The organism is Thermovenabulum sp. (assembly GCF_049723235.1).
In the GTDB taxonomy this organism is placed as follows: Bacteria; Bacillota; Thermosediminibacteria; order Thermosediminibacterales; family Thermosediminibacteraceae; genus Thermovenabulum.
In genome coordinates this window covers 55,702-113,372 of record NZ_JBNARB010000006.1, presented here as the reverse complement: position 1 = coordinate 113,372, position 57,671 = coordinate 55,702, and the positions used below count along the sequence as shown (strand labels likewise).

Below are 57,671 nucleotides of genomic sequence, written 5' to 3'. Positions count from 1 at the left end.
TCCGGATGAAACGGCAAGAAAAGCGGTATATGATGCTCTTTCAGGTTTTGATCCTTCAAAGGGAGCAATAGGTTACTATAATCCCAAAAAGACCAATGATTTATGGGTAAGGCAAAGACCAGTGACTGTTATTATCGGAGACCATGTATTTTTTAAATAAAAAATGAAAATGTGAATAAAAACCCTGTGTTTTTTAAATCACAGGGTTTTAAATTTAATATTGACTTTATAATATTAAAAAATAATAATTAAAATAGTATAAAATAAGGTGTGAGTAACAAATTATGGCAATAATGGAATATATGACGGTAAAAAAAGAAGCACAAGCGGAATTATTAATAAAAAAATCCAGGTTTATAACTCATGTTAAACCGGTGGAAACTATAAATGAAGCGGAAACATTTATCTCTTCGATAAAAAGAAAATACTACGACGCCACACACAACACTTATGCTTTTAGCGTGGGCCTTGAGGCAGAGGAAATACAAAAATCAAATGATGATGGAGAGCCGAGTGGTACTGCTGGAAAGCCAATATTAGAAATAATAAGAATGAAAAATTTAAAAAATACCGTGGTTGTAGTTACAAGGTACTTTGGAGGCATTTTATTGGGAGCGGGAGGTTTGATCAGGGCCTATGGCGAATGTGCAAAACAAGGTATAGAAAAGGCGGGAATTATAAAAAAAATTAAATGTGATCGGTATTTGATAGAGGTAAATTATCAAATATTCAATAAGATAGAAAGGCTCTTCAAGGAAAAAGGTTTTTTAATTAAAGAAAAACAATATTTGGAGAAAGTATGTCTTGAAATATTTAAACCCTATTATTTAAATATTTCTCCCGACAAGATGGTGAAAGAGAATGGATATTTTGATGTAAAAGTTATATGGGTTGGTAACTATTATGCTGATATAGATAACGATAATTATTTTATGTAAACAATTAGAAGGAGGCATTACTTTGAATACAGAAGTTCTTGCAAGTAAACTGGTGGATTGGCTAAAAGAAAAAGTTTATAGCGCTGGGGCAACCGGGGCAGTATTTGGAATGAGCGGCGGGATTGACTCAGCAGTAGTAGCGGTATTATGTAAAAAAGCCTTTGGTCAAAATATTCTGGGTCTTTTCCTTCCCTGTTACAGTAGTAAAAAAGATGAGGAAGATGCAATAAGGGTTGCACAAAAATTTCAAATACCCTTTAAAAAAATTTCCTTGGACCCTGTTTATGATACCTTTATGACTATTTTAGATCCCACCGAAAATAAAACGGCAAAAGCAAATATTAAGCCAAGACTTCGTATGATCACCCTTTATTATTACGCTGCCTCAAAAAATTACCTGGTTGTAGGAACGGGAAATAAAAGTGAGCTTACGGTTGGGTATTTTACAAAATATGGTGATGGTGGGGTTGACCTGTTACCTCTGGGTAATTTGGTAAAATCCCAGGTTAGGGATTTAGCAAGGTTTTTTGAAATTCCCGAGGATATTATTGAAAAGCCTCCTACGGCCGGTTTGTGGGAAGGACAAACCGATGAAGGAGAAATGGGTATATCTTATAAAGAGCTGGACACTTACATCTTAACAGGTGAAGCATTGCCGCACATAAAGGAAAAAATAGAAAATATGAATAAAAAAAGTGAACATAAAAGGAGTTTGCCTCTTATACCACCTTTTTAACTTCTCTTCTTTTACTAATAATTTTTTTGTGCTAAAATAATTTAGGAAGTTAACAAAGGGAGGGGAGACAAATGTCGGGGCATTCAAAATGGGCAAATATCAAGCATAAAAAGGCTAAAATGGATGCTCAAAAGGGAAAACTATATACGAAGCTCAGCAAAATGATAATTGTTGCAGTTAGGGAAGGCGGCCCTGATCCTAATGCCAACAGCAAATTAAGGGATCTTATAGAAAAAGCAAAAGAAGCTAATATGCCCAACGAAAACATAATGCGGGCAATTAAAAGAGGTAGTGGAGAGTTAGGTGGCGAAAATGTAGAACATGTTATGTATGAAGGTTACGGTCCCGGCGGTGTCGCTATAATGTTATCGGCTATGACGGATAATAGAAACAGGACTGCCAGTGAAATTCGCCATCTTTTCGATAAATACGGTGGAAATCTCGGCGAAGCCGGTTGCGTAGCCTGGATGTTTGAGAAAAAAGGGCTTATTTTAATAGAAAAAAATGAGAGAACGAATGTAGATGACATTATGATGATTGCCATTGAAGCAGGAGCTGAGGATATACAAGAGCAAGAAGATTCAATAGAAATCACCACTTCAACGGAAAATTATGAACAAGTAAAAAAGGCTTTAACGGATAATAATATTGTTCTTTCATCAGCAGAAATAACTTACCTTCCGAAAAGCACGGTAGAGGTAAGCGGCAAAGATGCGGAGATGTTGGAAAAATTGCTTGATGTCTTGGAAGAACATGATGATGTAGAAGAAGTGTATTCTAACTACGAATCCAAATAAAACCGAATTTGAATATTTTAACGTAAAGGTGGGCATACTAATTTCTTGAAATAAAGGAGGAATTAGTATGTCCAAAAGAATTTATTTTGTGTTTTTTATAATTTTTTTTCTGGGAATCCTGCTGGGAAGTATTTTAACAAAACATAACAATTTCCTTCCGAAATCCTCTGAACTTTCAAATATTGTTAAACATACTTTTGAAGATGAAATAATTACAGAAAAAACCAAGATAGTTTGCTTTACTTACTACAAAAAATGTGGACATACCAGGGTTTTTGAAATACCTGTTCAAAAATATGTTGGTCAAAAGTTTACCGATTTTGAAAAGGGTTTAGAAAGCGGAGTAAAAATAGAGAAGTTTTCTTCGGATGAAATAATTATAAAAAAGGAAGAAGATTCTTATTGCGATGACCATTATTATATAGGGACAAAAGATGGTTTTGTTTCTCTGTTTAAGGGAGTACCGGGAGAGCCTTCAGTGATTTTAGAAAAAACCGATATTCTCATAGATGTTTTGAAAGAAGAAGATAGGAATATTTTAGAACGGGGTATTGTTATAAAGGACAAGGAAGAATTTTATAAAATATTAGAAGGGTTAAGTAATTGATTTTTAAAAAGCTTTCTTTTAATATTTAAAAGAAGGCTTTTTTATTTTGAAGGAAATAGCTTTATTGATGAAGAAATTATAAAAAAGGGGATATTTTATGATAGTAATGGGTATAGATCCGGGTATTGCGATTTGCGGTTACGGTGTTCTTTACGAAAAGGACAAAATCCAAGTAATGGATTATGGCGTCATTGAAACCAGGAGCGACCTTTCCAAGCCCCAAAGATTAAAAAAGGTGTATGAAAGTTATATAGAATTGATAGAAAAGTACAATCCCGATGCTGTGGCGGTGGAAGAACTGTTTTTTAACAAGAATGCCAAGACGGCTATTTCCGTAGGCGAAGCGCGCGGGGTTGCGCTTTTGGCCGCTGCATTAAAAGGGGTAGAAATATATGAATATACACCTCTTCAGATAAAACAGATGGTAGTGGGATATGGATGGGCTAAAAAAAACCAAATACAGGAAATGACAAGGGTATTGCTTAATCTAAAAGAATTACCAAGGCCGGATGATGCTGCTGATGCTTTGGCGGTTGCCCTGTGTCATCTTTATTATAAAAACATAGAAAAAATTTACGGGGTGTAAAAAATGTTTGAATTCATAAAAGGTACACTGATAGATATAAATCCCTCTTTTGCTATTATCGAAGCAGGTGGCCTTGGATACAGGATGAACATATCCCTTAATACCTATGAAAAGATAAAAGGTTACATAAAAAAAGAAATAAATCTTTTTAGCTACTTAGTGGTTAAGGAAGATTCTTTGGAATTATACGGTTTTCACGACAGGGAGGAGAGGGATTTTTTTATTTCCCTTAATAAAGTTTCGGGAATAGGACCCAAACTTGCCCTTACGATATTATCATATTCGGATGTGAATTTATTAAAAAAAGCAATCAGTTTTGAAGATGTCAGCAAGTTGAGTTCGATTCCCGGTATAGGGAAAAAGACAGCCCAGAAATTGATCCTGGAATTAAAAGATAAAATAAAATATATTGAAAGCGATTCGAATTCCATTTATGAAGCAAGGGAAGTACTATTAACCTTAGGATTCAAAATGGAAGAAGTAAATAAAGTCCTTTCAAATGTAGATAAAACAAAGGACACCGAGGAGATAATAAAGGAAGCTCTGAAGTTTTTTTCAAAATAGAGGTGATGGTTTTTGAAAGATAGAATTGTTACTCCTTTGTTGAAAAACAGCGAAGATGCTGAACTGGAAGTAAGCCTTAGGCCCAAAACCTTTGACGAATACATAGGACAGGAGAGCGTGAAAGAAAATCTAAGAATTTTCGTAAAAGCCGCTCTAATGAGGAAAGAACCTTTGGATCATGTGCTGCTTTACGGTCCTCCTGGTCTCGGTAAGACCACCTTAGCATTTATAATAGCTAAGGAAATGGGGGTAAATATAAGGATTACTTCCGGTCCTGCTATTGAAAGACCGGGAGATTTGGCAGCAATATTAACGGGATTGGGAGAAGGGGATATACTTTTTATAGATGAAATTCACAGGCTGCATCCGTCGGTGGAAGAAGTATTATATCCCGCAATGGAGGATTTTTGTTTGGACATAGTTATAGGCAAAGGACCTGCGGCGAAATCCATAAGGCTTAGTTTAAAACCCTTTACTTTAATAGGAGCCACAACCAAAGCCGGTATGCTTACCTCTCCTTTAAGGGATAGATTTGGGGTAAGATGCCATTTGGAATTTTACAAAAAGGAAGAATTGATGTTGATTATTAAAAGAGCTGCTGAAATTCTCGGTGTTAATATAGATGAAGAGGCGGCAGAGAAAATTGCGGAATGTTCCCGGGGAACACCGAGAATAGCAAACCGCCTTTTAAGGAGGATAAGAGACTTCGCCCAGGTAAAAGCAAAAGGGATAATTACCCGGGAAGTGGCGGAAGAAGGTTTGAAATTATTAAATGTGGATTCCAAGGGGCTTGATCAAGAGGATAGAAGGCTTTTGTTGACAATAATAGAGAGATTTAAGGGAGGACCCGTAGGAATCGAGGCCTTGGCTTCAGCTTTAAATGAGGAAGTATCGACCATAGAAGATATTTATGAACCCTATTTATTAAAAGAGGGATTTATTATAAGGACCGCAAGAGGAAGAATGGCCGCCGAAAAGGCGTACGAGCATTTGGGTATTAAAAGGGATTGAAATGGGGTGCTATGGGTGAAAAAAATATTATTATCCTTTGCGATGATATTTTGGTTCGTTTTATCATTAGCTAATTTTCCGGTTTATGGTCAGGATATATCTGAAAAAAATATTAGAATAGGACTTTTTTTTGATAAAACTGCAATGGAAAGTTATACTATAAAATCAAATTCGGGATTTAATATTTTGGTTAAACAAAATAATGAAAATGGAGAATTTAAAGTAATTGCTGAAATTGATTATACTGATTTAGAGGTAGCCCTGCAGAATGGAAAAGTAGTGTTTTTAAAATCCGGCAGCCCTATTTCCAATTTAAGTCTTGAAATATCACCGGAAAAACCCGTTTATATTTCCTCTAAATCTGGAATTATTTTTTTTGAAGGAAAGCAATACAGAGGCAATATTGGAATTTTCCCTGATTTATCAAAAAAAGGAATGACGGCAATAAATGAATTAAACTTAGAAGATTACCTTTACGGTGTAATACCTCTTGAAATGTCACCTTTGTGGCCCATGGAGGCTTTGAAGGCTCAGGCAGTTGCAGCCAGGACTTTTGCGGTTTACAACTTAAATAAGTGGGCTAAGTACGGATTTGATTTAACGGCAAATTCTTCTGATCAAGTTTACGGAGGTTATGATTGTGAAAACCCGAGGACCAATCAAGCTGTAGAAATTACCCGGGGGGAAATAATATACTATAAAGATAAGCCCGTATTGGCCTTTTTTCATTCCAATAGCGGAGGAGTTACGGAAGATTTCAGTGATTGGTATACACAGGAACTGCCCTATCTTAAATCAAAGAAGGACCTATTTTCAGAGGAAGTAGCGGATGTATGGGAAAAGGATCTTTCTTTTAAGGAACTGGGAAGCTATTTAAAAACTACAGGCTACGATCCTGGAGATATAATAGACTTTATAATTTCTGAGAGGAGCAGCACTGGAAGGGTAAAAAAAGTTATAATAAAAGGGACAAAAGGGGAAAAATCCTTTTCCTCTAACGAAATAAGAAATTTACTTTCTTTAAAAAGTACTCTTTTTGAAGTAAATAAAAAAATAAATAGTGAAAGACAATTATATGCAATTACCGGTAATGGAATATGTGTTTTAAACATTTTTAATGCTTCAGACAAAGTTTATATTGAATCGAAGAATGGTAAAAATTCCTTATCCGATTTATTAAACATTTATGCTATGGGGAAAGATACTATAAATAAACTCCAGACTGCTGCCGGGATAAAAATTATCGGGCGAGGCTGGGGACATGGAATAGGGATGAGTCAGTGGGGTGCCAGGGTAATGGCAGAAAAAGGATATAATTATAAGGATATTCTTTCTTTTTACTATACAGGAGTAACCATAGGGAGATGAAAAAAATATGGATTTAAAAGAATTTTACTACGAATTACCCGAGGAACTAATTGCTCAAGAACCATTAAAAGAAAGGGACAAATCAAGGCTTCTGGTGTTAAAAAAGGAAACCGGCGAAATGGAACATAAAATTTTTTATGAGATAATTAATTACATGAATGAAGGGGATTGCCTGGTATTAAATAATACCAAGGTGATACCCGCCAGGTTAATTGGTGAAAGAGAAGACACCAAGGGCACCATTGAGTTTGTTTTATTAAATAGAATAAAGGAAAATATATGGGAAGTTCTGGTAAAACCTGGGAGAAGGGCGAAATTAGGGAAAAACTTTATTTTTGGTGATGGTTTATTAAAAGCAAGGGTGATTGATTACACTGAAGCGGGAGGAAGAATAGTAGAATTTTCTTATGAGGGAATATTTGAAGAGATTCTGGACAAACTGGGAGAAATGCCTGTACCTCCTTATATAAAAAAGAAACTCGAAGAAAAAGATAGGTATCAGACTGTTTACGCTACACGTCCTGGTTCAGCTGCAGCACCTACGGCTGGACTTCATTTCACCGCAGAATTACTGGAAAAAATTAAAGCAAAGGGTGTAAAAATAGCTTATATAACTTTGCATGTAGGTCTTGGCACTTTTAGACCTGTTAAAGTTAAGGAGATAGAAAAACACAAAATGCACGCCGAATACTATGAAATTACCCAGGAAACTGCGGATATTATTAATACTACAAAAAAAGAAGGGAAAAGGTTATTTGCGGTGGGGACAACTACAACAAGAACTTTAGAAACTGTAAGCGATCCGGATGGATTTGTTGTTCCCCAAAAAGGTTTTACCGATTTATTTATTTATCCCGGATATAAATTCAAAACCGTTGATGCTCTTATTACAAATTTTCATCTACCCGAATCGACTTTGATAATGCTTGTCTGTGCTTTTGCGGGAAAGGAAAAAGTAATGAGAGCTTATGAAGAAGCTGTGAAAAATAGGTACAGGTTTTTTTCCTTTGGAGATGCTATGTTGATTGTATAAATAGAAAGGAGGAAAGTGTTGAAAAAGAAAATAGCAAATTTTATTGTTAAAAGCGTGTTTATATTGGAAGCTTTTCTGGCATTTTTTATTATATTTGGAGTAATTGTAGGTTCGATTGATCTTGTTAGATATTTCAGGATGATATATGAAACGCCGCCACTGCAGACCTTTTCGCTATTACAAACCTTTTTAGGACATGCCTTGCTATTGGTAGTAGGTTTAGAGCTTGTTATAATGCTTGTGAGACATACGCCTTCGAGTATAGTAGAAGTATTACTTTATGCTACTGCAAGGAAAATAATAATAGAGACAAAATCCACCTGGGAAATATTTTTGGGTATTATAGCTATTGGAGTGATTTTCGCAATCAATAGAATTTTTGCACCGGGCAAATCCTTTTCCAGCGAAGGGGTACTGGTAAATTCTGCAATGCCTGTTGAAGAGGTAAATAGATTGGCAAATGTCAAAATTCCTAAGAACTTGGGAAATACTATAGGAGGTGTTATTTTTAATTTAGCTAATGAAGAAGGAAGAGTAATAAAAGAAAAGGATGTATTTTATATAAATGACGCTGAAGTTACAATAATTTCTATGGAAGAAAGTTTAATTAAAAATCTATTAATAAAAAAGATAAAGGACGGGGAAGATTAGTGAACTTTGAATTAATAAAAGTATCAGAGAAAACAAAAGCAAGAAGAGGAAAAATTATTACGAGCCATGGAGAGATTGATACTCCCGTTTTTATGCCGGTAGGGACGCAAGCTACTGTCAAAACGATGACACCTGATGAACTGGAAAGCATAGGGGCAAAAATAATATTAAGCAATACTTATCATTTATATTTAAGGCCGGGCCACAAACTTATAGAAGAGGCTGGAGGCCTTCATAAGTTTATGAACTGGAAGGGTTCTATTTTAACCGACAGCGGAGGTTACCAGGTATTCAGCTTAGGAGAATTAAGGGAAATAAGAGAAGAAGGGGTTACTTTTAGATCCCATATCGATGGCTCCATTCATTTTATATCACCGGAAATATCTATTGAAATTCAGAATTCCTTAGGCTCTGACATAATAATGTGTTTTGACGAGTGTATTCCTTATCCCTCCACCTATGAATACGTTAAAAACTCGGTAGAAAGGACTACAAGATGGGCTGAAAGATGCAGGGAACATCATAAAAGAAGCGATCAGGCACTTTTCGGTATAGTACAGGGAGGACTGTTTGAGGAATTAAGAAGAAAAAGTGCTAAGGACCTTACAGGTATAGATTTTGAAGGATATGCTGTTGGAGGGTTGAGCGTAGGTGAGCCAAAACAGGAAATGTATAAAGTTTTAGATTATACGGTGCCCCTTTTACCGGAAAATAAACCCCGTTATTTAATGGGTGTGGGTTCTCCCGATGCGATTTTTGAAGGGGTAATAAGGGGCATTGATATGTTTGATTGCGTTCTTCCTACGAGAATTGCAAGGCATGGAACGGTTTTTACAAAAAAGGGAAAACTCGTAGTGAGAAATGCTGTATATGCTAAAGATTTTTCTCCTCTTGACCCCGAGTGCGATTGCTATGTCTGCAAAAATTATTCGAGAGCTTATATCAGACATTTATTAAATGCGGGGGAGATTTTGGGCCTCAGGTTAACTACTTACCACAACCTGCATTTTCTTTTAAGACTTATGGAAGAGATAAGAACAGCAATTGAAGGTGATTATCTTTTAGAGTTAAAAGAGGTATTTTTTAAAAACTTTGGTTACGAGGATTGATATGAAAAAAAGGATTTTTAAAAATTTTATCGAATTAACTAATATGTATTTTTTTAATAGTAATTTTGGGAAGGGTGTGATCCTTAGTTGAATAGTGCAATTTTTTTACAGCAATTTGGACCTTTGATACTTATCTTTGCTATTTTTTACTTCCTTCTGATAAGGCCTCAACAAAAAAGGGACAGAGAAAGAAAAATGATGCTGGAGAGCCTGAAAGAGGGAGACGATGTAATCACAATAGGAGGAATCTACGGTAGAATACTTAATATTAAAGATGATGTCATTACCCTTGAAGTGGGAGATAAACTCAAAATAAAAGTTACACGTTCTGCCATAGGTACCGTTCTAAAAAAATCCGATAAAGCGGATAATAAAGATAAAGCTTGATTTTGGAATACTACCTCCTTTCCTCAAATATATATTTATTGAGGAAAGGAGGTTCTCTTTTATGAAAATTACGGTGAAAAAAAGCCCCCTGGTTGATACAGGGAAGGTATTTCGGGGGGTAATTTTGGCTCTCTTATTGACTGTATTTTTGCTATTTTTATTTAGCATTGTAATATTTTTTTCATCGATTCCCGAGGAATTTATATCTAAATTAGCTGTAATTGTAATGGCTTTGTCCATTGCGGTTTCTTCTTTTATTACATCGAGGGGAATTGAATCAAAAGGCTGGTTAAATGGAGGTCTTATAGGTCTACTTTATTCTGCAGTAATAATAATAGTTAAAATATTATTTTATAAAGAAGGTGTAACCTCTTCCACACTATTAGATGTTTTGTTTGGATTCTTGATCGGGGCAATATCCGGAGCAATAGGTGTAAATATTTAACTTTTCTTGTAATATTTTTTCTGGTATAATAAAAAAGAATTCTTAATAAGAGGTAGTATCATATAAGAAACGGAGGGAAAAGTGGGATGAAACATATAATCAAGATTCACAAAGGGGATTTATGTGATCATTTAGAGAAAAAAGGCTGCGGGGAATGCATGGCATCATGCCAATCAGCTTGCAAAACCTCCTGCACTGTTGCCAATCAGGAATGCGAAAATAAAGAGATTAAGTAAAAGGCCTGACGAAGGCCTTTTAATCTTTATATGGATTTGGTTGTTTATTGACTGCTTCTTTTTTAAGGGATATAATAAATTTGTTATGCAACCTTTTTGGGATTGGAGGAGAAATTGATGAATTACAGGACAAAAAGCCTCTTAAAAATCGCACTCATTTTAATTTTAGCTGCTTTTTTGGCTTATACTTTATTGTACGGTATTAAAATTGGTCCTTACAAACAAGAACCTCTGTCAAAATCTATAAAACTTGGATTGGATTTGCAAGGGGGAGTATACGTATTATTAGAAGCTGAACCAAAACCGGGACAGGAATTGAATGAAGAGAAAATGAACAGTGCAGTCGAGGTAATTAGAAGAAGGGTGGACCAGCTGGGTGTTGCAGAACCTCTTATTACAAGACAGGGAAGTACTCGAATAAGGGTGGAATTACCGGGCGTAAAGGATTCTCAAAAAGCCCTTGAAATAATAGGTAAAACGGCTTCCTTGCGTTTTGTTGGACCCGATGGAACGGTAATATTGACCGGAGATAATGTAAGAGATGCTCGAGCAATATACGGACAAGCAAATGAACCAATGGTAAGCCTTAAATTAGATGATACCGGGGCAAAAAAATTTGCGGAAGCCACTAAAAAATATTTAGAACAACCAATAGCTATATTACTTGACGAAGAAGTAATTTCTGCTCCCGTTGTAAAAGCGGTTATAACTAATGGAGAAGCAGTAATTGAGGGATTGGAGAGTATTGACAGAGCGGCAGAACTTGCAGCATTAATCAGAGGCGGTGCATTACCCGTTGATTTGGTGCAGAGAGAGGTAAGAACGGTAGGTCCTACGTTGGGTGCGGACTCTCTTGCAAAGAGTGTAGCTGCGGGGAAAATCGGTGTGGTCCTCGTTGTTTTATTTATGATTTTATATTATAGACTACCCGGATTTATTGCAGATATAGCTTTGATGATATATGTAATGATTGTATTAACAGTTTTTATAGCTATAGGAGCTACTTTAACCCTTCCTGGCATAGCAGGTTTTATCCTTTCTATTGGTATGGCAGTAGATGCTAATGTTTTAATTTTTGAAAGATTTAAAGAAGAACTTAGAAATGGTAAAACGCTGCGTTCTGCTATAGATTCTGGCTTTAACAGGGCAATGCTTACTATTTTGGACTCGAATATTACTACGATTATTGCAGCAGCTGTCCTCTTTTACTTTGGTAGCGGTCCAATAAAAGGTTTTGCCGTTACACTGATAATAGGTATTTTAACCAGTATGTTTACCGCTATCGTAGTAACCAGGGTGCTTTTATCAAACATCATTGCTTCCAAACTTTTTGTTAACAAAAAATTATTTAGCGCATAAGAGGTGAATAAATGTGAAAATATATAAAATAATGGAACGAAAATATATATGGTTTTCCATTTCACTGGCGATAATATTTGCAGGATTAATTTCCACTGCCATTCATGGTTTAAACTGGGGTATTGATTTTACCGGAGGTACGATTTTGCACTATAATATGGGACAGAATTATGAACTTTCTGAAGTAAGAAAAACGCTAACCGATTTGAATATTAAAGATTTTGAAGCAAAGAAAGCTGGAGACGATGGAAATGAATTGATAATTAGAACCGTGGTTTTATCCAAGGATGAACAGTCAAAAATAACGGAGAGCTTGAAGAATAAATTTTCAAAAATAGAATTGATAAGGGCGGAAAAGGTTGATGCGGTTATCGGCAGCGAATTAAGAAAACAGGCAATAGTTGCGTTAATCATCGCAAATATTTTAATGCTGGCTTATATTTCTTTTAGATTTGAGTTTAAATCTGGAATCGCAGCCGTACTGGCGTTAATACACGATGTGCTTATTGTTATAAGCTGGTATGCACTTTTTAGAGTTCCTATTGATAGTTCCGTTATAGCGGTAATATTAACGGTAGTAGGTTATTCAATTAATGATACTATCGTAGTTTTTGATAGAATAAGGGAAAATTTGAAAAACGCAAAAAAAGTATCTTTCAACGAAATTGCAAATATGAGCATTGTACAAACCCTTGCAAGATCTATCAACACTTCTTTAACCACCTTACTTACCATTATTGCGCTGAATCTTTTTGGTGGAGAGACTATTAAAGATTTTACCATGGCTTTAATCATTGGTATTCTAAGTGGTACCTATTCCTCAATTTTTATAGCAAGTCCATTGTGGTCTATGTGGAGGAAAGATGCAAAAACCGCTTAAAGCTGAAGGAGGGTAAGTATGTTAAAAGACCTTTTAACTACGGGGCTTTATGCGGGTATTGGGCTTGTTGCTTTAACCAAGGAAAAGGCTGAAGAAATAATTCAGGAACTGGTTAAAAAAGGGGAAGTCTCAAAGGAAGAAGGTAAAGATCTTTTAAAAACCCTTGTGGACAGGATTGAACAGGAAAAAAAGAAATTGCAGCAAAAAATAGATGAACAAATAGAAGTTGCAATCAAGAATATGAATCTGGTGAGGAAACAGGAGATAGAAGAATTAAAGATTAAAATTGAAGAGTTAGAAAGAAAAATTGACGAGTTTAAAAAAGAGGTATAATTTACCTCTTTTTTTTTTTGTTAATTGGAAATAATATGAGGAAAAATATTTACAAGGAGGGGTGAGAAGATGAAAACATATTCTCAAATAGTTGTGCATGATGGAAATAAAAGCTTGATAGATATATTGGATATATCAGTCTTATCCACTTTTACAGGAAATCCAATTCATGTACATGCAGAGGGATTAAGGGGAACGGGCAAAACCACCATAATGAGGGCATATAAAAGCATTCTTCCTTTTATTGAAAGGATAAAAGGATGTGAGTTTAACTGTGATCCAAGAGCACCCCATTGCCCGGAGCATAAAAATTTAAATATGGAAGAAATCAATAAAATCGGAGTGGAAAAAATTAGAATGCCCTTTGTTGAAATTTCCGCTTCGGCAAAAAAAGGTACAGTGGTAGGAAGCATCGACCTTGAAAAGTTAACATCAAAGGATGACCCAAGGGCAGCCTTGCTTTTAGGAACTATTCCTAAGGCAAATAGGGGCATATTGTTCATAGATGAGATAAACAGGATAGCGGATATTTCGCCTGAAATTGCCGATATACTGCTGGATGTAATGGGTACAAAACCCGGAAGAATACAAATTGAAGAAGTAGGACTACCTACTATTGAGATACCGGTAAATGTCACGGTTTGGGCTGCTTCCAATCCGGACGAAGAACCGGGGCCCTTGGAGGATGTTAGAAAACAGCTTTCTGACAGGTTTGATTTTGTAGTTTATGTGGATAAGCCTCATGGAGCGGAAGTTGTAAAGTCCATACTTGAAGGAAAAATAAAAGACAATGGCTTATCGGAAATATTGAAAAAGAACTTATATATTGATTCCCAAAAACGAATAGAAAAGTTTCAGGTTCCTGAGGAAATAAAAGATGCTTTAGCGTTATGCTATGTCAATTTTAATCTTGAAAGCATTAGGGGACTTGAATCCGTAATAAATGGATTAAAAATGCTTTCTGCCCTATATGATAGGGATGTTAATCCAAAAGATGTTACTTTTCTTGCCAGGTACGCATTAAAGCACAGAACCAGTGAAAAAAATGTATTTGAAATAATCAAGTTTATTGAAAATACCCTAACAATGAACAGGGTTAAAAGAGATGAAGCAGAAGTTGCCTATTTTCAAAAAAACAAAGCAGAAGAATCCGAAAAAATAAATAAAAAAATCGCCGGGAATAATAAAAGCATTATTTTTGACAGGTTTAAGTTTTTGAGATGGCCTTTTTTATCAAAAAAATACAAGACCATGGGCAGTAATCATAATCCTGTCAGTGTAGAAATAAAGGCACCACCTCAAAAAGCAAAAAACATAGATGAAATTGGTGAAGAAGAATTAATAAAAACTGAGGAGGAACTAAAGTGAACCCTCTTTCTATGAAATTAATTGAGGAATTTAAGAAGGGAAATGGAGTAAGGATAGGAGAAACCTGTTGTGCCAGTAAAAGGGTCCACGTTATTTCTCCGGAAAAACCTCAGGTGGTAAAAGTAATAAAAAACCAGGATGCTGGCGTAATTTTTTACAGGAGGGAAAAGGAAAATGAAATAATTCATTTAGATATATTCCATGAGGTAAAAGAAGTAAATGTAAAAATGCTGGCAAAGTGTCTTATTGAGCTGTTATTAAAAAAGAATAAAGAAGATATTATGAATTATATAGATATTCAAACGGGAACCGGAGGAGGTAGATTAACGGGTAGCTTGGATTATGGACAAACCGAGACATTAAAAAAGAACCATTTGAACCACGTGCATTTGGCCTTAATGTTAAAGGATGAAGACTTGGATTTATTGATTGAAATAGTAAGAGCTGTTGAAAATTTCCTTACCGATGAAAAAGTAGAGATCCGGAAGATAGAAAAAGTTGTAAATGAGGTTGGAAATTCACCGGTAGACCTTTCCCCATACATGTCTATAACCGATTCCTTCTTAAAAGGAAAAGAAGGAAGAGGAGAAAGTTATAGAGAAAATTTTGAAAATGCGGTAGAAATGATGGAATTCTTGGGGAGTTTGAAGGAATTAGAAGAAATTCTTGAAAATCTGAGTTCGGAAGGTGAAAAATTAAATTTGCTTAAAAAAAAGTATGCTGATGTGGAATCAATTATAGAAAAACTCAGCAATAGTAATTTTATAGAAAAGAGTGAAAAAGGTATTGTACTTAGCCGGAAAGGAGAGGAATTTAAGAAATTTATTAAAGAAAATTACAAAGAGCTGGAGTTAATATTGAAAAGACTCATAAAAAATATAAAAATTACACGGGGAGGCGTTTCCGCTAAAAAATATTTTGAACTTAGAAAAAAAGGGATATCTTTTTCTTCAAAAATTAACAAAGGAGATTGGATGGAAGAAATAGATATTCCGGAGACTGTTAAAAATGCAATGGTAAGAAGCTTTCAACAAAAACAGAAATTTTATATAGAACCGGAAGATATAATTTTAAACAGGAGATTGGGAGAAAAGGAACAGGATATTTGCTTAATAATTGATGCCAGTGCAAGCATGAATGGAAATCGGTTAAGGAGTGCAAAATTTCTTGCAAAACATATATTATTAACTGCTAAAAAGAGAGTAGCGGTTCTGGCGTTTCAGGATAAAGAAGTAAAGATTTATGTGCCCTATACTAAAAATTTTACAAACTTAGATACCGGTTTATCTAGTATGATATCTTCCGGTCTTACACCTCTTGCTCTTGCGATTGAAAAAGGCTTCGAGTATATGAATGCAAAAAAACTAAAAAATCCTTTGATGATTTTGATTACCGACGGAATTCCAACCGTACCTTTATGGTCAAATGACCCATTAAAAGATTCAATAATTGCCGCCGAAAAGATATCTAAAAAGAAAATCGATTTTTTTTGCATAGGATTGCAGCCAAACAAAGATTGTCTATCTAAAATTACAAAGGCTGCAAAGGGTAAACTATATGTCGTAGAGGAATTAAGAAAAGATGATCTTTTGTATGCTCTGGTTAAAAGTGGGAAAATAATTAAGTAATTTATTAATTTACTCATCTTTTTTAAAGAGCCCGCCTTTATGGCGGGTTTTTGTTGATAAGAAACCCATGTTGAATTATAATATTATTGTTTAAAGCTTATGGGGGATAAAATTATGATAGACGGCAATTATTTATGGGATATAAAAGAGGAGAGTTTTGTAATTAACGGGGAATTAAAACTTCATCCTGTTATTTTAAAGATATTATCAAAACGCGGCATTAAGACGAAGGAAGAGATAAGGAAATTTCTGGAACCAAAATTTGAAGATTTGTATAATCCTTTACTTTTGCTGGATATGGATAAAGCTATTGAGCGAATAAACAAAGCAATATTAGAAGGAGAAAATATAACAATTTTTGGAGATTACGATGTAGATGGAATTACGGGCACGGCAATACTTTACAAGGGTTTAAAGAAAAAAGGGGCTTTCGTTGATTACTATATTCCGGCAAGGCATGATGAGGGATACGGGTTAAATGTAATTGCCATTGAAAAATTGGCAAAAAAAGGTACCAAACTTATTATTACGGTGGACAATGGAATTGCTTGTTTTGATGAAGTTAAAATGGCTTCGGATCTGGGAATTGATGTGATTATTTTTGATCATCATGAAACTCAAGGAATACTTCCTCCTGCTCATGCCGTGGTTGACCCCAAGAGACCTGATTCGAATTATCCTTTCAAAGAGTTATCGGGTGCGGGGGTCGCTTTTAAATTTTTACAGGCCTTTTTAAATGAAGAAGATTTAGTAAAATATTTGGATATAGTGGCTATTGGAACTATTGCCGACCTGGTACCGCTTCAGGATGAAAATAGAATAATTGTTAAGCTTGGTTTGGAGGTCTTAAAAGAAACTGAAAATATAGGTTTGAAGGCTTTATTAGATATAGCGGGTTGCACTTCGGAAAAAATTGATGTGGAGAAAATAAGCTACCTGATAGCTCCCAGGTTAAATGCCGCTGGAAGGATGGCTGATGCCGCAATTGCGGTAGAGCTTTTAATAACCGAAGATAAAGAAAGGGCAAAATTGCTGGCTAAGGAACTGGATAATCATAATAAAGCAAGGCAAGCCATAGAAAGTAAAATATTTAAAGAAGTAGAAGACAATATAACAAAAGAAGAAATTGATAAGCAAAATGTTATAGTGGTAGATGGTTGCAATTGGCATGAAGGTGTAATTGGAATTGTAGCATCGAAAATTACACAAAATTATTGCAAGCCGGCAGTGGTAATATCAAAGGAAGGAGAGTTTTCCAAAGGATCCTGCAGAAGTATTCCCGGCTTTAATATCTTTCAGGCCTTAAGCAAAATTTCTTATCTTTTCGAAAAATATGGTGGACATGAGCAGGCCGCTGGTTTTACAATTAAAAATGACAATGTAGATTTATTCAAAAGGAAAATTAATGAAATAGCCGGGGAGATGAAAATTAAAGAACATATTCCAGTATTAACTATTGATTTGGATCTGAAAGGAGCAGAAATAGATATTAATTTAGCAAAGGAATTATCCCTGTTAGAACCTTTCGGCTTTGGGAATCCAAAACCGATATTTTCCTGCAGAAATCTATCGGTAAAAAGTATTAAAACCGTGGGCAATGGTGAAAAACATTTGAAAATAGAATTTGTTAAAAGAGGCAATAGATATACTGGTATCGGGTACAATTACGGAAGTTATAAAGAAAAATTGATAATGGCCCCTTTTCTTGATGTAGCTTTTTACTTAGAAATAAATGTTTGGGGAGGGAGGGAGGAACTGCAGTTAAAAATAAAAGATTTGAAAATTCCCTACTTAAAAGATTCAATTTTAAAGAAAATTGAAGCGGGATATTACAGGGAATTTTTTAGATTAAATTTTAAAAACTTACTAGATGAACAAAAGGATAGCACATTAAATATTAATGACAATGTAAATATAGTATCTACGATAAAAAATAAGAGAAAATTTGTAGAGGAAATTTCCGGGAATGGGAATGTTTTAGTGCATTTTCATACACCCTATCAAGCATGGAGATTTATTAACTATTTTACAAAAAAGGAAAAAAATAAGGGTAAACTAAAAATACTTTTTAATTTAAATAACGGGGCACAAAGCTTGATTTTTGATGATACAAATTTTATTATTTTATATATTAATCCGGTTTTTGATAATGAAATAGTTCGTCAATACATAAAATCAAACAGTATTGACTATGTGGTTTTTTATGATCCGCCTTTTTCAATTTCTCAGTATGAAAAGGAAGTAATTATTGCCAGTGATATTCCGGTTTTCATTATTTTTAATAAAGAAGATTTAAGATATAATTATATGGTTCTTGAAAATGTCCTGGTTAATGATAAAAGTATTATCAGTGCATTTTTACATTATTGCAGGGAGAATTTCGCCAAAATCAATTCTAATTGTTATGAAGAACCATTAAAAGATTTCCTGATTAATTTTAATATCAGGTTAAAAGAGAAGTTAGAAATACCACAAATGTTATATATTTTAAATATTTTAAAAGAATCTCAGATAATTGATTTTAATATTGAGGAAAATACTATCTTTTTAAAAAACCTTGGTTTGCAAAACAAAAAATGCCAGGTAAAAGGATTCAGCTTATTAAAAGAAATTTTTAATTTAAAAAAGGACTTAATTAATTTTTATAATAACTTTACTATTTTTTAAAAATCAAATTCAAGGGGGCGAATAAATATGTCACCGGAACAGTTAAAGGAAAAAATAAGGATAATCATGGATTTCCCAAAAAAAGGTATAAGCTTTAAAGATATTACAACTTTACTAAAAGATGGAGAAGCATTCAAAGCTGCAATAAAAGGCCTTGCTGAACTTGTCAAAGAAAAAGATTTTGATTTAATTGCGGGACCGGAAGCCAGGGGATTTATAATAGGCGCACCGTTAGCCTTTGAATTAGGGAAAGGCTTTATTCCTGCAAGGAAAAAGGGAAAACTACCGGGAGAAACCATAAAAGCTGAATATAAGCTTGAATACGGTACTGACATTTTAGAGATGCATAAGGATGCAATTTTGGAAGGGCAAAAAGTACTTGTAGTTGACGATTTGCTGGCAACGGGAGGAACAATTTTTACTACAATAGAATTAGTAGAAAAATTAGGAGGAAAAGTGGTTGGAGTAGCCTTTTTGATCGAGCTTACCGAATTAAGTGGCAGGGAAAATCTCAAGGGTTATGATGTATTTTCTTTAATACAATACTAAAAAGCGTTTAAAAAGGTTACTTAGTACTGTTTTTGGGAAGCGTAAGGGGTGGATCTTATGACTAACATAGAAAAATTAGAAAGCAAAATACGTTCCTATAATCCTCAAGCGGATTTAAAATTAATACGGGATGCCTATGAATTTGCAAAAAATGCCCATGACGGTCAGCATAGAGCGTCAGGGGAGCTTTTCATTTTCCACCCCTTGGAAGTTGCAATGATTCTGGCGGATTTAGAATTGGATACTGTTACGGTAGCAGCCGGTTTGCTTCATGATGTGGTAGAAGATACACAATATACCATAGAAGAAATAGAGAAGATTTTTGGACCAGAAATTGCATTACTGGTGGATGGTGTAACAAAATTAGGTAAACTGGAGTTCAAGTCGAAGGAAGAGCAGCAGGCAGAGAATCTAAGGAAAATGTTGCTGGCAATGGCAAAGGATATAAGGATAATATTAATAAAATTGGCCGACAGGCTTCACAATATGCGAACTTTAAAATCTATGCCAGAAGAAAAACAAAAGGAAAAAGCCATAGAGACTTTAGAAATATTTGCACCCCTGGCACATCGGCTGGGTATATCGAAAATTAAATGGGAACTGGAGGACCTTGCTTTTAGATTCCTGGAGCCCGAGCATTATTACGATCTGGTCGATAAAGTCGCAAAGAAGAGAAAAGAAAGGGAAGAGCACATAAATGAGATGATAAATATTCTCAAACAAAAATTAGAATCATCAGGCATTAAAGCTGATATTCAGGGAAGACCCAAGCATTTTTATAGCATATATAAAAAGATGAAAGAACAAAACAAAACCTTTGATCAGATTTATGACCTCACGGCGGTAAGGGTTATTGTAGAAAATGTGAGGGAATGTTATGCAGCGCTGGGTGTAGTCCATACTTTGTGGAAACCAATACCCGGCAGATTTAAGGACTATATTGCTATGCCAAAACCCAATATGTACCAATCCCTTCATACAACAGTAATTGATTCAAAAGGAGAACCCTTAGAAATTCAGATAAGAACTTATGAAATGCATAAAACTGCGGAATACGGAATTGCAGCCCACTGGCGTTATAAAGAGGGCTCTAAAATTGATGAGTTTGACAAAAAACTTTCCTGGCTAAGAGAAATTTTGGACTGGCAGCGGGAGTTAAAAGATGCAAAGGAGTTTATGGAATCGTTAAAACTGGACCTTTTTACCGATGAGGTATATGTATTTACTCCTAAAGGAGATGTTATTAATCTTCCGGCAGGTTCATGCCCAATTGATTTTGCTTATAGAATACACACCGATATTGGCAATCGATGTATAGGCGCAAAGGTAAACGGTAAAATGGTCCCTTTAGATTATAGACTTGCAAATGGAGACATAGTTGAGATACTTACATCTTCCCACAGCAGCGGACCAAGCAGGGATTGGTTGAAATTTGTTAAATCAGCACAGGCACGAAGCAAAATAAAACAGTGGTTCAAAAAAGAAAGAAGAGAGGAGAACATCACAAGAGGCAAGGAGCTTTTAGAAAAGGAAGCAAAAAGACAGGGGTATGATTTGTACCAGCTCATTAAACATGACTTTATGGAAGGGTTATTAAAAAAGCTGAGTATGCAGAATTTAGAAGACCTTTTTGCGGCTATAGGATTGGGTGGAATTTCACCCGTTCAGGCTTTTCAAAGGATATTAGATGAGTACAAAAAGACTGTTAAAGCCGAAAAGCCCAGTGTTGAAGAAAAAATCAGCCCCAAATCCAAAAAACAGGTTATTTCAAAAGAAGCCGTTATAGTTGAAGGAATAGATAATATTCTCGTCAAATTTTCGCGATGCTGTAACCCCGTACCCGGTGATAAAATAGTTGGATACATTACAAGGGGCAGAGGGGTATCCATTCACAGGTTTGATTGTCCTAATGTTCAAAATAACCAGTACAAAGAAAGACTTATTGAGGTTAAATGGGATACCTTCAAAGAAAATTCTTATCCTGTAGAAATTGAGGCATCTGCTTATGATAGACCTGGCGTCCTTTCGGATGTAATTAATCTAATAGGAGATATGAAAACCACCATAGATGCTGTAAATGCCAGAGCAACCAAAAATGGAATTGCTGTAATTGATCTTGTTCTCGAAATTAAAGACAAGCAACATCTTGAAAATGTTATTCAAAAATTAAAAAAGATAAATGGAGTATTTGAGGTAAAGAGGGTTATGAATCAGTAGAAGGGAGAAGTATTAAAAATGAGGGCAGTTGTTCAAAGGGTATCAAGAGCAATGGTAGAGGTAGAAGAAAAAGTTGTTTCTTCAATAAACAGGGGAATACTGGTTTTTTTAGGTGTGGGAGAGGAAGATGCCCTGGAGGACGCAGAATATTTGGCAGATAAAATAATTAACCTCAGAATTTTTGAAGACGAAAAGGGTAAAATGAACCTTTCTGTACTGGATGTGGGAGGAGAGGTTCTGGTAGTATCTCAATTTACCCTTTACGGTGATGTGCGAAAAGGTAAAAGGCCAAGCTTTACTATGGCAGCTCCTCAGGATAAAGCTATATACTTATACGAAGAGTTTGTTAGATTCTGCAGGGAAAAAACAGAGAACGTAAAAACCGGGCAATTTCAGGCTCATATGATAGTGAAGCTGGAAAATGACGGCCCGGTCACGATATTGCTGGATTCAAAAAAGACTTTTTAAAAATTTCGGGAGGATAAAAAATGTTTCTGGAAACATTACAGGTAGGTCCTCTTTTAGCGAATTGCTACATTATTGGCTGTAAAAAAACAAATAAAGCGGTGTGTATCGATCCCGGAGGTAATCCCGAAAAAATTTTAAATGTGATATTTGAAAAGGGGCTTGATTTGACCCATATTATATTAACTCACGGGCACTGTGACCACATTGAAGGATCTGATTATCTAAGAGAAAGGACAAATGCCCTGCTTTTCATTCATGAAAAGGATAAAGATATGATAACAAATCCTGAAAAAAATCTTTCTATATTTTTAGGCAGGGGCTTTGGCTTGAAAGAGGCGGATAATTTTCTAAAGGATGGGGATAATATTCTAATAGGAGAAATGAGGTTGGAAATTTTGCATACTCCGGGACATACGCCGGGGAGTATTTCCATCAAGATTGAAGATTTGCTTTTTACGGGAGATACATTGTTTGCCGGGTCTATTGGGAGAACGGATTTTCCGGGCGGTTCTTACAGCATGCTTAAAAAATCTATATTAGAAAAAATTCTTCCCTTAGGAGATGAAATAAAAATTTTTCCCGGACATGGTATATCATCCACTATTGGAGAGGAAAAAATGACCAACCCCTTTTTAAGGTAATTTCCCGTAATTTAATGGGGAACGGAGGGGTAATTACGACCAGGAAAAAAAGTAAGATGAAACTATATTCCCACGAGGAAGAATTGCAGGAGATTGCAGAACTTTTTGAAGAAGGATTAAAAGATGAAGAAATAGCCGATGATATAAAAATCGACGTAAAAGTGGTGAAGGGATTAAGAGAAAAATTCAGTGAAACGGATGAATACGAAAATAATCCTTTCAAAATTTTTTATAAAAAAGGAAAAAAATAGACTCGAGGGGAATTCCTCGAGTCTATTTAAATATTATTCGGGTTTCTTGCCCACCTTAACGGTTAAGTACATCTGCCTGCCATCCCTTAGTATCAATAATACCAGCGTATCGTTTACCTTTGAATTTTTGATAATATTTACTACATCGTTTGCATTTTTCACAGAATTATTATTTACTTTAAGGATTATGTCTCCTTCCCTTAATCCTGCCGTATATGCAGGACTTCCAGGCTGCACATAGCTTATAAGTGCTCCGTCGGTATTTTTTAAGTTGAAATATTTAGCTAAATCTTCAGTTATATCCTGAAGCCCTACGCCAATGTAAGGACGGGTTATGCCGCCCTTTTTGAGCTCGTCCAGAACGTTTTTTACAGTGTTTATTGGTATTGCAAAACCAATCCCCTGAGCTTCAGCATTTATCGCAGTATTGATTCCTATAACCTCTCCTTCTAACGAAATTAAAGGACCACCGCTATTTCCGGGGTTAATAGCTGCATCCGTCTGAATAAGGTTTGTATACACCCTTTGTTTACCTGATTTATCCGGAATTGTGATAGGACGTCCCTTTGCGCTGATTACTCCTACCGTAACTGTGTGGTCTAACCTGTAAGGATTGCCTATAGCTATTACCCAGTCACCGACCCGCATTTTGTCCGAATCACCCATGGGGATGTAGGGTAAAGCTTTTGAGGAATTTATTTTTAATACTGCTAAGTCAAGATCAAAATCTTTTCCAACAATTTGCGCTTTAAAGGGTTTATCGTATCCTTTTACTGTCACCGATACCTCAGTAGCACCGGATATAACGTGCTCGTTGGTTAAAATATATCCATCGGGACTTATGATAAATCCTGAACCTACACTTTTATTGATTTTTGAGGGGGTAGGAATATCTTCGAAAAAGAAACGGAAAAAAGGATCGTCAATAAAGGGGTTATAAGAACTTTGTGTTTGGACGGTGGTTTCTATGAAAACTACCGCGTCGCTTACTTTATCCACGATATCGGGAATGCTGGGCAATGAATAAGGTGTAGGGGAAAAGGATGAATTTGTTGCGTAGTTTCCAGCTTTAACGGATTTTGATGGATAAAAGAAATTATATGCGAAAAATCCTCCGGTAACTACACCTATCCCCAGTGCAAATCCGATAAGCACTGCAACAAAGTATTTATATCTGTTAAAAACCTTCATAACTGATTAACCTCCTTTTAAAAGTTTTTTAATACAATCTATTTTAATACCTTTTTCATGGTTAATTTTACAGCAAGAATTTATAAATTGTGTGTAAATTTTGTTAGGATTTTGTGAAATTTTTACTTCATATTTTATCCTAAATTATTGACATTAATTTATATTTTAAATATATTGTTTATCAGTAGCAAATTTATAAAGGGGCTGATGAAATGCTAACTAAGGCGCCGAGAGGGACAAAGGACATACTCCCCGATGAAATAAATAAGTGGCAATTTTTAGAGAGTGAATTCAGAAAGATATGTGATATTTTTGGTTATAAAGAAATAAGGACTCCTACCTTCGAACACACGGAACTATTTTTAAGAGGAGTGGGCGAAACAACCGATATAGTAGAAAAAGAAATGTATACTTTTAACGATAAGTCAGGGAGAAGCTTAACATTAAAACCGGAAGGTACTGCGGCCTGTGCAAGAGCTCTTATAGAGCATAAACTTTACAATCAATCCCTGCCCTTAAAATTATATTATATCATTCCCGGATTTAGATACGAAAGACCTCAAGCGGGAAGATTGAGAGAATTTCATCAATTCGGCGTTGAGGTCTTTGGATCGGATAACGCTGCGGTAGATGTAGAGGTAATAGGATTAGCTATGATGTTTTTGAAAGGTCTTGGATTGGAAGATTTAGATTTAAGGATAAATACCCTTGGATGCAGTAAATGCAGGGGAAACTACCGGGAAGCTTTAAAGAATTACTTTTCTTTTAAAAGGGAAAGTTTGTGCGATACTTGCAGGGCAAGATTAGAGAGAAATCCTCTGAGGATTTTAGATTGTAAAAACGATAATTGTAAACAAATACTTGGAGAATCCCCTAAAATTTTAGATTTTTTATGCGATGAATGTAAGGATCATTTTGAAAAGGTAAAAAGACTGTTATATTCTCTAAAAATAGATTTTGCGGTAGATCCAATGATAGTTAGAGGACTTGATTATTACACTAAAACTGTATTTGAAATAATATCTAAGGATTTAGGAGCTCAGAATACTATTTGCGGAGGAGGAAGATACGACGGTCTTGTTGAAGAATGCGGGGGTCCTCATATTCCGGCAGCGGGTTTTGGAATGGGAATAGAGAGGCTTATAAATGTTCTTGAAAACAGAGGTCTTTTGAATCTGCCTCAAAAAGGAGTGGATGTTTTTTTAGCTGTACTCGATGATGAAAGTTTTGAAACTGCATATAAATTGTTATTTGAATTAAGAGGAAAAGGATTATCCGCGGAAATAGATTACATGAACAGAAGTTTAAAGGGGCAAATGAAATATGCGGATAAACTAAAAGCAAAATTTGCAATTTTTGTAGGCGAAGAAGAAATTAAAAATAATTTTCTTACAGTAAAAGATTTATCTAATGGAGAACAGCGGAAGTTAAGCGATAAAGATTTATTTGAATTTTTATTTAATAATATTAGAAAGGGTTGTTGTTAATGGAAGGAATGAAGAGAACTCATTCTTGCGGTAGTCTGGGTATGAAAGATGTGGGTAAAGAGGTTGTGCTAACCGGATGGGTACAAACAAGAAGGGATTTGGGAGGCGTTATATTTATTGATTTAAGAGATAGGAGCGGTATAGTACAGGTAGTTTTTAGCGAAGATTACAGCCAGGAAGCCTTTGAATTAGCGGGAGATCTAAGAAGTGAATACGTCATTGCCGTAAAAGGGGATGTAAAAGAAAGACCACAAGAGAACAAAAATCCCAAAATTGATACAGGAGACATTGAAGTATTTGTTAAAGAAATAAAAATATTGAGCCGCGCCAAAACTCCTCCTTTTCCAATTGAGGATAACATAAAAGTAGATGAAAGTCTAAGGCTGAAATACAGGTATTTAGATTTAAGAAGGCCTGTTATGCTAAATAACTTTATTTTTCGCCACAGGGTAAATAAGGCTATCAGGGATTTCCTTGATGGAGAAGGTTTCATAGAAGTAGAGACACCTATGCTTACAAGAAGTACCCCTGAAGGAGCAAGGGATTTTTTAGTTCCCAGCCGATTAAATCCGGGAACATTTTATGCGTTACCGCAATCGCCACAACTTTTTAAACAAATATTAATGGTATCGGGCATTGAACGCTATTATCAAATTGTTCGTTGCTTCAGAGATGAGGACCTAAGGGCTGATAGACAACCGGAATTCACACAGCTGGATATTGAAATGTCTTTTGTAGATGTGGATGATGTCATTGGTTTGAATGAGAGACTTATAAAATATGTTGTAGAGACGGTAAGTGGTAAAGAAATAAAGGTTCCCTTTAAACGAATTACATATAAAGAAGCGATGGAAAAATACGGCTCGGATAAACCGGATTTGAGATTTGGCCTGGAGATTATTGATGTTACTGAAGAAATCAAAAACAGCGAGTTCAAAGTCTTTAGAGAGGTAGCGGAAAAAGGAGGAAGGGTTAGAGGAATTAACATAGAAGACGGAGCAAATATATTTTCCAGAAAAGGAATAGACGAGCTGGTGGAAAAGGCAAAAGAATTCGGAGCAAAAGGCCTTGCCTGGATCGTTCTTGCTTCGGAAGGTATAAAATCTCCTATAGCGAAGTTTTTTAAGGAAGAAGAGCTAAAGAGTATAGTAGAAAAAATGAGAGCAAAAACGGGAGATTTGCTTATTTTTATTGCAGATGAGAATGAAAACCTGGTCGCTCAACAGATGGGACAAATGAGATTATATCTGGGGAAGACTTTGAATCTGATTGATAAAAATGCATTGGAATTTTTATGGGTAGTAGAGTTTCCTCTTTTAGAGTGGGATGAGGAAGAAAAGAGATTTGTTGCGATGCATCATCCTTTTACTTCTCCTATGGATGAAGACATCCCGCTTCTGGATACTTCACCGGAAAAAGTGCGGGCAAAGGCTTATGATATAGTTTTGAATGGGGTTGAGCTGGGAGGAGGAAGTATTAGAATTTATAGAACTGAACTTCAGGAGAAAATGTTTGAAATACTTGGTTTTACCCGGGAGAGGGCGTGGAATAATTTTGGGTTCCTTCTTAAAGCTTTTGAGTACGGAACACCTCCTCACGGAGGAATTGCCTATGGACTTGACAGGATGGTAATGCTTCTTTTAGGGTTGGAAAGCATTAGAGATTGCATTGCTTTTCCAAAGACGCAAAACGGCACTTGTTTGCTGACAGAAGCACCTGCAAAAGTAGAGCCGAAGCAATTGAGGGAGCTGCATATAAAAATTGACGCCTGAAATTGGAAAAGCCCTTATCTTGATATTGAGATAGTGGTGTGATAATATAATAATAAAAGAAGGATTCCCTGCTGTGTGCGTGGAACCTGACAGAGGAAAGAGCCAACACCATGACATCGGGAGCCCGGGCTCTAAATGTGGAATGCATGCCCTTTGTTAAGGGAAGCAAGAAGCATTTAGGAGGGCACCCACCTTTGGAGAGAGGGTCTCTGTTCCTTGTCAGTACACGGCATGGCGGGGATTTTTTTATTTTATAATAGATTGCCAAAGAAGAATTAAAATAATATAATTATAATTGAAAGGTTATACCCTTATGGGGTATATAAAGGAGGGGGATTCTTTGGAGCACCATCATTGCTCTTATCTTAATAAAAAAGAAAATATTAAAGTTAGACTTTCAAGGATTGAAGGCCAAATAAAGGGTATTGAAAAAATGATTGAAGAAGGAAAATACTGTGTAGATGTATTAAATCAAATTGCTGCTGTTAGGGCAGCTTTAAAAAAAGTAGGACTAATAATATTAAGAGAACATACAAAGGGATGTGTATTAAATTCTAAAGGTACTCATGAAGAGGAAGAAAAAATTAATGAACTCATGGAATTAATTGAAAAATTTTTAAAATGAGGTGAATTTTATGCGGGAAAAAGCATTGGTCTTAAGAAAAGTAAATGACGAAGCGGAATTAGAAGTTTTAAGGGGATCGGCCTGCGGTTCCTGCAAGGGGTGCCCCGAAAGCTCAAAGAAGAAAAGATTGATAGTTTGGGCTAAAGATACTATCGGAGTCGAAAGCGGACAGCTTGTAGAAATTGAAATGGAAGCGAAAGGAGTAATTTCTGCTACATTTATAATGTATCTTTTTCCTTTAATAGTATTTTTGTTAGGTGTGGCAGGTGGATATGAATTTGCGCCTTTATTGAATATAAAACTTAAAGAGCCCTTTGCCTTATTGACCGGAATAATAGGATTGGCAATTTCATATCTATTTATTTACCTTAACAATCGAAGGTTTGAAAAAAGCCAGATTTATAAAAGCAAAATTGTAAATATTATTGATAAATTTAGTAAATAATGATTAATGTAATTGACAAGGATTAACATTTTCTATATAATTCTTCTCAAATGCGTAGCTGTATGGAGGTTATTTGATATGATGAGCAGCAATGAGATAAGGGAAAAGTTTTTAAGTTTTTTTGAGAGCAAAGGGCACCAAAGAGTTCCCAGTTCATCCTTGGTACCTCATAATGATCCCACATTATTATTTACAAATGCAGGAATGAATCAATTTAAAGATGTATTCTTAGGCATAAAGAAATTACCCTACACAAGAGCCACTACCGCACAAAAATGCGTAAGAGCTGGTGGTAAGCATAATGATTTGGATAGCGTTGGCAGAACTGCAAGACATCACACATTTTTTGAGATGCTGGGCAATTTTTCCTTTGGGGATTATTTTAAAAAAGAAGCCATCGCTTATGCGTGGGAATTCTTGACCGAGGTATTGATGCTCCCTAAGGAAAAACTCTGGGTAAGCATCTATGAAAAAGATGACGAAGCTTTTTATTTATGGCAGGAAGTAGCCAAAATTCCTCCGGAAAAAATTGTACGTATGAGTGAAAAAGATAACTTCTGGGCAATGGGGGATACGGGTCCATGCGGTCCTTGCAGTGAAATATATATCGATCGCGGTGAGGAACACAGGTGTGATAGTCCTGAGTGTAAATTGGGTGTTTGTGATTGTGACAGGTGGAGAGAACTCTGGAACTTAGTGTTTATGCAGTATAACAGGGATGAAGAAGGAAATTTAACTCCTCTTCCCAAACCCAGCATTGATACGGGTATGGGTCTTGAAAGAATAGCTACGGTTATGCAAAATGTTTACAGCAATTACGATACAGATCTTTTAAGGCCAATTATCGCGTTTGTAGAAAATATGACAGGTAAAAAATATTTTGGCGATGACAGGGGATTTCCATTTAGAGTTATAGCCGATCATATAAGGGCTGTTACTTTCCTCATAGCCGATGGCGTTCTTCCCGGGAATGAAGGCAGAAGTTATGTTCTGAGGAGAATTTTAAGAAGGGCTGCCAGATTCGGGAGAGAACTTGAATTGAATGATCCATTCTTGTATAAAATTGTACCCAAAGTTGTTGAACTGATGGGAGACGTGTACCCTGAAATTAAAAAGAGTCAGGATTACGTTCAAAGGGTTATAGAAAATGAAGAAATACGTTTTGGACAAACCCTTAGTGAAGGGCTAAGAATACTGAAAGAAGGCATAGCTGAATTAGAAAAGGATGGCAAGAAGACTTTACCGGGCGAAATGGCTTTTATGCTCTATGATACTTTCGGCTTTCCTTTGGATTTAACGGAGGATGTGGCGAGGGAAAAAGGTTTTGGCATTGATAAGAAAACCTTTGAAGAATTAATGGAAAAACAAAGGGAGAAAGCAAAAGCAGCAAGAAAAGAAGAATACCCGGTAGATGAGCTTTATGAAGTGCTGGCACCTTTGGATACCACAATATTCGTAGGTTACGACAGTTTAAAGGCAGAGGCACAGGTAAAAATGATTACTGTAGGAAAAGAACCCGTTACAGAATTGGATACCGGTAAAGAAGCCATTATAGTCCTCGATAGAACTCCTTTCTACGGCGAGAGCGGAGGACAGGTGGGAGATACAGGATATATATATAACGAAAATTTCAGGTTTAAAGTAATAGATACCAAGAAGACTCCTGATGGTAAAATATACCATATAGGCAAAGTGGAAGAAGGAACGGTGAGCATAAACGACAAAGTAAATGCTGAAGTAGACGAAATAAGAAGAAAAAATATTATGAGGAATCACAGTGCTACCCACCTGCTTCATAAAGCTTTAAAAATTGTTCTCGGCGATCACGTAAATCAGTCGGGTTCTCTGGTGGATTCTGAGAGATTACGTTTTGATTTTAATCATTATCAAGCCCTGACGGAAGAAGAAATTGAGAGAATTGAAAATATAGTAAATGAGGCGATTTTGGATAACCTTACGGTAAATATTAAGCATACCTCATTAAAGGAGGCTCAAGAAGAAGGAGCTATTGCACTATTTGGAGAGAAGTACGGGGAAAAGGTAAGAGTTGTAGCCATGGGGGATTTCAGCAAGGAGCTGTGCGGAGGAACCCATGTAAAAAGCACGGCAGAAATAGGACTTTTTAAGATTGTGTCTGAGGGAAGCATCGCAGCTGGAATTCGCAGAATAGAAGCGGTTACCGGTAAAAATTTAATAAATTTAATACGGGAAGATCAACGAGTTTTAGAAAGGACATCCAACTATTTAAAAGTTGGTGTTTACGAAATTCCGGAAAAAATACAGGATTTATTTACTCAATTGAAAGAAAAAGAACAGATCATTGATGAATTAAAGGATAAAGTATTAAATTACAAAGTAAAAGAAATACTGGAAAAAGTAGAAGAAGTAAAGGATGTAAAAGTTTTAATAAGCGAATTGGAGGATATGAATTTAGAGGATCTTAGAAAGATAAGTGATTTTATTAAAAACAGATTTAAACCTTCCTTAGTTATCCTGGCGTCTCAGAATGAGGGAAAAGCAGTATTTATTTGCGCCGCTACAAAGGATTTAGTAGATAGGGGAATTAATGCAGGAACTGTAATTAAAGAAGTAGCCCGTATTGCCGGTGGAAGCGGTGGTGGAAGGCCGGATTTTGCCCAGGCAGGCGGCAAATACCCTGAAAAAATTTCGGAAGCCCTGAATTTTGCCCGTAAATTTGTTGAAGACAGGTTATTATCCTGAGGGGGAGTAAAATGGAAAATTTTGATAAAACCATGATGTACAGGATCCAAAAAGATGATAAAAAATCGGTCAAGGAAATATTAGAAGAAGTATACAATGCCTTAAAAGAAAAAGGTTATAATCCCATAAATCAAATTGTCGGTTACCTTTTATCGGGTGATCCAGCTTATATTACGAGTTATAAAAATGCACGTAATTTGATCAGAAAAATTGAAAGAGACGAATTACTGGAGGAAATAATTAAAACATACCTTGGATTAGAATAGAGTATTATGAAAAGAAGAGGTATTGACTATGGAATATAAAAAACTCGGAAGCACAGATCTAATTGTCTCAAAACTTTGTTTTGGAGCTTTGACTATTGGTCCGCTTCAAGCAAATTTGCCCCTTGAAGAAGGGGCAAATTTAATTTGTGAAGCCTTTGAATTGGGTGTGAATTTTATTGATACAGCGGAGTATTACAAAAATTATGAATACATTAATTTAGCACTAAAAAAAATAAAGAATGAAATTATCATTGCTACAAAATCTTACGCTTATACATATGAAGGAATGAAAAAAAGTGTGGAAAAGGCAAGGAAAGAGATAGGCAAGGATTATATTGATATTTTTATGTTACACGAACAGGAATCCAGATTGACTTTACAGGGGCATAAAGAGGCTTTAGATTACCTATTGGAAGCCAAAGAAAAAGGGCTGATTAAAGCTACTGGTGTTTCTACTCATACGGTGGAGGTAGTAAGAACGGCAGCCCAGATGAAGGAAATCGATGTAATTCAGCCTTTAATAAATTTTAAAGGAATTGGAATTAAAGATGGGACAATAGAAGATATGCTAAAGGCTATTGTATATGCATATACTAAAGGTAAAGGTATTTACGGAATGAAATGCTTGGGTGGAGGAAATCTAATAAAGGAAAAAGAAAAAGCTTTTGAATTTGTTTTAAATATTCCCTACCTTCATTCCATCGCTGTTGGAATAAAATCAAAATCAGAACTTATTGCAAATATTCACATTTTTGAAGGAAAAAAAGTGCCGGCTGATGTGGAAAAAATTTTATTGAAAGAAAAAAGAAGGCTAATAATTGAAGAATGGTGCGAGGGATGCGGAAATTGTGTAAGTAGATGTAGATATAATGCTCTTTCGGTATATGGCAAAAAAGTTTATGTAGATGAAAACAAATGTATTTTATGCGGTTACTGTGCTGGTGCCTGCCCTGAATTTTGTATAAAAATTGTTTAAAAGGGGCAATTATAAAATGCGTGTATTAGGACTGGATGTAGGAGAAAAAAGGATAGGTATCGCCATATCCGATGAACTTGGAATTACCTCAAGAGGGCTAATGGTTCTGGAAAGAAAAGGTTTTAATGAGGATGTAAAAAAAGTAGTAGAAATTGCAGAAAAAAATTGCGTTGATAAAATAGTCATTGGACTACCTGTAAACATGAATGGCACCTACGGAAAAGGAGTAGAAAATGTAAAAAAGTTTGGAGAAAAGCTAAAGTCAATATACAATGCACAAGTAATTTATTGGGATGAAAGATTGACCACAGTAGCAGCACAAAAAGTACTGATAGATGCAGATATTTCAAGAAAAAAAAGGAAGGGAGTGATTGATAAATTAGCTGCCGTTTTGATTTTGCAAAGTTTTCTGGATTACCTTCATAATATTGACAGTAATGGCAAATTACTATAAAATGGTGTTAATTTAATATATCGAGGTGAATTGATATGGATGAAAGAGAAACTATAACCCTTTATGATGATGAAGGTAATGAAACGGAGTTTGAAGTTTTAGGTGTTGTCAACGTAGAAGACAACGACTATGCAATTCTCTTACCGGTAAATGAAGAGGATGAAGAAACCGCGTATATTTTCAGGATCGACACGGATGAGGACGGAGAAGAATTCTTAACAGAAGTGGAAGATGAAGAAGAGTTTGAAAAGGTAAGGGAAGCATGGGAAAACCTTCAAGAAGGCGACTTTGATTTTGAAGACGAAGATTATGAAGATGAGGACTTTGAGGACGAAGATTTTGATGATGAAGATGAGTAAAAAAGTATTGACATTTTAACTAATTACTATTATAATTTTTCTCAACACAACTTTAATATAAAAAAGCGATGACGAGGAAAATTAAAGGATTTACCTTAAAGAGAGCCGGTGGTTGGTGTAAACCGGCAGGTATCCTTTATTTCCGCCTCAGAGTGCTGGTGAAGAACCGGACGGTTTAGCCGTTAACAAAAATGAGCGTGCATATAATTAGGGTGGCACCGCGGTGAAAAAAACCGCCCCTTTCAAGGGGCGGTTTTTTTATATCCACTTAATTTAAAAAAATAAATAATTAATTTATTAAAATACTAAATTAAATAATTATTTTTTCGTAAGTAATAAAAAAGTAATAAAATTGGGAGGGATTACGAATGAAAAAATCAAGACTAAGGGTTCCCGGTCCCACTGAAGTGCCGGAAAAAGTTTTAAACAAAATGGCTCTCCCCATGATAAATCACAGGGGAGAAGAATTCAGAAATCTGTTATTGAAGGTTTCTGAGGAAATAAAATATGTATTCCAAACCCAAAATGATGTACTTATATTTCCTTCGGCAGGCACAGGTGTTATGGAGGCTGCAATTGCGAATTTCTTTTCCCCCGGTGATCATATTGTTTCTTTCCAGTGCGGTGTTTTTGGAGAGAGGTTTGCAGAAATAGCAGAGAGTTACGGTGCAAAGGTGGAAGCGATTAAGGTGGATTATGGTAAGCCAATAACAAAAGAAATTGTAAAGGAAAGAATAAGCAAAGATAAAAATAATGAAATAAAAGGCATACTTTTTACTCAAAATGAAACTTCTACGGGAGTATTAAACAATATTAAAGAATTAAGAGAAGCTATAGGAGATCATCCGGCACTGGTAATTGTGGATGCGATAAGCTCTTTGGGAGCCGTTGAGTTAAAAACCGATGAATGGGGAATAGATGTGGTGGTCTCTTCATCTCAGAAGGCTTTTATGCTTCCGCCCGGATTAGGGTTTATCAGTGTAAGTGAAAAAGCCTGGAAGGCATATGAAAATTCGAAAATGCCAAAGTACTATTTCGATATTAAGAATGCAAAAAATAGTTTAAAGAAAGGAGAAACTCCTTATACCCCCTTTGTTTCGCTGATTTATGCTCTTGAAGAATCTTTGAAAATTATTAAAAATGAGGGACTGGAGAATATAATAAAAGAACACATAAGGCTTTCAAAAGCTCTGCGCGAAGGCGTAAAAGCGATAGGATTAAAACTTTTTGTAGAAGATGAATACGCATCTCCTACGGTTACAGCAGTAGAAATTCCAGAAGAACGCAAAGATTTACAAAAGTTTTTAAAAAACAAATTTAATATTACGGTAGCAGGTGGTCAGGATAGCTTGAAGGATAAGATTATCAGAATTGGACACTTGGGGTATGTAGATTTTTTGGATATAATAGCGGTTATATCTGCATTGGAAATGGCAGTAGGTGATGAAAGACTTTTTGGAAAGGGAGTAAAAGCAGCAGAAAAAATATATTTAGAAGGAGGGCTATAAAATGAACAAAAGGAAAGTTCTTGTGGCCGATAAACTTTCGGAAGAAGGTATTGATCTATTAAAAAAAGAACTTGAGGTAGAGGTAAAAACAGGCCTTAATGAAGATGAACTGGTAAAAATTATTAAAGATTACGATGCTCTGATAGTGAGAAGTGCTACGAAGGTAACCAGGAGAATTATAGAAAACAGCCGTTTGAAAGTTATTGGCAGAGCGGGGGTGGGGGTGGATAATATAGATGTGGAGGCCGCTACAGAACGAGGAATACTTGTGGTGAATGCTCCTTTTAGCAATACTATCGCAGCCTGTGAACTAACATTGGGACTAATGTTTTCTCTCGTCAGAAACATTCCTCAGGCAAATCAGAGCATAAAAGAGGGGAAATGGGAAAAAAATAAATTTTTAGGATTAGAACTTTATAAAAAAACCTTGGGTGTAATCGGCCTCGGCAGGATTGGGAGAGAAGTAGCAATCAGAGCAAAAGGACTCGGTATGAACGTAGTCGGTTACGATCCGTACATAGCAAAGTCCACAGCAGCGCAGATTAAAATAAAAATGGCCAATCTTGATGAACTATTAAAAGTTTCCGATATAATTACTCTTCATACTCCATTGACAAAAGATACCTATCACTTAATTGATTTTAGAGAGTTTGAAATTATGAAAAAAGGAGTTTTTATAATAAACTGTGCCAGGGGAGGAATTATAAATGAAAGAGCCCTATACGAAAATTTGATAAATCAAAAAGTAGCGGGATGTGCACTGGATGTGTTTGAAAATGAACCTCCCGAGGATAATCCTTTACTGAAACTCCCGAATGTGATAGCTACACCCCATATAGGCGCTTCTACTAAGGAAGCTCAAAAAATGGTCTCAATAGAAATTGCGGAGGAAGTGATTAACGCCTTAAAAGGCGAACCTGTAAGAAGCTGTGTAAATGCCTTGACAAATTCTTTACAAAAGGAATATACTATTTAAGAAAAATTCTTTCGGGAGGGTCATGTTTGTCTAATATTGCTGAGGGCAATGGCAAAAAAGATTTAACCGAAGAAGAAAAAAGAAGGAAAATAAAGGAGTTTGAAGAGAAATTAAGAGATAGAGAATTAAAGATGACTCCTCAACGGAGGGCGACCTTAAATGTCTTTTTGGAAAATCCTTCGAAACATTTAAGCACCGAGGAAATTTACTCCCTTGTTAAAGAAAAATTCCCGGATATTGGAATTGCAACGGTTTACAGAACTCTTCAGTTATTTGACGAAAACGATATTATAAAGAAACTTAATTTCGGGGATGGTTGTTTCCGCTATGAATTGAGTCAGGAGGAGGATAAACATTCTCACCATCATCTTATGTGTTTGAGCTGTGGCAGGGTATTTGAATTTGATGAGGATTTGCTGGATGATCTGGAAAGAGAGATAGAAAAAAGAAATAACTTTGAAATAGTAGATCATGTGGTAAAATTTATAGGATATTGCAGCGAATGTAAAACAAAAAGTAAATAAAAGCTGTTGACTCCTTGTTAAGGTGTTAAGGTGTCAACAGCTTTTATGTTTTTAATACCTTTTCCTCAAAAATACTTTACTTATTTCTGCTGATGCAAAGGGGATTAGTCCAAAAACTATAATGTAAATCCAATCCTTTGCCGAAAGAAAAACAGTGTCGAAAATTTTATTCAGCGAAGGAATATACAAAACAGCAAGCAGCAATAGGAAGGATAGAGAAGTACCCAGGAGCATAAAGGAATTTGTGAAAAATCCGAGTTTAAAAATGGATTCTGTTTCCGAGCGGGATGTAAAAGCTCTTAGCAGTTCTCCAAATATTAATGTTGCAAAGGCGTAAGTGCGTGCTTTTTCAATGGAGAAATTTGAATTTAAAGCGAAGTAAAAAACTCCAAGTATCGAAATTGTCATAAATATGCTCTGCACAGCAATCTGAATCTTCATTTTCTTATCCATAATAGGCTCTTCTGGTTTTCTCGGTGGAATTTCCATTATATAATCTTCTTTTTTCTCCATACCAAGGGCTAAAGCCGGAAATGCATCAGTAAGAAGATTTAGCCATAAAAGTTGAATTGGCTTTAGAGGAACTGGCATACCTATGAGCATAGCTGTAAATATAATTAAAATTTCGGCTATATTGCAGGAAAGAAGGAAAAAGATAAATTTTCTAATGTTAGAATAAATTGTTCTGCCTTCTTCTACAGCTGATACGATGCTTGCGAAATTATCATCGGTCAGTATCATATCGGCGGTTTCTTTTGCTACATCTGTACCCGTAATACCCATTGCTATACCTATATCTGCCATTTTTAGAGCCGGGGCATCATTCACACCATCTCCGGTCATTGCTACGATATGATTATTTTTCTTAATGGCTTCGACAATTTTTAATTTATGAATAGGTGATACACGTGCATAGACATTAATATCTTTTGACAGAGAAGCTAATTCCTCCTCGGATAAATTGTCAAGTTCTGCTCCGGTGATTACCCTGGAATTGCCTTCGATAAGTCCTAATTCTCTTGCTATAGCTACTGCCGTATTTTTATAATCTCCGGTAATCATGACTGGTTTTATGCCGGCTTTTTTACACTTTTTGATAGCCTCTATGGATTCGGGGCGGGGTGGATCGATCATTCCTATAAGCCCAACAAAAATAAGTTCGGTCTCGATATTTTCAAAAGAAGTATCTTCGGGCAATTTGTCAAAGGGTCTATAAGCAAATGCAAGGACCCTTAAAGCATTTGAGGACAATTCTTCATTGATTCTTAAAATTTCCTCCCTGTCATTTAAAGACATGGGTTGGACCTTTCCATCCCTGTATATTTTTGTAGAAAGATCAAGTATTATATCGGGAGCACCTTTTGTAAAAGCGATAATACCTTCCGGTGTATTATGAAACGTTGTCATTCTTTTTCTATCGGAATCAAAGGGTATTTCTCCAATCCTCGGCATAAGTGTTTCCAGGTCATTTTTCGTAAAATTTGCTTTACACGCAGCCACTACCAGAGCGCCTTCCGTTGGGTCACCTACTATTCTATAAGTTTTTTCGTTTCCGTGTTCAAAACCGCTTTCTTCTAAGGAAGAATCATTGCATAAAGCGCCTATTTTTAGAAGCAACGAAAGGGATGAATCTTTTGAGGGATCTATTTTTTCTTTATTCAAAATAAAATCTCCTATGGGTTTATAACCTTCACCGGTAATATTATAAAGTTTGCCGCTGGTGAAGGCTTTCACTGCGGTCATTTGATTTTGAGTCAGGGTACCGGTTTTATCCGAACATATTACCGTTGTACTGCCGAGAGTTTCAACTGCGTGAAGTTTTTTTACCAGTGCATTCCTCTTAACCATTCTTTGCATTCCAAGGGCCAGCACTATGGTAACTATGGCCGGCAATCCTTCAGGAATAGCAGCAACAGCAAGGCTTACGGAAGTCATAAACATTTCCAGCAAAGGAATTCCTCTATATACACCGATTAAAAATACAAAACCGCAGATTAGAAGACTCACAATACCCAGGACCTTACCCAATTCCTGAAGCTTTTTTTGAAGGGGAGTTTCTTCCTCATCATAGGATTCTAACATTTTTGCAATCATACCGATTTCTGTATGCATGCCCGTAGATACTACAACACCTTTACCCCTTCCATAAGTAACGACGGTACCCATGAAAGCTGTGTTTTTTCTATCGCCCAAAGGGATTTCCTTGTTAAAGACGATATTGGCGTTTTTTTCTACAGGAACGGATTCTCCGGTCAGAGCGGCTTCATCAATTTTCAAGTTTAAGCTTTCTACTAACCTTAGATCAGCAGGAACATAATTTCCGGCTTCCAATAATACAATATCTCCAGGGACCAATTCTCTGGAAGGTACTGTTTTTATAGATCCATCCCTTATCACCCTTGCCTCGGGTGCTGCCATTTTTTTCAGAGCTTCCATTGCTTTACCGGCTTTGTACTCCTGAATTACTCCAATAATTGCATTTAAAACTACAATTAAAATAATGACAATTGAATCGGTAATTTCACCCATAAAAACCGAAATGATACTTGCTGCAATAAGTATTAGTACTAAAAAATCCTTAAATTGTGAAAGAAGCATTTCAAAGATAGTGGGTCCCTTTTTACCGATTAGTTCGTTGTAACCGAATTTTTCTAACCTTTTTTCTGCTTCATCGGTGGAAAGCCCCTTCTCGATATGGGTGTCTAAAATTTTTGAAACTTCTTCGTGGTGGATGGAATACCACCTTTTTTCCTGCAAACAAATCCCTCCTTTAATATTTATTATTCCTTTTTAAAACCCATTTAACTTACTTGGTTTTTAAAGGATATAAAGAGATTTAAATTTTGGGGAAATAAAAAGACCTTCGACACAGTAACAATGCTGTGCCGAAGGTCTTGCCATCCCGAATTAGGACGATAAAGCCAGGCAACAAGTGCCGTGATGGTGACTTTACCTTATGGCTACTCCCCTTCGTCCGATTAATATTATACTAAACTGATTACTAATTGTAAAGAATATATATAATTGACTGTTAATGTTTAATAAGATAAACTTTAAAAAGGGGGAAAAATCAATGGTATACATATTTCTAAGCCTTGTTACGGGCATTTTTCTTGGCTTTTTCAGGAAAAACTATATAGAGCAAAGAAAAATCGATAAATTGATAAATGTAAGTCTTTTTATGCTTTTATTTTTAATGGGCTTTAAACTTGGTGTTGATGAAAGGGTTTTGAAAAACATAAGCCATATAGGTTTTAAAGCGGCTATGCTCTGTATATTTTCGATAGCAGGGAGTCTTTTAATATTGAAAGGAGTAGAGAAAAAAATATATGAGCCAGATGGTAATGACAGCGGTAATATTGGGGATTATTAGCGGAATTGTTTTTAAGAATAATATTTTTCTTGTAAATCATTTAGACACACTTATTACCATTTTGCTTTTAATTCTTATTTTTCTCATAGGCTATGACCTTGGGGAAAAAAGGGATGTTATTTACAAAATAAGGGAAAAAGGCTTAAAAATTTTATTGATACCCGTAGCTATAGGCATAGGAAGCATATTTGGTGCAGTTATCGGCGGATTTTTAATAAAAATGCGGGTAAATGAAGCAGCTTCGGTGGGTGCTGGCTGCGGATGGTATAGCATGAGTGGGGTATTATTATCGCAAATTAAAGGACCAGAGCTGGGTTCTGTTGCATTTTTAGCTAATGTTTTCAGGGAGCTTACTGCTTTTTTATTCTTGCCCTATTTTAAAAAAATAAGCAAACTTGCACCTATTGGCGTTTGCGGTGCTACGGCGATGGATACCACATTGCCTTTAATTTCAAAGGTTCTGGGATTGGATTATACAGTTATATCTTTAATTTCCGGTTTTGTTATTACTATGCTTGTTCCGATTGTAATACCTTTGATAATAAAGATTCCCTTTTAATAACATCATTACTATCCAAGATCAAGGAGGAGTCAAAGTGAAAAAAATAGAATTTATAATTAGAGCAGCGGTAATAGGAGCTGTTTATGCTTCACTGACTTACTTATTAAAACCGATAAGTTACGGTCCTATTCAGGTTAGAGTTTCAGAAGCATTAACTTTGCTACCTTTATTAGATTCTTCTTCGGTGTTAGGGTTATTTGCCGGATGTATGATAGCAAATATTTTGGGCGGTCTTGGCCCATGGGATATATATGGAGGAAGTTTGATTACTTTAATTGCTGCTTATTTAACCGGTAAAATGCCGAATGAATATTTAGGAGCAATATGGCCGATAATTTTGAATGCTTTTGGAGTATCCTATTATCTTTCTTTTTTATACAATATGCCTTACTGGATAACGGTATTATATATTGCAGCAGGAGAGGCGATTGCTGTTATATTCCTGGGTATTCCTTTAATCAGGTTTATAAAAAGATCCGTATTGAATAAGTATTTTAAAAAGTGAGGGAATGTTTTGGACACGAGAGGTTATATCGAAAGGATAAAAGATAGTTTGCTTTTTAGAAAAAAGAAAATAGTAATTATTACCTTTTTTTTCACCATGCTCTTATTTGCAGTTTCCTATTTATTTATCAACTATAACTTAAAACCCGTATCCGATGAAAAGATTCAAGTTGCCTTTGAAGTCGAAGAAGGACAGAACGCCAAGCAAATTGCTGAAATATTAAAAGAAAAAAATTTGATAAAAAATTCCCTTGTATTTTATTTGTATGCAAAATGGAAAGGTTACGATACCAGGATTAAAGCAGGAGAATATATTTTAAGCCCATCTATGACATCACAGGTAATACTTTTAAAATTGGTTAAAGGAGAGACCTTTTTAGAAAAGGTTACAATTCCGGAAGGATCAACTATAAACGAAATTGCACGTATTTTTGAAGAAAAAAGGCTGGTGAAAAAAGAAGAATTTTTAAAGGAAGCGATTTCAAAAAACTATAAAGAAAAATTTGATTTTTTAAAGCCAATTCCCGATAATGCCCCGGTAGAAGGTTTTTTATATCCCGATACCTATTTTTTTCCAAAAAACCGACCCGCAACATATTATATAGAAAAACTTATAAAGAGATTTCAGGAAGTGTATTATGGAATTCCCGAGGTAAAGATTCTGGAAGAAAAGTTGAATATGAATACTCTTGAAGTAGTTACCTTAGCTTCTATAATTGAAGAAGAAGCAAAAATTGATAGGGAAAAACCAGTAATATCGGCTGTTTTTCATAACAGGTTATCGAAAAATATTCCCTTGCAGTCCTGTGCCACAATTGAATATATTTTGGATGAACATAAGGAAAAACTTACAATAGAGGATTTGAAAAAGGATTCACCGTATAATACTTATCTTTACAAAGGACTTCCTCCCGGACCTATCTCTTCACCGGGGTATAAAGCGATTATTGCGGCTTTAAAACCCGAAAAGAACGATTATTTATATTTTGTATCTAACGGTGATGGTTCGCACACTTTTACGTCTAATTATCAAGAACATTTAAAAGCAAAAAATAAACAGGGGAAAAATAATAAGTGAAAATAAACTTGAATTAGTTTCTATTTGGAGGAAACAAAGATGAAAATTCCGGAACTTTTAGCTCCTGCGGGAAATTTGGAAAAATTGAAATATGCAATTTATTATGGGGCCGACGCGGTTTATGTGGGAGGTAAGGATTTCAGTCTTAGAGCTAAAGCGGATAATTTTACTTTAGAAGAGTTAGAGGAAGGAATAAATTTTGCCCATGAAAGAGGTAAAAAAGTATATGTTGCTATAAACATCTTTCCTCATAATGAAGATATAGAAAACTTACCTTCTTTCATAAAAAATATAGCAAAAATGGGTGCAGATGCTTTTATCTTATCCGACCCGGGAGTCCTGATGCTTGTAAAGGAACTGGCTCCAGATATGAAAGTTCACCTTAGCACCCAGGCTAATTCTACTAACTGGAAAAGCTGTTTATTCTGGCATAATGTGGGTGTAAATAGAATAATACTTGCCAGGGAGTTGAGCTTACGAGAAATAAAAGAGATAAGGGAAAAAGTACCCGAAACCCTGGAATTGGAAATTTTTGTTCATGGGTCCATGTGTATATCCTATTCGGGAAGATGTCTTTTAAGCAATTACCTTACTTTTCGCGATGCTAACCGCGGGGAATGCGCTCATCCGTGCAGGTACAAATACTACTTGGTTGAAGAAAAAAGGCCTGGCCAATATTTCCCGGTGTTTGAAGATGAAAGGGGCACTTATATTTTCAATTCAAAGGATTTGTGCATGCTTGATAAAATACCCGAAATTTTGAATATTAAAATAGACAGTTTAAAAATAGAAGGCAGGATGAAAAGCCTTCACTATGTTGCTCAAATAACAAAACTTTACAGGGAGGCATTAGATATTGCAGTAAAAAACCCTGATGGTTTTGTTTTTAAAGATGAGTGGAGAAGAGAGCTTTTAAAAATTACTCACAGAGAATATACTCATGGTTTTTATTTTGGAAAACCAGATGTAAATGCCCAGATATATTCTACAAGCAGTTATCTAAATGAGTATGAATTTGTAGGATTGGTAAAGGATTACGACGAAAAAACTAAAAAAGCTATTATTGAGCAAAGAAATCCAGTAAAAATAGGTGATGAAGTTGAAATATTAAGTCCCGATAGAGAAAGTTTTAGCTTTGTTATAAATAGAATGTGGGATATGGAAGGGAATGAAATCTTAATTGCGCCTCATCCAAAGCAAATGTTCCAGGTAGAAGCGGAGATTCCCCTTAAGCCCTATGATATATTACGAAAGCCGGCTGAATAATTTTAACAATTAAAGGAAAACCTACCTTTTGGTGATATTTATGCAAAAGGGTAGGTTTTATTTTTTATTTAGAGTCTTCCTGATGTTAGTGCTGATCCTGGTGTTAAGATTATTTTTTATACAAATCGTCGAAAGGCCTTACCTGTATGAGAAAGCTTCATCTCAGTGGATGAGACCCGAATTAAAATCTATAAGGGGTGGAATTTTTTCAAGAAATGGTGTTCTTTTACTGGATACGGAAAGAAAAAAAGTTGCTTTTATATCTCCTGGTTGGCTAAAAGGTGATGAAAAGAATTTATTAATAGAAAAAAATATTATAAAAGCTGATGATTTAAAAGAACCTTTTATTAAAATTACTGAACCTCAAAAAATCAATATTTTAGAAAAACTGGAAAAAATTAGCCCGGGGATAGTAATTTATAATGAAATTGAGAGGTACGGAGAGGAAGCTTTAGCTACACATCTTATCGGTTTAGCAGGAAAAAGCGGTATAGAAAAAAAATACGATGCTATTTTAAGCCAGTCAAAAAAAAATGAAGAAATTTTTTTTGATGGCATAGGTCAACCCATAAAAGGGTCGATAAGGGAAAATGATAAAAACAACTGGGGAGTATATTTAACAATAGATGAAAAAATTCAAAAGAAAATAGAAGAAATAATGGATATGGAAGTTAAAAAAGGTGCCGTGGTGGTGATGGATGCAAAAAAAGGAGAAATACTTGCAATGGCAAGTCGCCCCAACTTCAAACAAAAATTTATGGAAAATTTTCTCAATGATCCCGATTCTCCATTATTAAATAGAGCAATAATGCCGTATATTCCCGGTTCTGTGTTTAAGTTAGTGGTACTTTCTGCTGCTTTAGAAGAAAAAGTTTCGGACCTGGATGAGGTCTTTAACTGCCCGGGTTTTATAAAAGTAGGGGGAAATATTTTTAAGTGTACCAGTTATAAAAACGGTGGACACGGTCAAATCACTTTAAGGGATGCCCTTGCCTATTCCTGTAACGTTGCTTTTATAGAATTAGGACAGAGAGTGGGGAAGGAGAAAATAATCGAATACGCTAAAAAATATGGTTTAGGAGAAAAAATTCTTGATGAAATTCCCGAGGAAAAACCGGGTAATATACCGGATCCTAAATCGATTTACTATCAGGATTTGGGGAATATATCCATTGGACAGGGAAAGATTCAAGTAACTCCTATCCAGGTAGCTAAAATGATGTTGACAATAGTAAATGACGGGCAGGAAATAAAGCCTCATGTGGTAAAAAAAATAATAAACAAGGACGGTGAGGTCATTTTTGACGATGGCTTCGTAGATTATAGAGGGAATAGAGTAATTTCGAAGGAAAACGCTGATAAAATTAAGGAAGCTTTAAGGGCTGCATGTCTGTATGGAAGTGCCGTTAAAGCAAATTTACCGGGAGAAAACAAAAGTGCAGGTAAAACCGGCACCGCCGAATTGGGGGATAATACTACACATGCCTGGTTTGTGGGATATTATCCCTATGACGAACCTGAATATGTTGTTTCAATCTTTCTCGAAAGAGGTGGCTCTGGCCCTTTCAATGCAGCGCCTTTATTTTCAAAGATTATTAGCGAAATAAGAAATTTTTAAAAACTGCAGCGATAATCCGCTGCAGATTTTTTATGCTAATTATCTAAAGCAAAATAATACTAATTTATAGCAATAAAAAATAGAGGTTTTTGAATATAAAATATAGAAAATACAAATATATTTTAAAATATTATTAAAAGGAGGGAATTTATGAGTAAATCCGGTTCAGCCCTGAGGTTTTTAATTTTCAGTACAATTGGCTTTTTTATGTTCTTCATTCCAATTAATGTAAAAGGTAGTTCTTCAATTCCTATTGACCACATTGTGACATGGATCAGGCAAAACTTGGCAAAACCTGCATTAATTTACGCTTTAATTGTAACTACTATAGGAGCGATCATGCCCTGGATAAACGGAACATACAAAAAGTCAAAAGTAGACTTTGTTTTTTCAATTTTTAAAATAGCTGGAATTATAATTGCGTTAATAGTATATTTTAAAGCAGGACCTAAATGGATGATGGACCCCAATGTAGGACCTTTTTTGCTTAACAAACTGGTTGTTCCGGTAGGCTTAATAGTTCCTATCGGTTCGGTATTTTTAGCATTTTTGGTAGGATACGGCCTAATGGAGTTTGTAGGAACCTTTTTACGTCCCGTAATGAGGATATTGTTTAAAACACCGGGCAGATCTGCTATTGATGCTGTTGCTTCTTTTGTAGGAAGTTATTCCATTGCTCTTTTAATTACCAATAAAGTATTTAAAGAAGGAAAATATACGATAAAAGAAGCGGCGATTATCGCTACGGGCTTTTCTACTGTTTCGGCAACCTTTATGATAATAGTTGCAAAGACTTTAAAGCTGATGGATATGTGGAATACATTTTTCTGGGTTACTTTTATTGTAACTTTTTTGGTGACTGCGATTACTGCAAGGATTTGGCCATTATCGAAAAAACAGGATGAATATGTAGGGACACCCAATCCGGAAAAAGAGGTAAGTGGCAACCTTTTAGCCATTGCCTGGGAAGAAGCTCTCAAATCCGCATCAGAGGCTCCAAATATTTTGGAAAATATAGTAAAAAATTTAAAAGATGGTTTCAAGATGGCCACATCAATTTTACCCACAATTATGTCGGTTGGTTTTCTGGGATTAATCCTTGCAATGTATACCCCCATTTTTGATGTAATTGGATGGATTTTTTATCCTTTCACATTAATTTTGAGACTACCGCAACCTTTTTTGGCGGCAAAGGCCTGTGCAGTGGAAATTGCTGAAATGTTCCTCCCGGCTATGCTTGCTGTAGAGGCGCCTCTTATAACAAAATTTGTTGTGGGGGTTGTGTCCATATCTTCTATACTTTTCTTCTCGGCTTCCATACCTTGTATTTTATCGACAGAAATACCTTTAAATCTTACTGAAATTTTAACTATCTGGTTGGAAAGAACCATACTTTCAATTATTTTTGCTGCTATAATAGCGATGATTTTACTCTAATAAAAAGGATGATTCCTATGTCAGTTATTAAATCACCTACAGGAAAAAACCTATCGTGCAAAAGCTGGCAGCAGGAGGGGCTTTTAAGGCTCCTCCTGAATTGTCTTGATCCCGATATCGCAAAAAAGCCAAAGGATCTAATTGCTTACGGGGGAAGAGGAAAGGTTGCAAGAAATTGGGAATGTCTTGAATCAATAATAAAAACCTTAAAAAATTTGGAAAATGATGAAACTCTTTTAGTACAGTCGGGTAAACCAGTAGGTATTTTTAAAACCTTCGAGCTTTCTCCAAGAGTATTGATGGCAGGGGCACTGCTTGTCCCAAAATGGGCAACCTGGGAGACTTTTTACGAATTAGAAAAAAAAGGGCTTACCTCCTACGGACAATCTACCGCCGGGTCCTGGGCTTTTATTGGAACACAGGGGATTTTGCAGGGTACCTGGGAAACCTTTTTGCAGGTAGCTTTAAAACATTTTAACGGAAGTCTAAGAAAAAAAATTGTGCTTACTTCTGGACTTGGAGAAATGGGTAGCGCACAGCCCCTTGCTGTAACTGGATTAAAAGGGATTGCGATTATAGCGGAAGTGGATAAAAATGTAATTAAGAAAAGGTTGCTTTCTAACGTCATCGATATCATGGTTTTTTCGGTGGAAGATGCTATTGAAATAGCGGTGGAATATAAAGAAAGAGGGGAACCGATTTCCATAGGTTTACTTGGCAATGCTGCCGATATTTACGAAAAACTCCTCGAAATGGGATTTATTCCCGATGTGGTGACGGATCAAACTCCTGCTCATGACCGGAAAAGTTATATTCCTTCCGGGATCCTCCCGGAGGAAGCTTCATCACTGCGGGAAACAGATCCAGTAAAATACGAAGAAATGTTTAGGAACACTATTAAAAGACATGTAAAGGCGATGGTGGAATTTAAAGATAAGGGTTCAGTGGTGTTCGAATACGGGAACAATATTAGAGAGCAGGGGAAAATTTCAGGGATAGATGCGTTTAATATCATTCCAAACTTTGCTTCTGAGTATATAAGGCCTTTGTTTTTTGAAGGTCGAGGTCCCTTCCGGTGGGTAGCTCTTTCAGGAGACCCGGAGGATATATATAGAACCGACGAAGTTCTGCTTACATTATTCAAGAACGATAGGAAAATTGTAGATTGGATAGATTTTGTAGAAAAGAGATTTTCCTTTCACGGTCTTCCTGCCCGGGTGTGCTGGCTGAATTTTTACGAAAGGGCGCTTTTTGGTAAAGTGATAAATGAAATGGTTAAATCGGGCGAAATCAAGGCTCCAGTTGCAATTACAAGGGATCATATGGATGCCGCATCTATGGCCTCACCTTTCAGGGAAACCGAAAAGATGAAGGATGGAAGCGATGCAATAGCAGATTGGCCGGTACTTAATGCGATGCTCAATGCCGGATGCGGAGCAACGCTGGTGGGGGTGTTTCAAGGCGGAGGAGTAGGAATAGGCTATTCCGTTCATTCGGGAATGACCGTTATTGCCGATGGCTCAAAGGAAGCTGATTTCAGGCTTGAAAGAGCCCTTCAGGCTGATGCGCAGCTGGGAGTGATAAGATACGCCGATGCCGGATATGACAAAGCGAGAGAAATGGTAAAAAGCACCCTGTTTACGGCGAAAGTTATATCTTGAAGGAGAAATCGCCTATGGAAGACGACAAAATTTTAGACTTTGCCAGAAAAGGGTTTTTAAAAGATCTTTTATTAAACAGTTTAGATAACGTAAAAGAGATATGGTACCTTTTAAAAAAGATGAATATAAAAATTATCCCAAATACGGTACTGGTAATAAACCATGACAATTATTACACGGAGACGATGAATAAAAGTGAAGCCCAGAAAAGGGCTTTACGAAAAAAATTAATGACGGTAATGGAAAATATTATAAAAGGTGAAAACGGCTACTTTGTGGAATTGGACGAACAAAAGTATGCCGCTGTTTTTGAGTTAAATTATTTTGAAGAAGAAGAGAAAATCCAGGCAATTAAATTAGCAGAAAAGATAAAAGATAGCATAGAAAAAAATACAGGGGTTTTTGTATCCATAGGAATAGGGACCAGGTATAAAAATTTAGACAATCTCCATCTTTCTCTAAAAGAAGCCATGGAAGCCCTTAAAAGTAAATTTTATTTAGGGCAAAGCCAGATAATACATTTTTCCGATATTTACCCCCAGAGGGATGAAATTGGAGTATTTACAATAGAGATCGAATCAAATTTATCGGTAAAAATTTTGAGCTGTGATAAAGAAGGAACCTTCAATCTTATAGATGAATTATTTAATGCGATAAAAAATAATAAAATGAACAATCCTTTCAGTATAAAAAGCAGAATAATAGAAATTTTATCGCTGACACTTAAACTGGCACTGGAAACCGGAGTGGAGAAGGAGAAAATTACCGGATTTTGTAATGAATGTTTTGAAGGAGTGCTAAAATGCGACAATATCCTGGAGCTCGAAAGACATGTTAAGGACTATGTGGGGAATATTATAGATGAAATCTTTAATATTCGAAAAAGGGTAAACCTGCAGGCTTTCGAAAAAGCTCTGGAATACATAAGAAAAAATTATAGAAAAAATATAACATTAGAAGAAGTGTCCAATTATGTTCATCTAAGCCCCTTTTATCTCAGTCATGAATTTAAAAACTTCACTGGATTGAATTTTATAGACTATCTGACAAAAATTCGAATAGAGAAGGCTATTCATCTTTTGTCTACTACAGATATGAGTGTGAAAGAAGTGGGAAAAAGTGTAGGCTATCAAGACCCTAATTACTTTGGAAAAGTTTTCAAAAAGGAAGTGGGAGTATCGCCGAAAAAATTTAAGGAAAGCAAAAAAATCCCAGAAAGATAAATTTTTTTTAGAGGAAATGAATTTATAAATAAAGAATTATAAAAGTGAAAAAATAAATAATATTAAATTTTAGAATTTAGCAAAACGTTATTTTATTCAATATTTTGGGAGGTAATAGAATGGAAAGAGTGATACGTGCCCCCAGGGGCAATAAACTTACTTGCAAGGGCTGGCATCAGGAAGCAGCCCTTAGAATGCTTATGAATAATTTGGATCCTGAAGTCGCCGAAAGACCTGAAGATTTGGTGGTTTACGGTGGTGCGGGAAAAGCTGCAAGAAACTGGGAATGCTTTGACAAAATAGTGGATGCCCTTAAAAATCTTGAAAATGATGAAACCCTCTTAATACAGTCGGGAAAACCTGTGGGAATTTTTAAAACCCACACTATGGCACCGAGAGTGCTTATATCCAATGCCATGCTCGTCCCTGCCTGGGCAAACTGGGAAACTTTTTGGGATCTTGAGAAAAAAGGTCTTACGATGTACGGTCAAATGACTGCCGGAAGCTGGATTTATATAGGAACTCAGGGTATCGTTCAGGGCACCTATGAAACCTTTGCAGCCTGTGCTAACAAATATTTTGGAGGCTCGCTAAAAGGAAAATTAGTATTAACGGCAGGTATGGGTGGCATGGGTGGTGCACAACCCTTAGCCATAACCATGAATGACGGTGTAGCTCTTGTAGTGGAAGTAGATAGAAACAGAATTGAAAAGAGGATAAAAACAAGGTATTGTGATATAATGGTGGATAATTTGGATGAGGCTTTAAGTATTGCATTAAAGGCAAAAGAAGAAAAAAGAGCGATTTCCATTGGCCTGGTAGGGAATGCGGCAGAAGTACATCCGGAACTGGTTAAAAGAGGCATTATTCCCGATGTGGTAACCGATCAAACTTCTGCTCATGATCCGTTAAACGGTTATGTTCCTGCCGGCATGATCCTTGAAGAAGCCTTAGAACTTAGGAAAACAAATCCAAAGTTATATATTCAAAAGGCTAAAGAGAGTATGGCGGTACACGTTAGAGCAATGCTGGAGATGAAAAAACGAGGTGCTATAGTTTTTGAATACGGAAATAATTTGAGGAGACAGGCTTATGATACTGGAGTTACAGATGCTTTTGAAATTTTGGGGTACGTTCCCGAGTTTATAAGGGATCTTTTCTGCGAAGGCAGCGGGCCTTTCCGCTGGGCAGCCCTTTCCGGAGATCCCGAAGATATATACAGGACCGATGAAAAGGTATTGGAGTTATTCCCGGAAGATAAACATTTAGAAAAATGGTTGAAGCTGGCAAGGGAAAGGGTAGCTTTTCAGGGATTGCCTGCAAGGATATGCTGGTTAAGGTACGGTGAAAGGGCTAAAGCCGCTCTTGCTTTTAATGAAATGGTCAAAAATGGAGAATTAAAGGCACCGGTTGTAATAGGAAGGGATCATCACGATACGGGTTCTGTTGCTTCACCGTACAGGGAAACCGAAGCTATGAAGGACGGAAGCGACGCTATAGCCGATTGGCCAATCCTTAATGCTCTTTTAAACGTGGCTTCCGGAGCTTCATGGGTTTCCGTTCACCACGGTGGAGGGGTAGGCATAGGTTATTCCATTCATGCAGGCGTAGTGGTAGTAGCCGATGGCACTGAAGATTCAGCCCTTAGAATCTCTCGGGTTTTGAATAATGACCCGGGTACGGGTGTGATGAGGCATGCCGATGCGGGATACGATATTGCAATAAGGACTGCAAAGGAAAAAGGGATTAAGATGCCAATGTTGAAGTAAAAAATTAAGGAGGAAAATTTAATGACGAAAATAGTTGAATGCATTCCGAATTTTAGCGAGGGAAGGAGAAAAGAAGTAATCGAAAAAATAGCAGAAGAGATTAAAAAGGTTCCGAAGGTTAGGCTTTTGGACTATTCTGCCGATCAAAGCCACAACAGGAGCGTATTTACCTTTATGGGGGAACCGGAAGCGGTAATGGAAGCGGCCTTCTTATCGGCAAAAAAAGCGGTGGAATTGATTGACATGACAAAACATAAGGGAGAACATCCGAGAATGGGAGCCGTGGACGTTATACCTTTTGTTCCCGTAAAGAATGTAACGATGGAAGAATGTGTAGCCCTTTCGAAAGAACTGGGCAGGAGGATAGCTGAAGAACTTTCGGTTCCAGTATTTTTATATGAGGCTTCCGCAACAAGGCCGGAGAGGAAAAACCTCGCGGAAATTAGAAAGGGAGAATTTGAGGGGATGCCTCAAAAGCTTAAAGATCCGGCATGGGTACCGGATTTTGGAAAACCCGAGATACATCCTACAGCTGGGGTAGTGGCTGTAGGCGCCAGGATGCCTCTAATAGCATACAATGTAAATCTAAACACTTCAAATATAGAAATAGCCAAAAATATAGCCAAAGTTATCAGAGAGAGCAGCGGAGGGTTGAAAAACGTAAAAGCAATAGGAGTAATGCTGGAAGAAAGGCAAATCGCCCAGGTTTCCATGAATCTTACCAATTACGAGCAAACGGCAATATACAGGGTGTTTGAGCTGATAAAAATGGAAGCAAAAAGATACGGAGTAGAAATTATAGGAAGTGAAATAGTGGGGATTACGCCGATGAAGGCCCTTATTGAAACGGCAAAATACTATTTGCGGCTGGAGAATTTCAATGATGAAAAGCAGGTTCTTGAAAATTATTTAATTGGTGAATAAAGCGGGGGATTGCCCCGCTTTATTATAAATTTAATATTTTTTAGGAGGATGCCATGAATCTTGTAGTGAGAAATATTGGAGTTTTAGCTACACCAAAGGGTAATAAAGCTAAAGGGGGACTGCAGCAGGGAGAAATATCCTTAGTAAAAAATGCTTTTGTTGCAATAAAAGATGGTAAGGTAGTTTATATTGGAGATGAAACAAAAAAATCAAATAAAGACTATTTAAGAGAAAACTTTCCTTATAAGGAAATTGATGCGGAAGGGAAACTTGTGACACCGGGTTTTGTCGATCCGCATACTCACTTAATATTTGCAGGATGGAGACAAAAAGAGCTTACTTTAAAATTAAAAGGTTATAAATACCTGGACATTTTAAAAATGGGCGGAGGCATTTTATATACCGTAGAAAAGACGAGAAATGCTACCCTTCAGGAGCTTGTCGAAAACGCGAAAAAATCCCTGAAAATTATGCTTTCCTATGGTACAACCACCTGTGAAGCAAAAAGCGGTTACGGATTAAATGTAGAAGATGAGTTAAAAATCTTACAGGCTATAAAAATATTAAACCAAATTCAACCCGTGGAAATAGTACCAACATTTATGGGTGCCCATGCTGTTCCAAAAGAGTACAAAGATAAGAAAGAGTATATTAAATTAATAAAAGAAATGATGCCCAGGATAAAGGAAGAAGGGCTTGCCGAGTTTTGCGATGTCTTTTGCGAGGAGGGCGTATTTGACTTAAAAGAATCCGAAGAAATTTTAAGAGAAGCTAAAAAATGCGGGCTTACACCTAAAATCCATGCCGATGAGATTACCCCTATGGGTGGAGCAAAATTAGCTGCAAAGGTAGGGGCAATTTCCGCTGAACATTTAATTCATGCCGATGAAGAGGGTATTGAAGAAATGGCAAAAAATAATGTAATTGCCGTGCTATTACCGGGGACCTCCTTTTACCTGGGGGAGGATTTTGCAAAGGCTGAAATTTTTAAAGAAAAAAATGTTCCGATAGCCCTTGCCACTGACTTTAATCCGGGTTCATCACCTAATGAATCGCTTCAAATAGTAGTGAACCTTGCCTGTTTAAAGTATAAGTTGACTCCGGAGGAGGTATTGACTGCCGTTACTCTAAACGCTGCAGCCGCTATAAATAGAGCTTCTACAATAGGTACTATTGAGGAAGGAAAAAACGCTGACATAATTATTTGGGAAGCAGACGACCTGGATTTTATATGTTATCATTACGGGACAAATCTTGTAAATAAAGTCGTTAAAAAAGGTGCGCTGGTTTGGGAGGTAAATGTATGAAGTTTCAGGATTATAAAATTTCGGATTTTCTTGAGGAACTTTCTTCAAAAAGCCCTGCTCCGGGTGGAGGAACAGCTTCCGCTTTACTGGGTGCTGTAGGAATGTCTTTATTTTCTATGGCCTGCAATCTGACCCTGGGAAAAGAAAAGTTTAAACCCCAGGAGGAAACGATAAAGGAATTTTTAAAAAAAGCTCAATCCTTACTGGAAGATTTCAGGCGATTGATGGATGAGGACACGGAGGCTTTTAACGAAGTTGCTAAGGCTTATAAGATGCCCAAAGATTCCGAGGAGGAAAAGAAGAAAAGAAAGGAAGCAATTCAGGAAGCTTTAAAGAAAGCGGCCAGCGCCCCTTTGAAAATGATGGAAAAGGTAAAAGAAGCCTCAGAACTTATTACCCCTGCCGTTTCTTTGGTAAATCCGGCGGTAATTACTGACCTTGGGGTATGTGTATTATCGTTAAAAAGCGCTCTTTTTGGGGCATGGCTAAACGTAAAAATAAATTTAAATTCCATTGAAGACGAAAAATTCAAGGCTTCTTTATCGGGAAAAATGATGGAATATTTAAAGGTATCGGAAAATCTTGATAAACTTTTTGAAGAAATACAAGAGAAATTAGATTAATTACAATTTTTTGGTTTTCATTATTGTGTAATATAAAAGGGGCAATAGAAAGCAGGCAGGGATTGTTAAAAAATCGGAAAAAGAAAGCCAGTTTTCCACCTCAGCCATATTTTTAGGGATAAATGAGAGAATAAAAATAAATGGGAAAAGCATTTCGACAGGAACCCTTAAATCTTCCAAGCCCAAAAAACTTTTTAAGCACATGGAAGCAGCAAAATAATAGGAAGAGATGGTGGTAAATACCGTTATTATCCAGAGAGAAATAGCAAGTGCATCTACTCTTTCAAATAAACCACCCGGCAGGATTAGCCTTTTTGCCATTTCCATTCCCGGCCAAACAAATAATTTTGTTTCTTCAACTCCCAGGGAGGAAAAAACCATAATAACTACGAAAAGATAAAACAATACCATGAACAGGTTGTAAAACACCACTATTTTAATAGTTTTCTTTGGATCTTTAAGATTTGGGCTGATAAGTAAGAGCATTTCAAACCCTACGAGGCTGAATAATGACTTATATGTTCCCGAAATTAGCTTAGAAAAAGATATGGTGAATAATGGAAGAAGCCTTGAAAAATCCGCATCAGAAAAACCGAGAAGATAGAAGAAAATTGCCGGCACAAACCAGTAGGGAGTAAGGAAAAAACATATTCTTGCAAGGGGTTCTATGCCGTACCTGATTATGTAAGCAGAAATCAATATTAAATTTAAAATAACAAATTCCTTGGGTGTACGGCACAAAAGAAATATTTTTAAGGCTTCTAAAATTATCTGGATTACCGTAACAGTAATTATTAAAAAATAGAGGGTATAAAAAAATTTAATGGGATAGGAAAGGATTTTTCCGAAGATTTTTTCGGATTCATCCAGAGCATGGCGGGTAGTGCATTTTTTTGCAATTAAAGCTACAATCAGACTACCCAGAAAGTTTATAATACCGCCCGTTAAAAGAAAAATCCAGCCGTTTTGATTCCCTTCACGGGCAATGGTATTTGGCAGCATTAAAATTCCCACGCCTATTGCTGCATTAATAAGAAGATAAATGCATTGTTTTGTGGTGATTTTATCGTTATCGAAAACCTGCATTTTATCACCATCACTTTATCCTTTTTGAATCCAATGGCATTAAATATTCGGGCCTCTCTTTCATGAATGAAAGAGGGGCTCTTATTATTACATCCTGAAGTTTTTCCGGGTCCAAATTCACAAAAGGATAAAAATATACCACGCCGAAGCTTTTAAGGGTTACCAGGTGACAGTTTAACCAGAGAAAACCCAATATAATTCCGAATAACCCGGCAACGGAAGCAAAAAGCAAAAATATGAAAGTAAGTATCCTGAAGGCTATGGCAATGCTGTAACCTGGAATGGCAAAGGAAGAAATGGCGTTTAATGCTATTACTATTACCATTATGGGGCTTACTATTCCTGCCTTTACCGCTGCTTCACCGATAACAAGACCACCGACTATTCCTATGGTTTTTCCAATGGGACCCGGGAGTCTTACTCCTGCTTCCCTTAAAATTTCCAATATAAGGATCATAAGTAGCGCTTCTATGGGAGAGCTAAAGGGCACTCCTTCCCTTGTTGCCGCAATAGAATATAAAAGGTCGGTGGGAATCATCTCGGGGTTATACGATGTCAAAGCCACGTATAATGCTGGTGCCAGTGTAGCCATGAATAACGCTAAAACGCGCAAAAACCTTATGATTGAAGCCAGATACCATTTCTGGTAGTAATCTTCTGCCGATTGAAAGAGGCTTGTAAAAGTGGTAGGACCAATTAGTGCATAGGGGGTATTATCGCAAATTATAGCAAAATTACCCTCCAAAAGCGAACCGGCTACCACATCGGGTCGTTCGGTTCTCCTGAATTGGGGAAAGGGCGAAAGCCAATTATCTTCGATTAATTGTTCGATGTACCCGATTTCGATAATACCGTCAATATCGATTTTATTTATTCTATTTTGCACCTCTTTTATAAGTCTTGGATTTGCTATTCCTTGAAGATATAAAATCCCCACATCGGTTTTGGTATGCCTGCCAAGTTTTATTGTTTTTATTTTTAAGTTTGTGTCCTTTAATCTTCTCCTGATTAAGACTATATTTGTCCTGTAATTTTCGGTAAAACTATCCTTTGGACCTAAAATCACAGCTTCCGCGGTGGATTCAGTTACACTTCTTTTTTCATAGCCTTTTGAGCTTATGATTATTGCTTCATCTATTCCATCAAAAAATAAAGCTGTTTCTCCCGATAGGACGTAATCAAATACCTTTTCAATATCGGTTTCGGATTTTAAATCACCTGCTGTTAGTACCGAAGTCTCGATAAACCGCTTTTTTATAATATTAATATTAGCATTCGAAGCATTTTCCCTATAAAAAAGATTAAGGGATTTAATTATATGTTCCTGAATTAAATTTTTATCGGCAAGTCCATCTATATAAAGCAATAAAGCCTTCAATTTCGGGAAAGTTTCATCTAATATGATTTCTCTCAAAATGATATCTTCGGAATCTAAAGTTTCTTTAATCGCTTTAAGATTATCTTCTAAAATTTTAGATACTTTCACCATTAACTCACCTCTTTAATTTAGTTTTTGATATTTTAACAAAAAAAAATTCTTAGACTTGCACATTTTTCAAAATAAGAACATATACTAAAGTAACGCCGAGGGAGGAGGTATTATATGCTGAACATTTTAGCAATTCTAAGTGCCCTTGGTATTTTACTTTTAAAAGAGCTTTTTACACTTTTAGGATTTTTAACTGACAGTGAAGCCTTTCCTCAACCTTTAACTCCTGAAGAAGAAGAAAAGTATTTAGAACTTTCCAAAAAAGGAGTTAAAGAAGCAAGAGATATTTTAATTGAAAGAAATTTGCGATTGGTAGCCCATGTGGTAAAAAAATATTCCACAAAAACCGAGGATTTGGAAGATCTAATATCCATTGGAACAATAGGCCTTATCAAGGCAATTGACACTTACGACAAAGAAAAGGCCAATAGGTTGGCTACCTATGCGGCAAGATGTATAGAAAATGAAATATTGATGAATCTCCGGTCAACTAAAAAATTAAAAAATGAGTTCTTTTTGCAGGAGCCCATAGGAGTAGATAAGGAAGGTAATGAAATATCGCTTTTGGATATTCTGGGAAGTGATACCGATGCAATTTTAGATGAAATTGCAAATAAATTGGAACAAAAGAGAATTGTTGATAAGATAAAAAATTCTTTAAAAGGAAGGGAAAAAAAAGTTCTTGAACTGCGTTTTGGTTTAAACAACGGTATTGAAAGGACCCAAAGAGAAGTAGCAAAAATTCTGGGCATTTCCCGATCCTATGTATCAAGAATAGAAAAAAAGGCAATAAAAAGATTATCCGAAGAACTCCTGAATAAAAAAAGCTGCGATTAAAAGTCGCAGCTTTTAAAGTTAATAGTTTTCTTTAATTATTTTAGCAATTTCTCTTCCTTTTTCAATAATAGCTTTTTCCTCGTTTTCGTCGGGAGTCATATTTATTAACAGGGGATCACAGAGGATTTTTACACCAATTTCTTTCATTTTTTCGTTTAAAGCTTTTACACCTATACCGGCCCATCCGTAAGTACCGAAAGCCATACCCATCTTGCAACCGGGTTTTATCATTTCCAAAAAGGAAAGAAAAGCATTCATTAAAGGATGATACCCTTTTACAAAAGTGGGGCTTCCCAAAAGTACAGCTCCGGCTTCCAGGGTTTCGGAAATAGCTTCCGAAAAGGGGAAATTTGCTAAATCTATAACTTTAACTTCCACATTCTCCCTGCTTATTCCTTCGCTTAGAAGCTTTGCAATTTTTTCTGTTCCCTTCCACATGCTTACATAAGCTATAACCACCTTTTTGGTTTCGGGATTTAAAGACCATTTTTTATAGTAGGATATCATTTCTTTAACCGCATGACCTTTTAATATTGGACCGTGAGAAGGAGCGACAATTTCAGGGGATAAATCCACCACCTTATCTATTCCTTTTACAGCTTGTTCCCAGTAAGCCCTCATTAAAAAGGTATAATAATCCTTAGATTCTTCAATTATATTTGATACATTTTCTATTATTAAAGGTTCAGCGGGAATCTGAGTTCCCAAAAAATCCGTAGAAAATAGGATATTTTTTTCTGGAATAAAGGCAAAAGTGGTATCCGGCCAGTGCACCATGGGT

The 57,671-nt window shown here is 36.1% G+C and carries 57 protein-coding genes, 1 other RNA gene and 1 other annotated feature (2 of these 59 only partly in view); of the genes, 53 read left to right on the top strand and 5 right to left on the bottom strand.

Annotated elements, in window-relative coordinates; all coding sequences use genetic code 11:
- The 26 genes from ACPLOV_RS05155 to ACPLOV_RS05030 all read left to right on the top strand — a co-directional run.
- Positions 1 to 160, top strand: partial view of a cell wall hydrolase gene (locus ACPLOV_RS05155; RefSeq protein WP_424910741.1) — the 3' end only. 527 nt of this gene lie to the left of the window's left edge; only the last 160 of its 687 coding nucleotides appear in the window; its start codon lies off the left edge, out of view; it ends in the stop codon at positions 158 to 160.
- 124 nt (positions 161 to 284) lie between these two features.
- Positions 285 to 938 carry a YigZ family protein gene (locus tag ACPLOV_RS05150; protein WP_424909647.1) on the top strand — a complete coding sequence of 218 codons (654 nt, stop codon included), beginning with the start codon at positions 285 to 287 and terminating at the stop codon, positions 936 to 938.
- 22 nt (positions 939 to 960) lie between these two features.
- Entirely contained in the window at positions 961 to 1,674 is a 714-nt protein-coding gene (nadE, locus tag ACPLOV_RS05145) for an NAD(+) synthase (RefSeq protein ID WP_424909648.1), read from the top strand.
- Between the two features lie 71 nt (positions 1,675 to 1,745).
- Positions 1,746 to 2,471: a YebC/PmpR family DNA-binding transcriptional regulator gene (locus tag ACPLOV_RS05140; protein WP_424909649.1), complete on the top strand. Its 726-nt coding sequence runs from the start codon at positions 1,746 to 1,748 to the stop codon at positions 2,469 to 2,471.
- A gap of 67 nt (positions 2,472 to 2,538) precedes the next feature.
- Positions 2,539 to 3,078 carry a BofC C-terminal domain-containing protein gene (locus ACPLOV_RS05135; protein ID WP_424909650.1) on the top strand — a complete coding sequence of 180 codons (540 nt, stop codon included), beginning with the start codon at positions 2,539 to 2,541 and terminating at the stop codon, positions 3,076 to 3,078.
- A 97-nt stretch (positions 3,079 to 3,175) separates the two neighbouring features.
- The gene (ruvC, locus tag ACPLOV_RS05130) at positions 3,176 to 3,664 is read left to right on the top strand and encodes a crossover junction endodeoxyribonuclease RuvC (protein WP_424909651.1); all 489 of its coding nucleotides are present in this window, start codon (positions 3,176 to 3,178) and stop codon (positions 3,662 to 3,664) included.
- Between the two features lie 3 nt (positions 3,665 to 3,667).
- Positions 3,668 to 4,228, top strand: coding sequence for a Holliday junction branch migration protein RuvA (gene ruvA / locus ACPLOV_RS05125; protein WP_424909652.1), 561 nt, complete (start codon positions 3,668 to 3,670; stop codon positions 4,226 to 4,228).
- Positions 4,229 to 4,240: 12 nt separating this feature from the next.
- A complete protein-coding gene (gene ruvB / locus ACPLOV_RS05120) occupies positions 4,241 to 5,239 on the top strand; it encodes a Holliday junction branch migration DNA helicase RuvB (RefSeq protein WP_424910740.1) in 999 nt (332 codons plus the stop codon).
- A 15-nt stretch (positions 5,240 to 5,254) separates the two neighbouring features.
- Positions 5,255 to 6,607 (top strand): SpoIID/LytB domain-containing protein, encoded by a 1,353-nt coding sequence (locus ACPLOV_RS05115; RefSeq protein WP_424909654.1) that lies wholly within the window; start codon positions 5,255 to 5,257, stop codon positions 6,605 to 6,607.
- 7 nt (positions 6,608 to 6,614) lie between these two features.
- Positions 6,615 to 7,640, top strand: a complete 1,026-nt coding sequence (gene queA, locus ACPLOV_RS05110) for a tRNA preQ1(34) S-adenosylmethionine ribosyltransferase-isomerase QueA (RefSeq protein ID WP_424909655.1) — start codon at positions 6,615 to 6,617, stop codon at positions 7,638 to 7,640.
- Positions 7,641 to 7,658: 18 nt separating this feature from the next.
- Positions 7,659 to 8,291: a transporter associated domain-containing protein gene (locus ACPLOV_RS05105; RefSeq protein WP_424909656.1), complete on the top strand. Its 633-nt coding sequence runs from the start codon at positions 7,659 to 7,661 to the stop codon at positions 8,289 to 8,291.
- The gene (gene tgt, locus ACPLOV_RS05100; protein WP_424910739.1) at positions 8,291 to 9,400 is read left to right on the top strand and encodes a tRNA guanosine(34) transglycosylase Tgt; all 1,110 of its coding nucleotides are present in this window, start codon (positions 8,291 to 8,293) and stop codon (positions 9,398 to 9,400) included. Before ACPLOV_RS05105 ends, tgt begins: the two co-directional genes overlap by 1 nt.
- Positions 9,401 to 9,487: 87 nt before the next feature.
- Entirely contained in the window at positions 9,488 to 9,787 is a 300-nt protein-coding gene (gene yajC, locus ACPLOV_RS05095) for a preprotein translocase subunit YajC (protein WP_424909027.1), read from the top strand.
- Positions 9,788 to 9,848: 61 nt separating this feature from the next.
- Positions 9,849 to 10,232: a TIGR04086 family membrane protein gene (locus ACPLOV_RS05090; RefSeq protein ID WP_424909028.1), complete on the top strand. Its 384-nt coding sequence runs from the start codon at positions 9,849 to 9,851 to the stop codon at positions 10,230 to 10,232.
- 86 nt (positions 10,233 to 10,318) lie between these two features.
- Positions 10,319 to 10,468: a six-cysteine ranthipeptide SCIFF gene (gene scfA, locus ACPLOV_RS05085; protein ID WP_083947486.1), complete on the top strand. Its 150-nt coding sequence runs from the start codon at positions 10,319 to 10,321 to the stop codon at positions 10,466 to 10,468.
- Between the two features lie 117 nt (positions 10,469 to 10,585).
- On the top strand, positions 10,586 to 11,827 hold the full coding sequence (gene secD, locus ACPLOV_RS05080; protein ID WP_424909029.1) for a protein translocase subunit SecD: 1,242 nt from the start codon (positions 10,586 to 10,588) through the stop codon (positions 11,825 to 11,827).
- A 13-nt stretch (positions 11,828 to 11,840) separates the two neighbouring features.
- Entirely contained in the window at positions 11,841 to 12,707 is an 867-nt protein-coding gene (secF, locus tag ACPLOV_RS05075; protein ID WP_424909030.1) for a protein translocase subunit SecF, read from the top strand.
- Positions 12,708 to 12,725: 18 nt separating this feature from the next.
- Entirely contained in the window at positions 12,726 to 13,040 is a 315-nt protein-coding gene (locus ACPLOV_RS05070; protein ID WP_424909031.1) for a phasin family protein, read from the top strand.
- Between the two features lie 69 nt (positions 13,041 to 13,109).
- Positions 13,110 to 14,408: a magnesium chelatase gene (locus ACPLOV_RS05065; RefSeq protein ID WP_424910738.1), complete on the top strand. Its 1,299-nt coding sequence runs from the start codon at positions 13,110 to 13,112 to the stop codon at positions 14,406 to 14,408.
- A complete protein-coding gene (locus ACPLOV_RS05060) occupies positions 14,405 to 16,036 on the top strand; it encodes a vWA domain-containing protein (RefSeq protein WP_424910737.1) in 1,632 nt (543 codons plus the stop codon). Before ACPLOV_RS05065 ends, ACPLOV_RS05060 begins: the two co-directional genes overlap by 4 nt.
- 114 nt (positions 16,037 to 16,150) lie before the next feature.
- The gene (gene recJ, locus ACPLOV_RS05055) at positions 16,151 to 18,703 is read left to right on the top strand and encodes a single-stranded-DNA-specific exonuclease RecJ (protein WP_424909034.1); all 2,553 of its coding nucleotides are present in this window, start codon (positions 16,151 to 16,153) and stop codon (positions 18,701 to 18,703) included.
- A 27-nt stretch (positions 18,704 to 18,730) separates the two neighbouring features.
- Positions 18,731 to 19,252 carry an adenine phosphoribosyltransferase gene (locus ACPLOV_RS05050; protein WP_424909035.1) on the top strand — a complete coding sequence of 174 codons (522 nt, stop codon included), beginning with the start codon at positions 18,731 to 18,733 and terminating at the stop codon, positions 19,250 to 19,252.
- A gap of 57 nt (positions 19,253 to 19,309) precedes the next feature.
- Entirely contained in the window at positions 19,310 to 21,469 is a 2,160-nt protein-coding gene (locus ACPLOV_RS05045; RefSeq protein ID WP_424909036.1) for a RelA/SpoT family protein, read from the top strand.
- 18 nt (positions 21,470 to 21,487) lie between these two features.
- Positions 21,488 to 21,937 carry a D-aminoacyl-tRNA deacylase gene (gene dtd, locus ACPLOV_RS05040; protein WP_424910736.1) on the top strand — a complete coding sequence of 150 codons (450 nt, stop codon included), beginning with the start codon at positions 21,488 to 21,490 and terminating at the stop codon, positions 21,935 to 21,937.
- Between the two features lie 20 nt (positions 21,938 to 21,957).
- On the top strand, positions 21,958 to 22,578 hold the full coding sequence (locus ACPLOV_RS05035; RefSeq protein ID WP_424909038.1) for an MBL fold metallo-hydrolase: 621 nt from the start codon (positions 21,958 to 21,960) through the stop codon (positions 22,576 to 22,578).
- Positions 22,579 to 22,634: 56 nt separating this feature from the next.
- The gene (locus ACPLOV_RS05030; protein WP_424909039.1) at positions 22,635 to 22,829 is read left to right on the top strand and encodes a hypothetical protein; all 195 of its coding nucleotides are present in this window, start codon (positions 22,635 to 22,637) and stop codon (positions 22,827 to 22,829) included.
- 33 nt (positions 22,830 to 22,862) lie between these two features.
- Here the strand turns inward: ACPLOV_RS05030 and ACPLOV_RS05025 are convergent, their stop codons facing one another.
- Positions 22,863 to 24,020, bottom strand: a complete 1,158-nt coding sequence (locus tag ACPLOV_RS05025; protein WP_424909040.1) for a S1C family serine protease — start codon at positions 24,018 to 24,020, stop codon at positions 22,863 to 22,865.
- A 212-nt stretch (positions 24,021 to 24,232) separates the two neighbouring features.
- On the opposite strand from ACPLOV_RS05025, the gene hisS reads away from it, so the two are divergent.
- From hisS to ACPLOV_RS04960, 13 genes are all read left to right on the top strand, one after another.
- The gene (gene hisS / locus ACPLOV_RS05020) at positions 24,233 to 25,507 is read left to right on the top strand and encodes a histidine--tRNA ligase (RefSeq protein ID WP_424909041.1); all 1,275 of its coding nucleotides are present in this window, start codon (positions 24,233 to 24,235) and stop codon (positions 25,505 to 25,507) included.
- Positions 25,507 to 27,279: an aspartate--tRNA ligase gene (gene aspS, locus ACPLOV_RS05015; protein ID WP_424909042.1), complete on the top strand. Its 1,773-nt coding sequence runs from the start codon at positions 25,507 to 25,509 to the stop codon at positions 27,277 to 27,279. Before hisS ends, aspS begins: the two co-directional genes overlap by 1 nt.
- Positions 27,280 to 27,341: 62 nt before the next feature.
- Positions 27,342 to 27,524, top strand: a non-coding RNA gene (gene ssrS / locus ACPLOV_RS05010) — 6S RNA.
- Positions 27,525 to 27,592: 68 nt separating this feature from the next.
- Positions 27,593 to 27,904, top strand: a complete 312-nt coding sequence (locus ACPLOV_RS05005) for a metal-sensitive transcriptional regulator (RefSeq protein ID WP_424909043.1) — start codon at positions 27,593 to 27,595, stop codon at positions 27,902 to 27,904.
- Positions 27,905 to 27,914: 10 nt separating this feature from the next.
- The gene (locus ACPLOV_RS05000) at positions 27,915 to 28,349 is read left to right on the top strand and encodes a SoxR reducing system RseC family protein (protein ID WP_424909892.1); all 435 of its coding nucleotides are present in this window, start codon (positions 27,915 to 27,917) and stop codon (positions 28,347 to 28,349) included.
- A 78-nt stretch (positions 28,350 to 28,427) separates the two neighbouring features.
- Positions 28,428 to 31,070, top strand: a complete 2,643-nt coding sequence (alaS, locus tag ACPLOV_RS04995; protein ID WP_424909893.1) for an alanine--tRNA ligase — start codon at positions 28,428 to 28,430, stop codon at positions 31,068 to 31,070.
- Between the two features lie 11 nt (positions 31,071 to 31,081).
- Positions 31,082 to 31,336 carry an IreB family regulatory phosphoprotein gene (locus ACPLOV_RS04990; RefSeq protein WP_068749290.1) on the top strand — a complete coding sequence of 85 codons (255 nt, stop codon included), beginning with the start codon at positions 31,082 to 31,084 and terminating at the stop codon, positions 31,334 to 31,336.
- A gap of 28 nt (positions 31,337 to 31,364) precedes the next feature.
- On the top strand, positions 31,365 to 32,312 hold the full coding sequence (locus ACPLOV_RS04985; protein WP_424909894.1) for an aldo/keto reductase: 948 nt from the start codon (positions 31,365 to 31,367) through the stop codon (positions 32,310 to 32,312).
- Between the two features lie 16 nt (positions 32,313 to 32,328).
- Positions 32,329 to 32,766, top strand: a complete 438-nt coding sequence (gene ruvX, locus ACPLOV_RS04980) for a Holliday junction resolvase RuvX (RefSeq protein ID WP_424909895.1) — start codon at positions 32,329 to 32,331, stop codon at positions 32,764 to 32,766.
- 35 nt (positions 32,767 to 32,801) lie between these two features.
- Positions 32,802 to 33,125 carry a DUF1292 domain-containing protein gene (locus ACPLOV_RS04975; RefSeq protein ID WP_068749287.1) on the top strand — a complete coding sequence of 108 codons (324 nt, stop codon included), beginning with the start codon at positions 32,802 to 32,804 and terminating at the stop codon, positions 33,123 to 33,125.
- Positions 33,126 to 33,184: 59 nt separating this feature from the next.
- Positions 33,185 to 33,369, top strand: a binding site (T-box leader).
- Positions 33,370 to 33,493: 124 nt separating this feature from the next.
- On the top strand, positions 33,494 to 34,633 hold the full coding sequence (locus tag ACPLOV_RS04970) for a pyridoxal-phosphate-dependent aminotransferase family protein (protein WP_424908328.1): 1,140 nt from the start codon (positions 33,494 to 33,496) through the stop codon (positions 34,631 to 34,633).
- A 1-nt stretch (position 34,634) separates the two neighbouring features.
- Positions 34,635 to 35,609 (top strand): phosphoglycerate dehydrogenase, encoded by a 975-nt coding sequence (gene serA, locus ACPLOV_RS04965; RefSeq protein ID WP_424908327.1) that lies wholly within the window; start codon positions 34,635 to 34,637, stop codon positions 35,607 to 35,609.
- A 131-nt stretch (positions 35,610 to 35,740) separates the two neighbouring features.
- Entirely contained in the window at positions 35,741 to 36,133 is a 393-nt protein-coding gene (locus tag ACPLOV_RS04960; RefSeq protein ID WP_424908330.1) for a Fur family transcriptional regulator, read from the top strand.
- Positions 36,134 to 36,184: 51 nt separating this feature from the next.
- Here ACPLOV_RS04960 and ACPLOV_RS04955 read toward each other — a convergent pair whose 3' ends face one another.
- Positions 36,185 to 38,890: a calcium-transporting P-type ATPase, PMR1-type gene (locus tag ACPLOV_RS04955; protein WP_424908326.1), complete on the bottom strand. Its 2,706-nt coding sequence runs from the start codon at positions 38,888 to 38,890 to the stop codon at positions 36,185 to 36,187.
- A gap of 316 nt (positions 38,891 to 39,206) precedes the next feature.
- On the opposite strand from ACPLOV_RS04955, the gene ACPLOV_RS04950 reads away from it, so the two are divergent.
- From ACPLOV_RS04950 to ACPLOV_RS04890, 13 genes are all read left to right on the top strand, one after another.
- Positions 39,207 to 39,506: a LysO family transporter gene (locus ACPLOV_RS04950; protein WP_424908325.1), complete on the top strand. Its 300-nt coding sequence runs from the start codon at positions 39,207 to 39,209 to the stop codon at positions 39,504 to 39,506.
- Positions 39,463 to 40,065 carry a lysine exporter LysO family protein gene (locus ACPLOV_RS04945; RefSeq protein ID WP_424910735.1) on the top strand — a complete coding sequence of 201 codons (603 nt, stop codon included), beginning with the start codon at positions 39,463 to 39,465 and terminating at the stop codon, positions 40,063 to 40,065. The genes ACPLOV_RS04950 and ACPLOV_RS04945 overlap by 44 nt, the downstream gene beginning before the upstream one ends.
- A 37-nt stretch (positions 40,066 to 40,102) precedes the next feature.
- Complete coding sequence (locus tag ACPLOV_RS04940; RefSeq protein ID WP_424910734.1) at positions 40,103 to 40,573, top strand: QueT transporter family protein; 471 nt, start codon at positions 40,103 to 40,105, stop codon at positions 40,571 to 40,573.
- Between the two features lie 9 nt (positions 40,574 to 40,582).
- A complete protein-coding gene (gene mltG / locus ACPLOV_RS04935; protein WP_424910733.1) occupies positions 40,583 to 41,650 on the top strand; it encodes an endolytic transglycosylase MltG in 1,068 nt (355 codons plus the stop codon).
- Between the two features lie 39 nt (positions 41,651 to 41,689).
- A complete protein-coding gene (locus ACPLOV_RS04930; protein WP_424908321.1) occupies positions 41,690 to 42,916 on the top strand; it encodes a peptidase U32 family protein in 1,227 nt (408 codons plus the stop codon).
- Between the two features lie 82 nt (positions 42,917 to 42,998).
- Entirely contained in the window at positions 42,999 to 44,534 is a 1,536-nt protein-coding gene (locus tag ACPLOV_RS04925) for a peptidoglycan D,D-transpeptidase FtsI family protein (protein ID WP_424908320.1), read from the top strand.
- Positions 44,535 to 44,684: 150 nt separating this feature from the next.
- Positions 44,685 to 45,971 (top strand): YjiH family protein, encoded by a 1,287-nt coding sequence (locus ACPLOV_RS04920; RefSeq protein ID WP_424910732.1) that lies wholly within the window; start codon positions 44,685 to 44,687, stop codon positions 45,969 to 45,971.
- A 17-nt stretch (positions 45,972 to 45,988) separates the two neighbouring features.
- Positions 45,989 to 47,632: a urocanate hydratase gene (gene hutU, locus ACPLOV_RS04915; RefSeq protein WP_424908318.1), complete on the top strand. Its 1,644-nt coding sequence runs from the start codon at positions 45,989 to 45,991 to the stop codon at positions 47,630 to 47,632.
- Positions 47,633 to 47,646: 14 nt separating this feature from the next.
- The gene (locus ACPLOV_RS04910; RefSeq protein ID WP_424908317.1) at positions 47,647 to 48,855 is read left to right on the top strand and encodes a helix-turn-helix domain-containing protein; all 1,209 of its coding nucleotides are present in this window, start codon (positions 47,647 to 47,649) and stop codon (positions 48,853 to 48,855) included.
- A gap of 119 nt (positions 48,856 to 48,974) precedes the next feature.
- Positions 48,975 to 50,624, top strand: coding sequence for a urocanate hydratase (gene hutU / locus ACPLOV_RS04905; protein ID WP_424908316.1), 1,650 nt, complete (start codon positions 48,975 to 48,977; stop codon positions 50,622 to 50,624).
- A gap of 21 nt (positions 50,625 to 50,645) precedes the next feature.
- Positions 50,646 to 51,548 carry a glutamate formimidoyltransferase gene (ftcD, locus tag ACPLOV_RS04900; RefSeq protein WP_424908315.1) on the top strand — a complete coding sequence of 301 codons (903 nt, stop codon included), beginning with the start codon at positions 50,646 to 50,648 and terminating at the stop codon, positions 51,546 to 51,548.
- A gap of 53 nt (positions 51,549 to 51,601) precedes the next feature.
- Positions 51,602 to 52,855, top strand: coding sequence for an imidazolonepropionase (hutI, locus tag ACPLOV_RS04895; protein ID WP_424910731.1), 1,254 nt, complete (start codon positions 51,602 to 51,604; stop codon positions 52,853 to 52,855).
- A complete protein-coding gene (locus ACPLOV_RS04890) occupies positions 52,852 to 53,478 on the top strand; it encodes a cyclodeaminase/cyclohydrolase family protein (RefSeq protein ID WP_424908313.1) in 627 nt (208 codons plus the stop codon). The genes hutI and ACPLOV_RS04890 overlap by 4 nt, the downstream gene beginning before the upstream one ends.
- Here ACPLOV_RS04890 and ACPLOV_RS04885 read toward each other — a convergent pair whose 3' ends face one another.
- Both ACPLOV_RS04885 and ACPLOV_RS04880 read right to left on the bottom strand, forming a co-directional pair.
- On the bottom strand, positions 53,479 to 54,564 hold the full coding sequence (locus tag ACPLOV_RS04885) for a GerAB/ArcD/ProY family transporter (RefSeq protein ID WP_424908312.1): 1,086 nt from the start codon (positions 54,562 to 54,564) through the stop codon (positions 53,479 to 53,481). It lies immediately after the preceding gene.
- A gap of 10 nt (positions 54,565 to 54,574) precedes the next feature.
- On the bottom strand, positions 54,575 to 56,053 hold the full coding sequence (locus ACPLOV_RS04880; protein ID WP_424908311.1) for a spore germination protein: 1,479 nt from the start codon (positions 56,051 to 56,053) through the stop codon (positions 54,575 to 54,577).
- Between the two features lie 114 nt (positions 56,054 to 56,167).
- On the opposite strand from ACPLOV_RS04880, the gene sigK reads away from it, so the two are divergent.
- A complete protein-coding gene (sigK, locus tag ACPLOV_RS04875) occupies positions 56,168 to 56,890 on the top strand; it encodes an RNA polymerase sporulation sigma factor SigK (protein ID WP_424908310.1) in 723 nt (240 codons plus the stop codon).
- An 18-nt stretch (positions 56,891 to 56,908) separates the two neighbouring features.
- Here the strand turns inward: sigK and ACPLOV_RS04870 are convergent, their stop codons facing one another.
- A protein-coding gene (locus ACPLOV_RS04870; protein WP_424908309.1) for an FprA family A-type flavoprotein crosses the window boundary here: on the bottom strand, positions 56,909 to 57,671 show its 3' portion. Its footprint extends 413 nt past the window's final position; 763 of the gene's 1,176 nt are visible here — the last part of the coding sequence; the start codon falls outside the window, past its right edge; its stop codon occupies positions 56,909 to 56,911.

What these genes read in the sequence shown, in the direction of transcription:
- ACPLOV_RS05150 (WP_424909647.1), top strand. Translation starts at nt 285, where the DNA reads ATGGCAATAATGGAATATATGACGGTAAAAAAAGAAGCACAAGCGGAA.
- ACPLOV_RS05140 (WP_424909649.1), top strand. Translation starts at nt 1,746, where the DNA reads ATGTCGGGGCATTCAAAATGGGCAAATATCAAGCATAAAAAGGCTAAA.
- ACPLOV_RS05135 (WP_424909650.1), top strand. Translation starts at nt 2,539, where the DNA reads ATGTCCAAAAGAATTTATTTTGTGTTTTTTATAATTTTTTTTCTGGGA.
- ruvC (WP_424909651.1), top strand. Translation starts at nt 3,176, where the DNA reads ATGATAGTAATGGGTATAGATCCGGGTATTGCGATTTGCGGTTACGGT.
- ruvA (WP_424909652.1), top strand. Translation starts at nt 3,668, where the DNA reads ATGTTTGAATTCATAAAAGGTACACTGATAGATATAAATCCCTCTTTT.
- queA (WP_424909655.1), top strand. Translation starts at nt 6,615, where the DNA reads ATGGATTTAAAAGAATTTTACTACGAATTACCCGAGGAACTAATTGCT.
- ACPLOV_RS05090 (WP_424909028.1), top strand. Translation starts at nt 9,849, where the DNA reads ATGAAAATTACGGTGAAAAAAAGCCCCCTGGTTGATACAGGGAAGGTA.
- scfA (WP_083947486.1), top strand. Translation starts at nt 10,319, where the DNA reads ATGAAACATATAATCAAGATTCACAAAGGGGATTTATGTGATCATTTA.
- secD (WP_424909029.1), top strand. Translation starts at nt 10,586, where the DNA reads ATGAATTACAGGACAAAAAGCCTCTTAAAAATCGCACTCATTTTAATT.
- ACPLOV_RS05070 (WP_424909031.1), top strand. Translation starts at nt 12,726, where the DNA reads ATGTTAAAAGACCTTTTAACTACGGGGCTTTATGCGGGTATTGGGCTT.
- ACPLOV_RS05065 (WP_424910738.1), top strand. Translation starts at nt 13,110, where the DNA reads ATGAAAACATATTCTCAAATAGTTGTGCATGATGGAAATAAAAGCTTG.
- recJ (WP_424909034.1), top strand. Translation starts at nt 16,151, where the DNA reads ATGATAGACGGCAATTATTTATGGGATATAAAAGAGGAGAGTTTTGTA.
- ACPLOV_RS05050 (WP_424909035.1), top strand. Translation starts at nt 18,731, where the DNA reads ATGTCACCGGAACAGTTAAAGGAAAAAATAAGGATAATCATGGATTTC.
- ACPLOV_RS05045 (WP_424909036.1), top strand. Translation starts at nt 19,310, where the DNA reads ATGACTAACATAGAAAAATTAGAAAGCAAAATACGTTCCTATAATCCT.
- dtd (WP_424910736.1), top strand. Translation starts at nt 21,488, where the DNA reads ATGAGGGCAGTTGTTCAAAGGGTATCAAGAGCAATGGTAGAGGTAGAA.
- ACPLOV_RS05035 (WP_424909038.1), top strand. Translation starts at nt 21,958, where the DNA reads ATGTTTCTGGAAACATTACAGGTAGGTCCTCTTTTAGCGAATTGCTAC.
- ACPLOV_RS05030 (WP_424909039.1), top strand. Translation starts at nt 22,635, where the DNA reads ATGAAACTATATTCCCACGAGGAAGAATTGCAGGAGATTGCAGAACTT.
- ACPLOV_RS05025 (WP_424909040.1), bottom strand. Translation starts at nt 24,020, where the DNA reads ATGAAGGTTTTTAACAGATATAAATACTTTGTTGCAGTGCTTATCGGA.
- hisS (WP_424909041.1), top strand. Translation starts at nt 24,233, where the DNA reads ATGCTAACTAAGGCGCCGAGAGGGACAAAGGACATACTCCCCGATGAA.
- aspS (WP_424909042.1), top strand. Translation starts at nt 25,507, where the DNA reads ATGGAAGGAATGAAGAGAACTCATTCTTGCGGTAGTCTGGGTATGAAA.
- ACPLOV_RS05005 (WP_424909043.1), top strand. Translation starts at nt 27,593, where the DNA reads ATGGGGTATATAAAGGAGGGGGATTCTTTGGAGCACCATCATTGCTCT.
- ACPLOV_RS05000 (WP_424909892.1), top strand. Translation starts at nt 27,915, where the DNA reads ATGCGGGAAAAAGCATTGGTCTTAAGAAAAGTAAATGACGAAGCGGAA.
- alaS (WP_424909893.1), top strand. Translation starts at nt 28,428, where the DNA reads ATGATGAGCAGCAATGAGATAAGGGAAAAGTTTTTAAGTTTTTTTGAG.
- ACPLOV_RS04990 (WP_068749290.1), top strand. Translation starts at nt 31,082, where the DNA reads ATGGAAAATTTTGATAAAACCATGATGTACAGGATCCAAAAAGATGAT.
- ACPLOV_RS04985 (WP_424909894.1), top strand. Translation starts at nt 31,365, where the DNA reads ATGGAATATAAAAAACTCGGAAGCACAGATCTAATTGTCTCAAAACTT.
- ruvX (WP_424909895.1), top strand. Translation starts at nt 32,329, where the DNA reads ATGCGTGTATTAGGACTGGATGTAGGAGAAAAAAGGATAGGTATCGCC.
- ACPLOV_RS04975 (WP_068749287.1), top strand. Translation starts at nt 32,802, where the DNA reads ATGGATGAAAGAGAAACTATAACCCTTTATGATGATGAAGGTAATGAA.
- ACPLOV_RS04970 (WP_424908328.1), top strand. Translation starts at nt 33,494, where the DNA reads ATGAAAAAATCAAGACTAAGGGTTCCCGGTCCCACTGAAGTGCCGGAA.
- serA (WP_424908327.1), top strand. Translation starts at nt 34,635, where the DNA reads ATGAACAAAAGGAAAGTTCTTGTGGCCGATAAACTTTCGGAAGAAGGT.
- ACPLOV_RS04960 (WP_424908330.1), top strand. Translation starts at nt 35,741, where the DNA reads ATGACTCCTCAACGGAGGGCGACCTTAAATGTCTTTTTGGAAAATCCT.
- ACPLOV_RS04950 (WP_424908325.1), top strand. Translation starts at nt 39,207, where the DNA reads ATGGTATACATATTTCTAAGCCTTGTTACGGGCATTTTTCTTGGCTTT.
- ACPLOV_RS04945 (WP_424910735.1), top strand. Translation starts at nt 39,463, where the DNA reads ATGAGCCAGATGGTAATGACAGCGGTAATATTGGGGATTATTAGCGGA.
- ACPLOV_RS04930 (WP_424908321.1), top strand. Translation starts at nt 41,690, where the DNA reads ATGAAAATTCCGGAACTTTTAGCTCCTGCGGGAAATTTGGAAAAATTG.
- ACPLOV_RS04925 (WP_424908320.1), top strand. Translation starts at nt 42,999, where the DNA reads ATGTTAGTGCTGATCCTGGTGTTAAGATTATTTTTTATACAAATCGTC.
- ACPLOV_RS04920 (WP_424910732.1), top strand. Translation starts at nt 44,685, where the DNA reads ATGAGTAAATCCGGTTCAGCCCTGAGGTTTTTAATTTTCAGTACAATT.
- hutU (WP_424908318.1), top strand. Translation starts at nt 45,989, where the DNA reads ATGTCAGTTATTAAATCACCTACAGGAAAAAACCTATCGTGCAAAAGC.
- ACPLOV_RS04910 (WP_424908317.1), top strand. Translation starts at nt 47,647, where the DNA reads ATGGAAGACGACAAAATTTTAGACTTTGCCAGAAAAGGGTTTTTAAAA.
- hutU (WP_424908316.1), top strand. Translation starts at nt 48,975, where the DNA reads ATGGAAAGAGTGATACGTGCCCCCAGGGGCAATAAACTTACTTGCAAG.
- ftcD (WP_424908315.1), top strand. Translation starts at nt 50,646, where the DNA reads ATGACGAAAATAGTTGAATGCATTCCGAATTTTAGCGAGGGAAGGAGA.
- hutI (WP_424910731.1), top strand. Translation starts at nt 51,602, where the DNA reads ATGAATCTTGTAGTGAGAAATATTGGAGTTTTAGCTACACCAAAGGGT.
- ACPLOV_RS04890 (WP_424908313.1), top strand. Translation starts at nt 52,852, where the DNA reads ATGAAGTTTCAGGATTATAAAATTTCGGATTTTCTTGAGGAACTTTCT.
- ACPLOV_RS04885 (WP_424908312.1), bottom strand. Translation starts at nt 54,564, where the DNA reads ATGCAGGTTTTCGATAACGATAAAATCACCACAAAACAATGCATTTAT.
- ACPLOV_RS04880 (WP_424908311.1), bottom strand. Translation starts at nt 56,053, where the DNA reads ATGGTGAAAGTATCTAAAATTTTAGAAGATAATCTTAAAGCGATTAAA.
- sigK (WP_424908310.1), top strand. Translation starts at nt 56,168, where the DNA reads ATGCTGAACATTTTAGCAATTCTAAGTGCCCTTGGTATTTTACTTTTA.